The sequence below is a fragment of the Comamonas sp. MYb69 genome (genome assembly GCF_037479315.1).
Classification (GTDB): Bacteria; Pseudomonadota; Gammaproteobacteria; order Burkholderiales; family Burkholderiaceae_C; genus Comamonas.
In genome coordinates, this window is sequence record NZ_JBBGZG010000002.1 from 112,312 (window position 1) to 169,526 (window position 57,215).

At 65.9% G+C, this 57,215-nt stretch carries 47 protein-coding genes and 1 pseudogene (2 of these 48 only partly in view); 24 read left to right on the plus strand and 24 right to left on the minus strand.

Annotated features, from left to right (window positions below; genetic code table 11):
* From WH303_RS02695 to WH303_RS02720, 6 genes are all read right to left on the minus strand, one after another.
* Positions 1–1,257, minus strand: partial view of a mechanosensitive ion channel domain-containing protein gene (locus tag WH303_RS02695; protein WP_339516803.1) — the 5' portion only. It extends 2,127 nt beyond the left edge of the window; only the first 1,257 of its 3,384 coding nucleotides appear in the window; the start codon lies at positions 1,255–1,257; its stop codon lies beyond the left edge, outside the window.
* 117 nt (positions 1,258–1,374) lie between these two features.
* Complete coding sequence (locus WH303_RS02700) at positions 1,375–6,876, minus strand: DNA repair ATPase (protein WP_339516805.1); 5,502 nt, start codon at positions 6,874–6,876, stop codon at positions 1,375–1,377.
* 129 nt (positions 6,877–7,005) lie between these two features.
* Complete coding sequence (locus WH303_RS02705) at positions 7,006–9,096, minus strand: flotillin family protein (RefSeq protein ID WP_339516807.1); 2,091 nt, start codon at positions 9,094–9,096, stop codon at positions 7,006–7,008.
* Between the two features lie 78 nt (positions 9,097–9,174).
* The gene (locus WH303_RS02710; RefSeq protein ID WP_339516809.1) at positions 9,175–9,858 is read right to left on the minus strand and encodes a ubiquinone biosynthesis protein UbiH; all 684 of its coding nucleotides are present in this window, start codon (positions 9,856–9,858) and stop codon (positions 9,175–9,177) included.
* A gap of 93 nt (positions 9,859–9,951) precedes the next feature.
* Entirely contained in the window at positions 9,952–10,656 is a 705-nt protein-coding gene (locus WH303_RS02715; protein ID WP_312988081.1) for a PspA/IM30 family protein, read from the minus strand.
* Positions 10,657–10,696: 40 nt separating this feature from the next.
* Positions 10,697–11,149, minus strand: a complete 453-nt coding sequence (locus WH303_RS02720; RefSeq protein ID WP_239644952.1) for a YjfI family protein — start codon at positions 11,147–11,149, stop codon at positions 10,697–10,699.
* Between the two features lie 349 nt (positions 11,150–11,498).
* On the opposite strand from WH303_RS02720, the gene WH303_RS02725 reads away from it, so the two are divergent.
* From WH303_RS02725 to catC, 9 genes and pseudogenes are all read left to right on the plus strand, one after another.
* Positions 11,499–12,293, plus strand: coding sequence for an enoyl-CoA hydratase (locus tag WH303_RS02725; RefSeq protein ID WP_339516814.1), 795 nt, complete (start codon positions 11,499–11,501; stop codon positions 12,291–12,293).
* A 495-nt stretch (positions 12,294–12,788) separates the two neighbouring features.
* Complete coding sequence (locus tag WH303_RS02730; protein ID WP_339516816.1) at positions 12,789–14,243, plus strand: glycosyltransferase family 2 protein; 1,455 nt, start codon at positions 12,789–12,791, stop codon at positions 14,241–14,243.
* On the plus strand, positions 14,240–15,154 hold the full coding sequence (locus WH303_RS02735) for a polymer-forming cytoskeletal protein (protein ID WP_339516818.1): 915 nt from the start codon (positions 14,240–14,242) through the stop codon (positions 15,152–15,154). Before WH303_RS02730 ends, WH303_RS02735 begins: the two co-directional genes overlap by 4 nt.
* Positions 15,151–16,152 carry a hypothetical protein gene (locus tag WH303_RS02740; RefSeq protein ID WP_339516820.1) on the plus strand — a complete coding sequence of 334 codons (1,002 nt, stop codon included), beginning with the start codon at positions 15,151–15,153 and terminating at the stop codon, positions 16,150–16,152. The genes WH303_RS02735 and WH303_RS02740 overlap by 4 nt, the downstream gene beginning before the upstream one ends.
* Positions 16,153–16,162: 10 nt before the next feature.
* Complete coding sequence (locus WH303_RS02745; RefSeq protein WP_339516822.1) at positions 16,163–18,052, plus strand: hypothetical protein; 1,890 nt, start codon at positions 16,163–16,165, stop codon at positions 18,050–18,052.
* A gap of 68 nt (positions 18,053–18,120) precedes the next feature.
* Positions 18,121–19,233: pseudogene (gene wecB / locus WH303_RS02750) on the plus strand (non-hydrolyzing UDP-N-acetylglucosamine 2-epimerase).
* 19 nt (positions 19,234–19,252) lie between these two features.
* Positions 19,253–20,125 (plus strand): YaiO family outer membrane beta-barrel protein, encoded by an 873-nt coding sequence (locus WH303_RS02755; RefSeq protein WP_339516824.1) that lies wholly within the window; start codon positions 19,253–19,255, stop codon positions 20,123–20,125.
* 9 nt (positions 20,126–20,134) lie between these two features.
* A complete protein-coding gene (locus tag WH303_RS02760) occupies positions 20,135–20,899 on the plus strand; it encodes a hypothetical protein (protein ID WP_339516826.1) in 765 nt (254 codons plus the stop codon).
* 235 nt (positions 20,900–21,134) lie between these two features.
* Positions 21,135–21,419 (plus strand): muconolactone Delta-isomerase, encoded by a 285-nt coding sequence (gene catC / locus WH303_RS02765; protein ID WP_021026843.1) that lies wholly within the window; start codon positions 21,135–21,137, stop codon positions 21,417–21,419.
* 97 nt (positions 21,420–21,516) lie between these two features.
* Here the strand turns inward: catC and WH303_RS02770 are convergent, their stop codons facing one another.
* The gene (locus WH303_RS02770; RefSeq protein WP_339516830.1) at positions 21,517–22,299 is read right to left on the minus strand and encodes a fumarylacetoacetate hydrolase family protein; all 783 of its coding nucleotides are present in this window, start codon (positions 22,297–22,299) and stop codon (positions 21,517–21,519) included.
* 208 nt (positions 22,300–22,507) lie between these two features.
* On the opposite strand from WH303_RS02770, the gene WH303_RS02775 reads away from it, so the two are divergent.
* The 4 genes from WH303_RS02775 to WH303_RS02790 all read left to right on the plus strand — a co-directional run bounded on the left by WH303_RS02775 (position 22,508) and on the right by WH303_RS02790 (position 27,615).
* Positions 22,508–23,815: a Glu/Leu/Phe/Val family dehydrogenase gene (locus WH303_RS02775; RefSeq protein ID WP_021024710.1), complete on the plus strand. Its 1,308-nt coding sequence runs from the start codon at positions 22,508–22,510 to the stop codon at positions 23,813–23,815.
* Positions 23,816–24,003: 188 nt separating this feature from the next.
* Complete coding sequence (locus WH303_RS02780; protein ID WP_339516833.1) at positions 24,004–24,957, plus strand: Bug family tripartite tricarboxylate transporter substrate binding protein; 954 nt, start codon at positions 24,004–24,006, stop codon at positions 24,955–24,957.
* 22 nt (positions 24,958–24,979) lie between these two features.
* On the plus strand, positions 24,980–26,566 hold the full coding sequence (locus tag WH303_RS02785; RefSeq protein WP_339516835.1) for a class I adenylate-forming enzyme family protein: 1,587 nt from the start codon (positions 24,980–24,982) through the stop codon (positions 26,564–26,566).
* Between the two features lie 44 nt (positions 26,567–26,610).
* The gene (locus tag WH303_RS02790; RefSeq protein ID WP_339516837.1) at positions 26,611–27,615 is read left to right on the plus strand and encodes a tripartite tricarboxylate transporter substrate binding protein; all 1,005 of its coding nucleotides are present in this window, start codon (positions 26,611–26,613) and stop codon (positions 27,613–27,615) included.
* A 67-nt stretch (positions 27,616–27,682) separates the two neighbouring features.
* On the opposite strand, the gene WH303_RS02795 is transcribed toward WH303_RS02790, so the two are convergent.
* The 7 genes from WH303_RS02795 to WH303_RS02825 form a co-directional block, all read right to left on the minus strand.
* Positions 27,683–28,552 carry a hypothetical protein gene (locus WH303_RS02795; RefSeq protein ID WP_021024706.1) on the minus strand — a complete coding sequence of 290 codons (870 nt, stop codon included), beginning with the start codon at positions 28,550–28,552 and terminating at the stop codon, positions 27,683–27,685.
* Positions 28,553–28,683: 131 nt separating this feature from the next.
* The gene (locus tag WH303_RS02800) at positions 28,684–29,565 is read right to left on the minus strand and encodes an HpcH/HpaI aldolase/citrate lyase family protein (protein ID WP_339516839.1); all 882 of its coding nucleotides are present in this window, start codon (positions 29,563–29,565) and stop codon (positions 28,684–28,686) included.
* Between the two features lie 69 nt (positions 29,566–29,634).
* Positions 29,635–30,588, minus strand: coding sequence for a tripartite tricarboxylate transporter substrate-binding protein (locus tag WH303_RS02805; RefSeq protein WP_052329736.1), 954 nt, complete (start codon positions 30,586–30,588; stop codon positions 29,635–29,637).
* A gap of 149 nt (positions 30,589–30,737) precedes the next feature.
* Positions 30,738–32,117, minus strand: coding sequence for an MmgE/PrpD family protein (locus WH303_RS02810; RefSeq protein ID WP_339516841.1), 1,380 nt, complete (start codon positions 32,115–32,117; stop codon positions 30,738–30,740).
* Between the two features lie 25 nt (positions 32,118–32,142).
* On the minus strand, positions 32,143–33,324 hold the full coding sequence (locus WH303_RS02815; protein ID WP_339516843.1) for a CaiB/BaiF CoA transferase family protein: 1,182 nt from the start codon (positions 33,322–33,324) through the stop codon (positions 32,143–32,145).
* A gap of 40 nt (positions 33,325–33,364) precedes the next feature.
* On the minus strand, positions 33,365–34,531 hold the full coding sequence (locus WH303_RS02820; RefSeq protein ID WP_339516845.1) for an acyl-CoA dehydrogenase family protein: 1,167 nt from the start codon (positions 34,529–34,531) through the stop codon (positions 33,365–33,367).
* Between the two features lie 87 nt (positions 34,532–34,618).
* Positions 34,619–35,515: an FAS1-like dehydratase domain-containing protein gene (locus tag WH303_RS02825; protein ID WP_339516847.1), complete on the minus strand. Its 897-nt coding sequence runs from the start codon at positions 35,513–35,515 to the stop codon at positions 34,619–34,621.
* Between the two features lie 223 nt (positions 35,516–35,738).
* On the opposite strand from WH303_RS02825, the gene WH303_RS02830 reads away from it, so the two are divergent.
* The 6 genes from WH303_RS02830 to WH303_RS02855 all read left to right on the plus strand — a co-directional run bounded on the left by WH303_RS02830 (position 35,739) and on the right by WH303_RS02855 (position 42,947).
* A complete protein-coding gene (locus tag WH303_RS02830) occupies positions 35,739–36,644 on the plus strand; it encodes an SDR family NAD(P)-dependent oxidoreductase (RefSeq protein ID WP_027010539.1) in 906 nt (301 codons plus the stop codon).
* 336 nt (positions 36,645–36,980) lie between these two features.
* Complete coding sequence (locus WH303_RS02835) at positions 36,981–37,874, plus strand: MaoC/PaaZ C-terminal domain-containing protein (RefSeq protein WP_339516849.1); 894 nt, start codon at positions 36,981–36,983, stop codon at positions 37,872–37,874.
* Positions 37,871–39,139 carry an acetyl-CoA hydrolase/transferase family protein gene (locus WH303_RS02840; protein ID WP_445228249.1) on the plus strand — a complete coding sequence of 423 codons (1,269 nt, stop codon included), beginning with the start codon at positions 37,871–37,873 and terminating at the stop codon, positions 39,137–39,139. Before WH303_RS02835 ends, WH303_RS02840 begins: the two co-directional genes overlap by 4 nt.
* Before the next feature lie 24 nt (positions 39,140–39,163).
* The gene (locus tag WH303_RS02845; protein WP_339516851.1) at positions 39,164–40,360 is read left to right on the plus strand and encodes an acetyl-CoA C-acetyltransferase; all 1,197 of its coding nucleotides are present in this window, start codon (positions 39,164–39,166) and stop codon (positions 40,358–40,360) included.
* A gap of 44 nt (positions 40,361–40,404) precedes the next feature.
* Complete coding sequence (locus WH303_RS02850) at positions 40,405–41,394, plus strand: Bug family tripartite tricarboxylate transporter substrate binding protein (protein WP_339516853.1); 990 nt, start codon at positions 40,405–40,407, stop codon at positions 41,392–41,394.
* An 11-nt stretch (positions 41,395–41,405) separates the two neighbouring features.
* On the plus strand, positions 41,406–42,947 hold the full coding sequence (locus WH303_RS02855; RefSeq protein ID WP_339516855.1) for a class I adenylate-forming enzyme family protein: 1,542 nt from the start codon (positions 41,406–41,408) through the stop codon (positions 42,945–42,947).
* Here the strand turns inward: WH303_RS02855 and WH303_RS02860 are convergent.
* From WH303_RS02860 to WH303_RS02870, 3 genes are all read right to left on the minus strand, one after another.
* Positions 42,934–43,755, minus strand: a complete 822-nt coding sequence (locus WH303_RS02860) for a TlpA disulfide reductase family protein (RefSeq protein WP_339516857.1) — start codon at positions 43,753–43,755, stop codon at positions 42,934–42,936. The two genes, WH303_RS02855 and WH303_RS02860, sit on opposite strands and share 14 nt — an antisense overlap.
* A 134-nt stretch (positions 43,756–43,889) precedes the next feature.
* Positions 43,890–45,329: an NAD-dependent succinate-semialdehyde dehydrogenase gene (locus WH303_RS02865; protein ID WP_021027466.1), complete on the minus strand. Its 1,440-nt coding sequence runs from the start codon at positions 45,327–45,329 to the stop codon at positions 43,890–43,892.
* An 83-nt stretch (positions 45,330–45,412) separates the two neighbouring features.
* Positions 45,413–46,621: an ABC transporter substrate-binding protein gene (locus WH303_RS02870; RefSeq protein ID WP_339516860.1), complete on the minus strand. Its 1,209-nt coding sequence runs from the start codon at positions 46,619–46,621 to the stop codon at positions 45,413–45,415.
* A gap of 255 nt (positions 46,622–46,876) precedes the next feature.
* On the opposite strand from WH303_RS02870, the gene WH303_RS02875 reads away from it, so the two are divergent.
* Genes WH303_RS02875 through WH303_RS02890 form a run of 4 tightly spaced genes read left to right on the plus strand, consistent with a single transcriptional unit; the run spans position 46,877 to position 50,089 of the window.
* The gene (locus tag WH303_RS02875) at positions 46,877–47,242 is read left to right on the plus strand and encodes a Zn-ribbon domain-containing OB-fold protein (protein WP_312988047.1); all 366 of its coding nucleotides are present in this window, start codon (positions 46,877–46,879) and stop codon (positions 47,240–47,242) included.
* Positions 47,243–47,256: 14 nt separating this feature from the next.
* Positions 47,257–48,450 carry a thiolase gene (locus tag WH303_RS02880; protein ID WP_021027469.1) on the plus strand — a complete coding sequence of 398 codons (1,194 nt, stop codon included), beginning with the start codon at positions 47,257–47,259 and terminating at the stop codon, positions 48,448–48,450.
* Positions 48,451–48,473: 23 nt separating this feature from the next.
* Positions 48,474–49,634 carry an acyl-CoA dehydrogenase family protein gene (locus WH303_RS02885; protein ID WP_021027470.1) on the plus strand — a complete coding sequence of 387 codons (1,161 nt, stop codon included), beginning with the start codon at positions 48,474–48,476 and terminating at the stop codon, positions 49,632–49,634.
* Positions 49,631–50,089, plus strand: coding sequence for a PaaI family thioesterase (locus WH303_RS02890; protein WP_021027471.1), 459 nt, complete (start codon positions 49,631–49,633; stop codon positions 50,087–50,089). The genes WH303_RS02885 and WH303_RS02890 overlap by 4 nt, the downstream gene beginning before the upstream one ends.
* A 238-nt stretch (positions 50,090–50,327) precedes the next feature.
* Here the strand turns inward: WH303_RS02890 and WH303_RS02895 are convergent, their stop codons facing one another.
* From WH303_RS02895 to WH303_RS02925, 7 genes are all read right to left on the minus strand, one after another.
* A complete protein-coding gene (locus tag WH303_RS02895; protein ID WP_339516864.1) occupies positions 50,328–50,687 on the minus strand; it encodes a hypothetical protein in 360 nt (119 codons plus the stop codon).
* A 182-nt stretch (positions 50,688–50,869) separates the two neighbouring features.
* Positions 50,870–51,130, minus strand: coding sequence for a cell division topological specificity factor MinE (gene minE / locus WH303_RS02900; protein WP_339516866.1), 261 nt, complete (start codon positions 51,128–51,130; stop codon positions 50,870–50,872).
* A gap of 5 nt (positions 51,131–51,135) precedes the next feature.
* The gene (gene minD, locus WH303_RS02905; RefSeq protein WP_021027473.1) at positions 51,136–51,948 is read right to left on the minus strand and encodes a septum site-determining protein MinD; all 813 of its coding nucleotides are present in this window, start codon (positions 51,946–51,948) and stop codon (positions 51,136–51,138) included.
* Positions 51,949–52,015: 67 nt separating this feature from the next.
* Positions 52,016–52,747: a septum site-determining protein MinC gene (minC, locus tag WH303_RS02910; RefSeq protein ID WP_021027474.1), complete on the minus strand. Its 732-nt coding sequence runs from the start codon at positions 52,745–52,747 to the stop codon at positions 52,016–52,018.
* 190 nt (positions 52,748–52,937) lie between these two features.
* Positions 52,938–54,452: a hypothetical protein gene (locus tag WH303_RS02915; RefSeq protein WP_339516868.1), complete on the minus strand. Its 1,515-nt coding sequence runs from the start codon at positions 54,450–54,452 to the stop codon at positions 52,938–52,940.
* A gap of 92 nt (positions 54,453–54,544) precedes the next feature.
* Positions 54,545–55,195: a hypothetical protein gene (locus tag WH303_RS02920; RefSeq protein WP_027010579.1), complete on the minus strand. Its 651-nt coding sequence runs from the start codon at positions 55,193–55,195 to the stop codon at positions 54,545–54,547.
* Positions 55,196–55,206: 11 nt separating this feature from the next.
* Positions 55,207–56,145 (minus strand): double zinc ribbon domain-containing protein, encoded by a 939-nt coding sequence (locus tag WH303_RS02925; protein WP_339516872.1) that lies wholly within the window; start codon positions 56,143–56,145, stop codon positions 55,207–55,209.
* 287 nt (positions 56,146–56,432) lie between these two features.
* Here WH303_RS02925 and WH303_RS02930 point away from each other — a divergent pair, with 287 nt between their 5' ends.
* On the plus strand, positions 56,433–57,215 hold the 5' portion of the coding sequence (locus WH303_RS02930; RefSeq protein ID WP_312988040.1) for a solute carrier family 23 protein. The gene runs 510 nt beyond the window's last position; the window shows 783 of its 1,293 coding nt (coding positions 1–783); the start codon lies at positions 56,433–56,435; its stop codon lies off the right edge, out of view.

The following is a 57,215-nucleotide window of genomic DNA, read 5'->3' on the forward strand; positions in this document are numbered from 1 at the left end:
CAAGGGCTGGAGCTGGTCAATCAGCGCGGCCTGCTTGGTCCACAAGGCCGTGCTTTGGCTGCTGCCGCGCGTGGTCATGCCCGAGTTGCCGCCACCCGTGGCCGTGCCGTTGAGGCTGAAGCGCCGCTCGCTGGCATTGAACAGCGCCAGCCGCAGCTCGGCCAGCTGCCGCAAGGTCGCCTTGCGGCGCGACTGGATGGTGTTGACGGTGGGCAGCGCCACGCGCTGCTTCCACAGCCACTGGCCCACCGATGCGCTGCCGCCCAGGCGCAGGCGCGCCTGCGTGTCGCGCAAGGCCGAGGCCAGCTGGCTTTGGCGGTATTCGTCGCTCGCCAGGTCCTGGCGCTCTTTGACCAGGCGGTCGTTGTGCGCCAGGATCTGGGCAGCCAGCGCGCTATTTTGCTGCGCCAGCTCGCGCACGGCAGCTGAGGCCTCGGCCGTGTCGTTCTCGGCGGCCTGCGTTTGCTGCACCTGTTGCTCGAGTTGCTGGCGGGCGCGGTCGGCAATGCGCTGGTTCAGCCAGGCCACGCGCGGCGTGCGCTCGAGCAGCTCGCGGCGCTGGGTCTGCAGCTGCACATCGAGCAGGCGCTGGCGGGTCTCGATGGTCGACTGCTCTTCCTGGCGCAGCGCCAGCTCCTGCGTGGCGCGGCGGTGTTCGGCGCTGCGGCGCTGCTGGCGCGCCTGGGTCAGCGCCTTCGATTCTCCCGGCTCGGCCGTCACCGGCGTCGCTGTCTCCTGCACGCGCTGCTGCAGGCTGGCCAGGTCGCTGCGGCCATTGCCGGGCTGGGCCACCAGGTTGGCCTGTTCGGCCGCCGATTTCTCGATGCCGGCCTTGAGCGCGGCAATCGCTTCGCGCTCGTCGGTGAGCAGCTTTTCCAGCACTTCCTGGCTGGCATTGGCGGGCACGCGTTCTTCCCAGCGCGCCTGTATCTGCCCCAGCTCCTGGTCACTCAGTGGTGCGGGGGGCGCACCAGCGGGTGTCTGCACGCGGCTGCGCAGGCGCTCGAGCGACTGGGTCAGCGCATCGGCCTCCTGCTCGGCCGTGGCCGTGGCCGTGGCTTCGCGCTGCGCCTGGATGGCGCGCTCTTCATCGCTGCTGCTGCTCGATGAACTGCCGCCCAGGCCCGCCAGCGAGGTCAGCGACTGTGCCGTCGCTGCCGATGGCAGCAAGCAGGCGCACAGCAGCAGCCACAGGGCCGGCAGCCACCAGCGTGGCAGGCCCTGGCGGGCAGAGGAAAAGTGAGGGGAGGCGCGCATCGGCACAGTGTATCGGCAGGTGAGAGAGCCCGAACCTAGGACAAGGGCGCTGCTTGCACCTGATAACAATGCTTTCAACGTCCCTGGCAGCTGCAACTGCCAGGGACGCCGGGATGCTCAGCGCGGTGGCCGGCGGTCCTGCATGCGGTCAAAGGCCTTGTCGATATCGTCGGCCTGCAAGGTGGGCTGCAGCGGCTGGCGGCCGGCGCGCTGCTGGTCGATCTGCTCTTGCATGCGGGTGGCGACCTGCATCAGCACGCGGTGCAGCCCCAGCTGCTGGCGCCGGCTCTGATCCAGGTGCTCGACCACCGGCTGCAGCGACTGCAGCACCAGCTGGCCCAGCTGCTGCACGGCCAGGTCCAGCGGCGGCGCGTCGGCCTGGCGCGCGGGCTGGGGCGCCGGCGCGCTGTCCAGCACCGCCTGGCGGATGCCGTCGAGCGACTGGCCCACGGCCGTTTGCGCCTGGCCCCATTGGGCCAGCATGCGCTGCAGGCCCTCTTGCGCGGCGCTGTCGCCCTGGTGGCGGGCCTGCTGGGCCTGGGCCATGGCACGGGTGGCGGCGACCAGGTCGACCAGCTGGGTGGTCACGCGGGTGGCGGCATCGGCATTGGCGCCGCCAGCGGCCTGCTGGCGCTGGAACTGGGCCTTGATCTCGGCCCAGCGCGCCTGGCCCTGCGCATCGGCGCTACCGCGCAGCTCGGCGAGCTTGAGCAGGTTCTCCTCGGCGCCACCGGTCAGCATCTGCGCCTCGCCCTGGTAATGGTCGCTCAGCATCTGCGCCATCTCGGCGTCGTTCATCACCGGGGTGATCTTCTCGGCGAGCTTGTTCATGTTGCGGTAGCTGCCCTGCAGCTTGAACGGCGGCTCGGTGCGGTAGCTGTCGTCCTGCGCGGCGCTGTGGATGTACTGCTGGTTCACCTTGAACACCAGCTCGCGCACCTGCAGCATGCGCTGGAGCACCGCCTCCATCTCGCGCAGCTCGGCGGCCGCATAGTCGTGCGACAGCGCATTGGCCGACACCTCCTTGCCCTGCACCCGGTCGAGCAGCAGGTACAGGTCCTGCAGGCTGCGCGTGGCCATCGGCGCGAGCACCGCGTTCGAGGTCATGCTGTTCTCGATATAGCTGAGCTTGAAGACCTCGTCCATGCCGCCCAGCACATCGCCCAGGTTGTAGATATCGGCGCGGTTGGCCAGCATGTCGGGGATCTTGAACACCTCGCCCGATTCGGTATAGGGGTTGCCCGACATGACCACGCAAAAGCGCTTGCCGCGCATGTCATGGGTCTTGGTCTGGCCCCTCCACACGCCTTCGATGCGGCGCGTGCCATCGGACAGCGAGATGAACTTCTGCAGAAACTCGGGATGCGTGTGCTGGATATCGTCGATGTACAGCATCACGTTGTTGGCCATCTCCAGCGCCAGGTTGAGCTTTTCGAGCTCCTTGGCCGCCGTCGCATCGGGCGCCTGCGCCGGGTCGAGCGAGCGCACCGAATGGCCCAGCGCCGGGCCGTTGATCTTCATGAAGATGAGGCCCAGCCGGTTGGCCACGTACTCCATCAACGTGGTCTTGCCGTAGCCAGGCGGCGAGATCATCATCAGCAGGCCCATCTGGTCCGTGCGCTTGTTCTCGCCCACGACGCCGATCTGCTTGGCCAGGTTGTCGCCAATCACCGGCAGGTAGATCTCGTTGATCAAGCGGTTGCGCACAAAGGACGACAGCGGCCGGGCCTTGAACTCCTCGAGCCGGAAGCGCGCGCGGTACTCGCCCAGCAGCTGCTGGCGCAGCGCCTGGTAGCGCTCCCACTGCGGCAGGTAGCGGCGGTAGTGGCGCGCCGCACGCGTGGTCAGCTCGTCGAGCTGAATCTGCATGCGGCCCGCATCCACCCGGCCATGCTGGCCCAGCAGGCCCAGCACCTCGCAGCGCAGATCCACATTGCTGACCTGGTGCGGTAGCTCGCTCTGGCAGACCAGCCAGGCGGCCGCTTCGCTGCAGTAAGGCAGCCAGGCGGCACGCTCGGCCTCGGGGGCGGCCTGGGCCACCGTCTGCAGCCAGTGCAGCGCGCTGCGCCAGCGCTGGGCCAGCGGCGCGGCGCCGCGCTCGCGGCTGGCCTGGCCGGCCTCGCCGCCCGCCCAGTAGCGCTGCAGATCGGCCCAGTGCAGGCCTTCCTTGGGGCCGGCCTTGAGCGCCTGCTGCAGCGCGGCCACCACCGCCTGGCTGGCGCCCGAGAAATGCAAGCGCAGCGCCTTGTGCGCCAGCTCGGCCTGCAGGTAATCGGCAGCGGCGCGCAGCAGGTTGTCGGCCTCGCTGTCCCACTCTCCCGCATCGATTGCGGCCGCTGCCAGCAAGGGGCTGGCCGGGTCGGCGCGCAGCAGTGCATCGAGCAGGCCCTGGTCCTGCGCAAAGGCGCGCAGCTGGGCCATGATGTCGGTCTGCAGCGCCAGGCGCTCGGTCTCGCTGCCCAGCAGCTGCTGCATGGCCTGGGCCTGCTGCGCGCGCTCGGGCCAGCGCGCAATGCTGCTGGCCAGCTGGGGCTGCTGGATATGGGCCTGCTGGCTCCAGAACAAGAGCGCCAGGCTGCGTGCCTGCGGCGCATGGCGCAGCACACCGGCGCCATCGGCCAGCGGCACCAGCGCCTGCAAGATGACGGCCGCATCATGGTCGTGGATGCCGCGCTCATAGCCGTCGCGGTAGCGCGGCGCAGAAAATTCGCGAATCGCCTGGGTCAGCGCCTCCGCATCGGGCAGCAGCTGGCGCAGGCGGTCCTGGCTCCAGCCTTCGCGCCCGGCGCGCACGGCCTGCACCACCTCCAGCGCCAGGTACTCGCCCCGGTACATCTCGGCCGATTCGGCCGGCGACGAGGCATCCCAGTAGGCCTGCAGGCCGGCCAGCTCGGCGTTGTCCACCAGCTCGAAGTACTCGGTGCCCACCAGGTGCAGGTAGAGCTGGCCGTCGCGCGGCAGCAAGGTCAGGTCCAGGTCCTGGTTGCCCACCGAGAAGCGGTGGCGGCCCAGGCGGATCAGCTTGCCATCGCCCTCGTACAAATCATTGCGGTCCTGCAGCGCGCGGAAGGCCTGGTCGCGCAGCGTCTTGATGCGGCCGTCGATGTCATCGGCCTTGACGGGGTCCTGCAGCTCGCCGCGCAGGCGCCCGGCCAGTTCCTTGAGCTTGGCAATCAGCGGATCGCCGGCAAAAAAGGCATGCAGCGCCTCAGGGCTGGCGATCTTTTCGGTGCGCTTGGGCAGGCCTTGCACAATGCGCAGCGCGGCATCGAGCACGCCCTGAGCGCGGCGCTGGCGCTCGTCCTGCAAGGACTGCTTGCGCGCCTCGAAGGTCTCCAGCACCTCTTCGCGCTTGGCGATGATGTCCGAGAGAAACTGCGCATGCTCGCCAAACTGGCTCTCGATGTCTTCGAGCTGTACCAAGAGGCGCGCCAGTTGCTCATCGCATTTCTCGGGCGTCTGGGCCAGGTTCAGGCCGCTGACGATGCTCTGCGAGAACAACGCCAGCTGCGCGGCAAACTGGGCCAGGTTCTCGGCGCTGCCCAGGCCGGATTTGCGCTGCTCGGCGCGTGCGCGCACCTGGTTCAAGCGCGCATAGATGGACGAGATGCGGTCCACCACCGCCGTGCGCTGGGTGGCGTCGTCGATCTTGAGGCTGCCCATCAGCTCGGACAGCAGATCGAGCGCGGCCGACATCTGGGCCATCTGCGCCAGCGGCTCGGCCAGCTGCACCACCGTGGTCGCTGCCTGGGCCTGCTGGTCCAGCGCCTGCAGCTGCTCCACATAGGGCTGCATGGCGGCGTCGGTGGCAATAAAGCCGGCCGTGCGCTGCGAGACTTCGGCCTGGGCCTCGTCGGCCGTCTGCACCATCGCCTCGATCGCTGCGGCATCGACATAGCGCAGCTCGCGCGTGGCCAGCAGCTGGCCGCGCAGGGCCGCCAGGTCGGTCAGCGCCCCCACATAGGCATCGATGCTGTCGCCGTCGGACAGGCGAATCTGCTTGAGCAGCTGCGCATGGCGGCTGCTGACCTCGCCCATGGCCTTGGCCGAGGCCTGGCGGATGCTCTCGACCTTTTCGTACTCGTCGAGCACCGCGTCGCCGGTGGCGACGATGCCCAAAAGGTTCTCGTGCAGCGCCTGCATGCCCGCGCTGCTGAGCCAGTGGTAGCGCTCAAAGAGGCGCCGCGCCGTGTCGATCAGCCGCTCATAGCGCGGCAGCGAGACCTCGGTGGCGGCGATCTCCTTGCGCACGCTGTACAGGTCGGAAATGCCGCTGACCAGCTCGGCATTGCCGATGCGGCCCAGCACGCTTTCCTTTTGCGGCTGTCGCGCGGCATAGTCGTCCGACGCAAAGGGCGTGCGCCACAGCTGCATCGGGTGCACGCGCGAGGCCTCGTTGCTCTCGGCAGCAAAGATGACGATGCGGCCATCGTCCATGCGCGCATAGCCGTGGCCGATGAGGGGCGGCTGCAGCGCCCGCTCGATCAGGTTGTACTTGAACAGCGCCATGCGCCCGCTCTCGGGCTCGTAGAACACATAGAGCACATCCTCGCCATTGGGCGAGCGGATGCTGCGGCGGTAGCGCATGCCCTGCATGTTCTGCTCGAAGGCGCGGTGTTCGCCGTTTTGCAGGTAGTAGCCGCCGGGGAAGATGATGCCGTGGTCCTGCGGCAGCTGGATGCAGGCCGCGCCAATCGCATCCATGCGCAGCACCTGGCGCGACAAGGTGTTGTAGACCAGGTAGCGCCACTGGTCCTCGCGGTAGGGCAGGATCTTGAGCAGCACCAGGCTGCCGACGGCCGCGTATTCAAACACTGCGTCATCGAGCGACTGGTTCTTCTCCTGCACCGGCTCGCGGTAGATGCCCAGGCCGTCATTGGTGTTGTTCTCGACCTTGATCGTCAGGTCACCATCGAGCGTCTCGACAAACACCTTGTCCAAGATATTGATGTGCGGATGGCGGCCCTGCACCAGGTGCTCGCGGCCGGCGCGCTGCCATTCAAAATCATGCGGGGCGGGCAGCTCGATATCGCGCTCGCCCCGGTTGTCGATGTAGCGGATCTGCTGGCCATCGGGCGAGACCGACCAGCGGAACACCCGCACATCGCCCAGGCGCTCGCCGATCTGAAAACTGGCCAGCAGCTTGCCATCGCGCACCGCCAGCTGCATCAGCTTGGTGTGCTTGTAGTAGGCGTAGAGCTCCTGGAAATCCTGCACAAAGCTCTGGATGCCCAGGAAGCTGTCCTTGAGCTCGACCGGCGTGACTTCGTAGCCCTGCTCGCCCTCGTGCAGGCGGTAGAGCGCAAACACATCCTCGATGCGCGTCTCCTGCTTGAGGCCCATGAACACGTTGTAGCCAAACAGCAAAAAGCCGCCGACCTGGGCGATATCGCGGCCCAGGCAGTTGTTTTCGGTGCGCACCCGCATGCGGGCGATGACCTCCATCTGGCTGCGGCCAAACTCTTCCAGCCGGGCTTCATTGAGTTCGCGCGCCAGCGTCTCCAGCGCCTGGCCCTGGGCATCGAGCCGCTTGGCCAGCACTTCATAGGAGCCGCCGCTGGCGACGGCGTCGTCAACGGCAGAACGGTCCGGTGGGTCGTTGGTGGGGATAGTGGACATGGCTAGAGCGGCAGAGAATGCGGTGGGGCAGGGCCGGCCAGCACGGGGGCTGGGGCCTGCGATGGGAGTGGCCCGCCCAGCGGCGCGCAGGGCGCCGCCGGGCCAGGCGGGCTAGGCCAAGGCCTGGACTCAGGACTCGGACGCCGATGGCGGCAGGCTCTTCTTGTCCTGGCCGCCGCCCAGCAGGTTGCTCAGCGCATCCGTGGGCAGGCCCTTGCCGCCGATGAACTTTTGCAGCAGCTCCTGCACGATGGGGCTCTTGGCCGAGACACCTTCGACCGCCTTGCCCACCGACAGCGCCTTGGCAAAGTTGTTGAAGAAGTCGCCACCGCCGCCGACGATGTCGATATTGGCCTTGGACAGCGCAGCCGACAGCACCTCGGCCTGCTCCTGCGCCACGGTCTTGTTCGCCTCGATCGCAGCCAGCGCCTGCTCGAAGTTCTTCTCCAGCTGCATGCGGAACTCTTCGTGCGAGCGGGCCTGGTCGGACAGCGACGCGAGCGCCGTGAACTTCTCGGTCAGACCCTTGGCCTCGGCAAACAGCTTGTCGCGCAGCACATCGGCTTCGGACTGGCCCACATCGCGGGTCACCACCGCCTTGGTGTTGCCCACCTGGGCTTCACCACGGGCCTGCGCCATCAGGCGCTCTTCCAGCACCTTGGCATCGGCCAGGCCGAGCTTTTCGTTGGCATCGGCCTGCGCCTCGATCACGCGCACTTCGGCCAGGCCCTTTTCCTCTTCGCCGCGCGCCTGGGCGATCAGCTTTTCGGCAATGATCTTGGCCTGCACCAGGCCTTCGCGCTCGATGGCCGCTGCCGTCACTTCGCGCACCTTGGCGTCGGCCAGGCCCGGCGCTGCGCGCTCGACCTCGATGGCCTCGGCCATCTTCTTCTTGGCTTCAGCGGTCTTGCCCGCCGCTTCCAGCTCGGCCTGGGCCAAGGTGGTCACCTCAACAGCCTTGTGGCGCGATGCCGACTCGTCGGCCTCGGCCTTCTTGACCTGGCGCACCATGTCTTCTTCGGCCTGGGCCTGGGCGGTCAGCACGGTGACCTGCTTCATGCGCTCGGCCTCGGACACCACACGCACTTCCTTGATGCGCTCCTCTTCCTGGGCCACGCCCTTTTCGACCACCACGCGCTCGCGGATGACATTGGCGATATTGGCCTTCTCGACCTCGATGGCCTTTTCCTTCTCGATGCGCTGCAGCTCCACTTCGCGCTGGCGCGAGACCACTTCCAGGTCCTTGGCGCGGGTGACCTTTTCAATCTCGATCACCACCGCGCGCTCGCGGTTCTGCTGGGCCACTGCGACTTCGCGCTGGCGGTTTTCTTCGCGGATGTCGAGCTGCTCCTGCGTCTGGATGCGGGCCTGCTCGGCTTTCAAGCGCTCTTCTTCCTGCACCTTCTGGGTCTCGGCCTGCTCGCGCGCCTGGATGGTGGCGATCTCGCGCTTCTGGCGCGCCTCGGCATCGGCCTGCTGGCGCTCGAGCGCCAGCATCGCTTCCTTGGTCTCGACGTTCTTCTTGGTCACGGCCAGCTCGGCATTGCGCTCGAGCTCGTTGGTGACGATGTTCTGGTTGGCCGTCAGCTCGGTGATCTTGCGAATCCCTTCGGCGTCCAGGATGTTGTTCGGGTCCAGCGAGGCCTTGGAGGTCTGCTCCAGGTAGTCGATGGCCACGTCTTCGAGCACATAGCCGTTGAGGTCATTGCCGATCACATGGATGATCTGGTCGCGGAAATCCTGGCGGTTCTCGAACAGTTTGACAAAGTCGATCTGCTTGCCCACGGTCTTCAAGGCCTCAGAGAACTTGGCATTGAACAGCTCATTGACGGCGCCCTTCTCCGATGCACGCTCCACACCGATGGCCTTGGCCACCTTGAGCACGTCGGCAGCGGTCTCGTTGACGCGCAGGTAGAAGGCCACGGTGATATCGGCCCGCATGTTGTCGCGGCAGATCAGGCCCTCCTTGCCACGGCGGTCAATCTCCAAGGTGATCAGCGAGATGCGCATGAACTCCTTCTTGTGGATCACCGGCAGCACCATGCCGCCAGTGAACTTCACCTTGGGCTGCGAGGTCGTGTCATTGATGATCAAGGCCGTACCCTGGGGCACCTTGATGTAGAAGGCCTTGACCAGCGCAAACAGGCCCAGGATGACGATGAAGACCGTGCCGATCACCACCCCCGCGACGATGTACCACTCCAGATTTCCCCAATTCATGCGTAGCTCCCTATCAGTATCAATTTCTAAAAAAATGCGATGCGGGCCCGCCGCACTGGCGCGGGCGGCCCGCCCCTATCAAACAGGTGGGTGCAAACCCGGTATCTCGCTGCCGTCGAACTCGGCCTTGCTGACCACACGCCAGGCGTTGTGCGCCGGCAGGTGCTCGATCAGCACGATCTCGGTGCCGCGCGGCAGATCGCGCTCGGGTGAGCGCATCTGCACATTGAGCCCGCCGCCGCCGTCATCGACGCTGCCGTAACCCTGTGTGCCGTTGACGACGCCGCTGCGCACCAGGCCTGTGCGGCCCAGCAGCACCTGCGGGGTCTCCGGCGGCGCAATGCGCGCCACCAGGCCGCGCAGCGGCCGCAGCACCACGACGGTGGCGGCAAAGCCCAGCACCAGGGCGGCCAGCGCCAGCGCGCTGCCAGTGATCAAGTTGACCAGGGTCCAGCCCTCGGGCATCGGCACCAGGTGGCACAGCACATAGGAGGCCAGCCAGGACAGCAGCAGCAACACCGTCAGGATGACAGTGGCCGGAATACCGCCCAGCCCGACCTTGAGCAGCAGACCGGCGAGCGCGCTGACCGAATGCTCCACGCCATGGGCATGGTCGCTGCCATCGAACAGCAGCCATTGGTCCAGCGAATCGGTCTCCACCAGGCCGACCAGGGCGATCAGCCAGTACAGCAGCATGCACAGCAGCAATGCGCCGAAGATGAAGGTCGGAAAGCCCAGCGCATAGTGCAGAAAGGTCGACATGGCAGTCCCTCTTCTCGGTGTGCGGTAGCGGGCGTGGCGCCGGCTCCTCACTTGTTGTGTGTCTGGTCGGGCCAGCCAGGGCCCCGGGCGCGATCAGCCCTCTTTGGAGCCGGCGCGCTGCGCCTTGAGGCGCTCGAGCACCGACTGCGCATTGCCGGCAGCGGCGGTGATGCCGGCGGCACGCAGCTTGGCGTCGAGCGCGTCTTCGCTGCTGCTGTGCGCCAGCTCGGCCGCGCTCTCCATGCGGGCGCCGCGCTCGGCCTGCTTTTGCTTGATGCGTTCGAGCGAATCGAGCGCCGTCTGCACGCGCGACTGCGAGCCGGTGTAGCGGCCCGCCACCGTGGCCTGGGCGCGCTGCACGCTCTCGGTGGCCTTGACGGTGTCGGCCTGCTGCTTGAGCCGCTTGATATTGGACTGCGCGGTCTGGATTGCGCCGCGCAGCTGCTCCACGCTCTGGGTGAAGGCGCCCAGCTGGGCTTCTTCTTCGTCACGCTGGGTTTCGAGCAGGGCGACCTTGCCGGCGACTTCCAGTGCCAGCGCCTCGTCCTGGGTTTCCAGCGCCTTCATCGCATAGCCTTCGTACTCGGCAATCTTGGCTTGCGTGGTCTGCAGCTTGCCGGCGGACAGCTTTTGCTTGGCCATGATCTCGGCCAGCGCTTCCTTGGAGCTGTTCAGGTCATTGTCGGCATCGCGGATTTCCTGGTCCAGGATGCGCAGCGCCTGGCTGTCGGTGACGGCTTCACCCGCCTCGTGCGCGGCGCCGCGCAGCGCAGTCACCAGCTTGTTCCATACGGTCATGATGCTCTCCTTGTACTGTGGGGTCGGGGACGGGCTGCGCTCAGACCTGCGCCAGGGTCAGATAGGGGGCCAGCGCCTCGGTGGCCTGGATCACGCTGTCGGCCAGGATCAGGATCTCGGCCAGGATGTCGTCCGTGCTGCTGTTGGCGCGCATGGCGGCAAACATCACATAGCCCTCACCGCCCCGGGTCAGCGGCTCCAGCGCCATCGTCGTGAACGGGAACAGCTTTTGCAGGCGCAGGATCTGTGCATTGAGGCCGGCGCCATCGCGCACCTGGTTGGCGGGCCACAAAAAGGCCTCGACCACCAATTGCTCACCCGACAGGGCCACATGCACGGGCAGATCGCCAAAATCGGACAGGGTGACCAGCACACTGGTCTCGGCCCCCTCCAGTAGCTCTATCTGCAACTTGCCCTCGCGGGCCAGCGCCGATGCGCCCAGCTCGTCGGCCAGCGCCTGAATGCTGCGGTAATGGTGCTTGCTGCTTTCCATGCTCCCCTCCTGTCGGTAGATGGTCAATGAACCCGGTTGTGCCTGCGGCTGGCGCATCTGCTTTTCCAGCAGGTGCAGGGCCGCGCTGTACTCTGGAAGTACCCAGACCTCTTTTTTCACCAAACCCTGCTCCCGCAGCCGTTGGCGGTGCAGTCGCTGGTAGTGGGCAGATGTTTTTGGGTCCATGGGATGACAATAACAGCCATTACATGTGATGTGTACATGTAATAGTTTCAACATGTAAATTCTCCTTTGAAATCATAGCACTGTAGGGCTATTTCTCGGGCTGTCACCGTGTTTTGTCTCTGTGGGGACCGGCCCCACCCTGTGGCATCTTCACAATGGCCAGATGCTTTTGATCGACCTGCACCATGCCCACGCTGCCTTGCAAGACAACGGCGTCGCCACCTTGACGATTCGCCATGCCGGCAGCCTCAATATCCTGTCGTCACCGGTGCTCGAAGCGCTGGCCCAGGCATTCGATACGCTGGCGCAGGACAGCCGCATCCGCGTGCTGGTGCTGCGCGGCACCGGCGACAAGGCCTTTGTCGCGGGCGCTGATATCAAGGAAATGCGCGCGCTTACGCCCGACAATGCCGCTGCCTTCATCACCCGGCTGCGCCGCGTCTGCGAAGCCGCGCGCCAGTTCCCCACGCCGGTGATTGCCCGCCTGCCGGGCTGGACGCTGGGCGGCGGGCTGGAGCTGGCCTGCGCCTGCGATATCCGCATTGCCAGCAACCGCGTGCAGTGCGGCATGCCCGAGGTCCAGGTCGGCATCCCCTCGGTGATCCATGCCGCGATGCTGCCCCGGCTGATTGGCGCGGCGCGCACGCAGTGGCTGCTGCTGACCGGCGACAACATTGATGCCGCGCAGGCGCTGCAGTGGGGCCTGCTCGACCAGGTGGTGCCGCCCCAGCGACTCGACGGCGAGGTGGAGCACATGGCCAACCAACTGGCTGGCTACGGCCCGCAGGCGCTGCGCCAGCAAAAACGCATGCTGCGCGCCTGGGAAAAGCAATCGCTCGACCAGGCCATCGAAGACAGCGTGCAGGAATTTGCCAACGCCTTCAAGACCGGCGAGCCCCAGGCCTATATGGCCCGGTTTGGCGAGCACGGAAGCACCCGGCAGGCCCCCACCCCCTGATTGCACTTTGCTAGCAGCCGGCATCGCCAGCTGAGCCGGGGCTCCCCCAGCGGAGCCCCTTCGCCGTTTTCTCTCCTCCCCTCCTCCATCGCCCAAACCGCCTGCGTCTGGGCGCTGCCCCATCGCGCCCGGATGGTCTGCGCCACGCTGCCAGCGCTGATGCAGGGCGCAGCGTTGTCGCCAAGCCCCAAGCATGCCTTGTCATTTTTCTATGGGGTAGGCATCAGACCCCTCAAGAAAAGCATCATCCAGACACATAAAATTTTGATGCGCCGCAGCATTTTTTACATTTGATCGTTAAAAAAGGCTTCCAAATCAAGCATCAATTTGTAACCTGCTCAGTGCCCTCTTTTGGCAAATCTTTGATAGTTATTCCCTTTATCGTTAATAAATACTTACTTTTTACTCGGATACTTGTTGAAACACTATTCATGCGTTTGTGGTGATTGATATAATCGAATCACAAGTCGTGAGAATTTTTTTCTATCAATCATCATGCCCAAGCGCTCCGCCCCCTCCTTTCAGGCCCCTGCCCTCTGCGCAGCGTTCCTGGGCCTTTTGCCTGTGCTGGCCCATGCCCAGCCACTGCGGCCTTACCAGGCCAGCTGGGCCACCTGGGGGTTGGGCCTGTGCCTGGCCGCTCTGCTGGTGGTGGTGCTGCTGGAGGCGCTCTACACCTTCCGCCACTACGCGTTCACGCTCAACCGCCTGTTCGCACGCCAGCGCCCGCTGTATGCCGGCATCGAGCAGGCGCACTGGCCGCACATCACCGTCTTTATTGCAGCGCACAACGAAGAGGCCGTGATCTCGGGCTGCATCGAGGCGCTCCTGGATGTGGACTACCCGCGCGATCGCCTGACGATCATGCCGGTCAATGACCGCTCGACCGATGGCACGCGCCAGATCATCGACAGCTATGCCGACCGCCACCCTGGCCGCCTGCAGCTGTTCCACCGCCAGGAAGGCCCTCCAGGCAAGGCCGCGGCGCTGGCCGATGCCACCGCCATCGTCCAGGCCCGGGGCGAGTCCGAGCTGATCGTGGTGTTCGATGCCGACTACCTGCCGGGCAAGAAAATCATCAAGCAGCTGGTCGCCCCCTTCCTCGACCCCGAGGTGGGCGCCGTCATGGGCCGCGTCGTGCCGCAGAACGCCGGCGTGAACCTGCTCACCCGTCTGCTGGATCTGGAGCGCTCCGGCGGCTACCAGGTCGACCAGCAAGCCCGCTTCAACATGGGTGCGGTGGCGCAGTACGGCGGCACCGTGGGCGGCATTCGCCTGAGCGCGCTGCAGGATGTGGGCGGCTGGACCCCCGAGGTGCTGGCCGAGGACACCGACCTGACCTACCGCCTGCTGCTCAAGGGCTGGCAAACCGCCTACCTGGGCTACGCCGAATGCTATGAGGAAGTGCCTGAGAGCTGGGCCGTGCGTTTTCGCCAGATCAGCCGCTGGGCCAAGGGCCACAACCAGGTGATGACCAAGCTGGGCACCGAGATGCTGACCCGCAAGGGCCTGCGCTGGATGGAGCGTGTCGACGGCGTGGCGCTCCTGGGCGTGTTCCTGATGTCGCCCATCTTGCTGGTGGGCTGGCTGCTGGCCCTGGTGCTGACGGTGACCGGATACGGCATCGGCGCCAATGTGAACATTGCCTTGCTGATGCTGCTGATCGCCACCGGTTTTGCCTGCGTGGGCAACTTCGCCGCCTTCTTTGAAGTGGCCGCTGCCGTGCACCTCGATGGCCACCAGCGCCGCCTGCGCCTCTTGCCGCTGCTGCTGACGGGCTTTGTCGTCAGCATGGTGGCGGTTTCCAAGGCCACGATCGACGGGCTGCTGCTCGACAAGCTGTTCAAACGCCAGTTCAAATGGGACAAGACCGTGCGCTACCGCCAGGCGCCCGCTACTGCCCCCGCCGCCGCCGTCTCCCCCTCCGCCCTGCCTGAAGCACGTGTATGACCGCCCCCGTCCACCCCCTGCTGTTTGGCAGTATGTGGCTGACCGTGACCGCCCTGGTCTTCCTGTTGCCGCTGCTGCCGGCGCTGCGCGAGCTGTATTCGCGCAGCGATGCCGATGCGCTGGCCATCGATCCGCTGGACAACGGCCGCACGGACTACACCGCCCAGCGCATGGCCCAATGGCAGCACGATGACCAGGGGCGCCTGATGGTGCCCCGTGGCCAATCGCGCCTGATGGCCCGGACCGAGGTACCGGTCGTGATCGGCTTCAGATCGCAGCTGCGCAGCCTTGTCTCCAGCGACGTCGTCGAGCTGCAGGCCAACAGCGTGGTGCAGCGCGTGCTGCATGCCAAGAGCATCCACTGCCTGGGCCCGGCCCAGCTGGCCCGCCTGACCAGCGCCGAGCGCCATATCGTGCTGTCGCCCGGTGCGCGCTTTTTGCGCCTCTCGGCCGCCTGCATCTTTACCTGGCCCCTCAAGCGCTCGCTGCAGTTCCCGCTGCCCGAGCTGGGCACCGGCATGCCGCTGACGACGCTGCAGCGGCGCCATGAAGGCGACCTGCGCATTCCCGCCGGCACCATTGTGCGCGGCGGCCTGGTGGTCACCGGCAACCTGCTGATGGAAGAGATGTCCGTGGTCGTGGGCCATATCAAGGTGCATGGCAATGCCGTGCTGGCCCAGAGCGCCTGTGTGCAGGGCGCGGTGTTCGTGCAGGGCGACCTGCAGACCAAGGGCAACAACTATGTCGAAGGGCCCTTGTGCGCCGGCAAGCGCCTGCAGCTGGGCCCCGACAGCCAGGTGGGCGACAAGGACTGCCCCAGCAGTGTCTCGGCCTGGACCATTGCCTTGCACGCCAGTGTGCGGGTCTATGGCAGTATGGCTGCCGTACGTTCCGGACAGGTGGTGCTATGAAAACACGCAATCTCTGGATCGCCTCGGCGGCCATGGCCTGGCAGCTGGCGGGCGCAGCGCAGCCAGCCGAGCCCCCGGCGCTGGCCGCCTTTGCGACGGGCGATGGCGCCTACTACACCACCTTGGGCGGCCAGGTCGTGGATCCTTACTTCATCAACAAGGGCTTCACCATCGCGCTGCAGGCGGATGTGCCACTGCAGGCTGAGCTGCAGCAGTGGCTGGCCTGGCTGCTGCCGCGCCAGCGCCAGGATGGCGGCTTTGACCGCTTTTGCCCCACGGCCGACAAGGCCTGGCGCAGCTGCATGGGTGCCGATGCCGACGACTCCATGGCCGCCACCACGATCGAGATGCTGCACCAGGCGCAGCACAAGAAATGGCTGGAGCCGGGCCAGCAGGCCGCCGCCCAGCAAGCCGTTGCACGCAGCCAACAGCTGCTCGCGCGCCTGCGCAACCCCAAGAACCAGCTCTACAAAGCCTTGCTGGACACCGAGCTGTACTACCTGATGGACAACATCGAGGTCTACGAGGCGCTGCGCGTGGCCGAAGGGGCGCAGGCCGGCCCCGCCTCCAGGCAGCTGGCAGCGGCCATCAACCGGCGTTTTCGCAGCGGCAGCGACTGGAAACCGGCCTTGCCCGAATACGACCAGCCACGCTTTTATCCCCACACCCTGGCCAGCGCCTACCTGTGGCAGACCGGCGTTATTTCGCGCGCCGAATCGGACCGCGCCACCGCCCAGTGGCTGGCCCAGCATGGCAGCGCCTGGCTCTCGCGCAGCGAAGACCACTATGCATGGGGCCTGGTTGCATGGAAAATGCGCCAAACCGCACCGATCCAGGCCGCCTGCTGGCGTGCATCGCTGCGGCCCTTCCAGCCCACGGTGGGCTGGACGGTGCTCGATGCGATGATTGACCACGCATTGGCGCACACGGGCATCAGCACCCAGTGCCCTTTTGCAATGGCCACGATGCCCGCGCCTGCCCCGGCTGCCAACCCTTGAGGCTGACACCATGAACAAGCTCTTGCGCTGGAAGAAATGGCTGGCCGCCACCGCCGTGGTGCTGTGCCTGCTCGCCGTCATCGGCTGGCACCAGTCGCGCAGCCTGCAGGCCAGCCAGCACTACGCCACCATCAGCTTGCTGGTTCCCGATGGCCTGCCCACCAATGCGCCCCAGGTCCAGATCTGGAGCGAGGCGGCGCGCGAGCGCGGCGTGCTGCTCAAGCCGCTGGCGATCAGCGAATGGATGCGCGGCATCCACTATGGCGCCCCCGCTGCGCAGCAGGCGGTGATCCTGCCCGACACCTTCCACCGCAATATCTCGGATGCGGCAGTGCAGACCTTGATCGACGTGGTACAGGCTGGCGGCAAGGCCATGGTGGTGCAGGACGGCGGCATGCTGGACGAGCGCGGCTACTACAGCAAAGGCACATCGCGCCTGTCGCAGATGCTGGGCGTGCGCTATGGCGACTACGACACCTACAAGGACCAGCTGTCCGACTATGAAGAGATCCGGGGCGCGCCCGCCACGATGGAGCTGCTGGGCATACCGCCAGGGCGCTACCTCGATGCCAAGGCCGCTGCCAAGCTCACCGCGATCGACCCCGAGGAGCTGGCGGTCGATGAACCGGGCTTTCCCAGCTTCATCGCCGGCTACACCAAGGATTCGCAGCGCTTTACCGTGCTCAAGACCGACCGCCCCCAGGGCGCACGCATCCTGCTGCAATCGAGCAATGGCGATGTGGTGGCCAGCGTCAACCGCTGGGGCAAGGGCCAGGCCATGTTCATCAACCTGCCGCTGACCTATTTGCTGCAGCGCACCGACGGTATTTTTCTGCACGGCTTTCTGGGCTACTTTGCCCAGCAGCTGGTGCAGCAGCCGCAACTGCTGGCCTCACCCGATGGCATGGGCGCGCTGGTGCTGAACTGGCACAACGACGACGGCCGGGCCATCGGCTTTTTGCACGAGTTGCAGGACGCCGGTGTTTTTGACCACGGCCACCAGTCCCTGCACTTCACCGCCGGCCCCGATGTGAACAAGCCGGGCGACGGCCTGGGCATGGACCTGGACTACAACGAAGACGCCCAGCAGATGATCCAGAAGCTGCTCAGCCAGGGCCACACCATCGGCAACCATGGCGGCTGGATCCACAACTATTTCGGCAACAACGCCTCAGACGACAACGCCGACGATTTCATGCCATTTCTCGATCTGAACAATGCCTCGGTCACCAAGGCCAACCAGGGCCTGCAGCCCAAGGAATACTCGGCCCCCAATGGCAACACCCCGCTGTGGACCTATGACTGGATGGCCGAGCATGGCGTGCAGGCCTACTACACGGTGGCCAACGTCGGTATGCCGCCCACGCGGCTGTGGCTGGGCTCGCGCCAGGTCGACCAGTCCTGGGCCTTCCCGGTGCTGACCTATGGCCAGGTCGCGTCGGCCGAAGAGGCCTCGTTCCAGAAGATACCGGTTGCCGAGTTTGGCCAGTGGCTGCAGCAGGTCGCGGGCTTTATCGAGCACACCCGCAGCATCCGCCTGAGCTATTTCCACCCCATTGGCGCGGTGGACTACCTGCCCGCCGTGAAGGCCTACATCGACAGCGTGCAGGCCTGTGCGGACCGCCATCAATGCCAGTTCATCTCGATGGGCGAGGCGGCCGACTTCCTCAGCCGGCGCAACCAGGTGCAGTGGTCCATCACGGCCGAGGGCGACAACGACCTGCTCAGCGCCAGCCACGCCCAGTCCCTGGCCACGATGACCTGGACCGTGCCCAAGAAAAAATACGATGCCGTGCGCGTGCGCGCCGGGCAGGCCCAGGTGCAAGCCACCGACGACGCCTGGCTGGTCCGCGTGCAGGACGGCAAAGACCTCAGCCTTGAACTGCATCGCCAACCATGAGCTCCTCCAATCCCTCCTCCCCCTTCTGCGTGGCCGCCATCATGGGCACCCGGCCCGAGATCATCAAGATGGCCCCGGTGGTGCTGGCACTGCGCCAGCGCGGCATCACCACCCATGTGCTGCACACCGGCCAGCACGAGGAGATGGCCTGGCCGCTGTATGAATTCTTCGGCATCGCCCCCCAGGAGGTGATCCGCCTCAAGCGCGAGGTCGCCACCCTGCCGGCGCTGTCGAGCGAGCTGATGTCGGCCATCGGCAGCACCCTGGCCAGCCTCCAACCCGCCGTGGCACTGGTGCATGGCGACACCAGCAGCGCCGCCATGGGCGCGCTCGCGGCCGCCTAACTGCAGATCCCCGTCGGCCATGTCGAGGCCGGCCTGCGCTCGGGCCGCATCTCCGAGCCCTTCCCCGAAGAGATCAACCGCAGCCTGATCGGCCGCGTGAGCCAATGGCACTTTGCCCCCACCGGCCAGGCCCGCGAGAACCTGGAGAAGGAAAACGTGCCCGGTGAGATCGCGGTGGTCGGCAACACCGTCGTCGATGCCGTGCTGCTGGCCGCGCGCCATGTGCGCCAGCAGCGCGCTGCCGGCCAGCCGGTGGCCAACCCGGACTACCAGTGGTTTGTCGACAGCGGCCTGCGCCAGCTGGTGCTGGTGACCGCGCACCGGCGCGAGAACTGGGGCGAGCCCATGGTGGAGATCGCCCGTTCGGTGGCCCGCCTGCTCGAGCAACACCCCGATGCCGCCGTGATCTGGCCGGTGCACCTGAACCCGCTGGTGCAGGACGTGGTGCGCAGCGTGCATGCCGCCAGTGCTGCCGAGGTGCAGAGCCGCTGGCGCCTGACGGCCCCGCTGGACTATGCGCCCATGGTCGAGATCATGGACGCGGCCCAGCTGCTGCTGACCGATTCGGGCGGCATCCAGGAAGAAGGCCTGTCGCTGCACAAGCCACTGCTGGTGATGCGCGATGTGACCGAGCGCCCGGAAGTCATCACCTGCGGCGCCGGCCTGCTGGTGGGCACCGAGGCTGCACGCATCCTCTCGGCCGCCAGCCATGTGCTGGCCACGGGCCAGTTGCCCGGCCAGCCACCGGTCACCGTAGACAACCCCTTTGGCGATGGCAGCAGCGGCGTGCAGATTGCCGCCGCGATTGCCCGCCACCTGCAGCCAACCTCCCTCTAAAAACCAACACAAGAACACCATGAACACCTTCTTCCTGCGCAGCTCCCTGGCCCTGAGCGCCGCCGCCTTGCTGGCCCCCGCGATGGCCCAGACCACGGCCGCCAGCGCCGCAGCTCCCATCACCGAGCCCGCCGCCGCGCCGGCAGCACCGGCCGCAGACTTCGAGCCCGGCCAGCGCGGCCGCGTTGATATCGGCGCGGGCTTTTCCAGCCTGACCGGCGGCAACAGCAACTGGAACGACGAGTACGTGCGCGGCTATGTCGGCCTCAAGCCCGGCACCGTGCTGAACTGGGACCTGGCCAGCCAGCGCCACTTTGACCAGCGCGGTACCGTGGGCGCGCTGTCGCTGACGCAGACCTTGTCGCCCTGGTGGTACATGTCGGTGGGCGCCAGCTCCGGCTCGGCCGATTTCCAGAACAAGTACCGCGGCGACATCGCCATCTACCGCAAGTGGACCGAGAGCCAGCAGTGGGTGACCGGCCTGGCGCTGATGAAGTCGGCCAGCCGCGACGGCATCCACCGCGACACTGGCATCACCGCGTCGGTGGCCTACTACTCGGCCAATGACTGGGTCGGCGAAGGCGGCGTGGTCTACAACAAGTCCAACCCCGGCTCGGTCGAAGGCTACCGCGGCTTTGCCGCGCTGACCATGGGCCGCGAAAAGCAGCACTACTTCACCGCCCGCATCGACCATGGCAAGGAAGGCTACCTGCCCACCGGCGCCATGGCCAACGGTGCCGGTGACCAGGTCGGCTTCCAGTCGACCGAGCTGAGCCTGCAATGGCGCCAGTGGCTGGGCAAGGACTGGGGCTACCTGGTCGGCGGCCAGTTCTACCGCAACCCCTACTACAACCGCAAGGGCCTGAGCGCTGCGGTGTTCTTCGACTTCTAAGGCCAGGCCATGTCGTTGCGCATGACCCGCCAGCACCGGGGCCTCAGAAGCTACATCTGGACCTGGCAGCACAGCGCCCAGTTGCTGGTGCTGCTGCTGGCCTTCTGGCTGGTGCTGTGGTGGGCTGCGCCGCTGTTGATGCACCGCTGGGCCGATGTGCTGGGCTGGGCCTGGCCGCATCTGGGCCTGGGCAGCAGCGAGGGCGTGGAGGTGCAGACCACATCGCTGCTGGGCGTGCCCATCGAGGTGGTGCGCACGCATTTCTACGTGCCGCCACCCAACCTCTGGCAGTGGTGGGGCGGCGCGCTGCTGTCGCTGGGGCTGATGGCGCTGTCCTTTGTGCTCTCGCGCGAGCGCCTGCCGCTGATCTACGGCCTGCGCATCGTCGCGCTGCTGGGCATCGTGGGGCTGCTGTCCTACGAGTTCCTGCCCACGCTGGCCGTCAGCGACGTCAACCGCCTGCTGGCCGACAACATCCTGGACATGGGCCTGGCCATGCTCTGGCTGCTGCCGGCTGTGCATGCGCTGGTGCTCTACATCTTCCCGATCCCGGTGCTGCACAAGGTCGCCGCCACGATGACCGGCATGCTGATGCTGGTTGTCAGCATCCCGCTGCAGGCCGCCTCGCTCGCCTGGCTGGCCCAGCAGTTCAGCCTGCTCGTGACCTTGCCCTTGTACATGCTGTTCAGCTTTTTGCCCCAGATTGCGGCGCAGCTGGGCATCTACGGCCTGTTCATGAGCTTTGCGCCAGCGCCTGAGCGAGGAGGCGCCTAACCGGGGGCGCCCAGTCGGCCGTGCCCAGCCGAGGACACCTTGCCGGCCACACCTCACCGGCCGCACCTAGCCGGCCACCCCTCATCCAGGATCCAAAAAGTTTCCCAAGCAACGATTAGCCGACGAGACTCTGTTGGCTTGCCTCTGGGCGGACAATGCGCCGTGGCCCTGTCCGCAGGGCCCAGACCAACCGATCGACCCATGGCGCCCGGTGGGGCGCCGCCAAGGAGAAAACATGCTGTACCTGGTTCGCATGGATGTGAACATTCCCCATGACCTGCCCCAAGAGCAGGCCCAAGAGATCAAGGCCCGCGAGAAGGCCTATTCGCAAGATCTGCAGCGCGATGGCCGCTGGAAGCACATCTGGCGCGTGGCGGGCGAGTATGCGAACTACAGCGTGTTCGATGTGGAATCGAACGACGAGCTCCACGGCCTGCTGCAGGCGCTGCCGCTGTTCCCCTACATGAAGATCTCGGTCACGCCGCTGGCCCAGCACCCCTCGGCCATCGCCCAGAACTGATAGCCTGCGCCGGCAGGGGCCGGCCACCCGCTGTGCGACGCACACCCTCGCCCATGGCGAACGGTGTGCGTTGTGCTTTCTGGCGTGGATGCGCGCACTACAGCTGCACGCGCAGCTCGCCAATGCCGTCAAACTGTACCCGCACTGCATCGCCAGCTGCGGCCTGCAGCAAGCCGCACCAGCTGCCGGTGGTCACCACGGTGCCGGCGCGCAGGCGGCCAAAGTGGGCCGTTGCATGGCGCAGCCACTGCGGCAGCAGCCAGGCCGGGTCCTGCAGGCCGTAGCTGTTCTCAAACGCCTGGGCGGGCTGCGCACCGATCTGTACCGTGCAGCGCTGCGTGCTGCCATCCACCGGGCGGTACGGCTGCCAGGCACCCAGCACCAGCGCGCCATGGCAGAGCAGGTCCGCCGCCTTCAAGGCCGCAGGCGCCTGCAGCTGCTGCTGCCAGCGCGAATCAACCATCTCGATGCTTACCGCCATCGCATCCATCAGCTCGGCCGCGCTGGCCTCATCGAGCGCAGCGGCCTGGTCCGCATCGACCGCGCGGCCCAGGCGCAGCGCAATCTCCGCCTCGACGCCACGCAGAAAAAACGGGGTGGCACGCAGATCGGCGCCGCCACCGTGCACCCCTTGGGGTGGCAGAGGCGCATGGCCCAGCGGCTGGCTGCGGCTGGGGCCACCCGATTTCCAGTACTGGGGCGCTTGGGCGGCGTCACCCCAGCGCTGGGCCCGCTCGCGGTGCACGGCGATGATGTCGGCAGGCGCCAGGCTGGCAGGCCAGGCGCCTGCATCGATGGCGGCGCCGGCCGAGGTGGCGGTCTGCAGCGCCTGGGCCAGTGCAGCGGGTTGGAAGGTCAAAGCGGTGTTGGCAGAGGGCATGGCGATGGGTCCGAAAGTGTAAAAAGTCCAATCGGCATAGCGTAACGGACAGCGCTGCCTGCCCCTGTCACCGCAGCAAAAGCGCGACATGTAAGCAGCACCCGTGCCAGGTTATGCAAAAAAAGCATTCCATCCCAATCATCCGGCCTTGGACAAAGGGTATAGAGCGGATTTAAGCTGTACAGACCTTTTCAACCGCATGGATCGTATGCCGTCCAACAGCACTCCCGCCGCAGCGCCACAACACGCACTGCCTTCCTACCTCGACCACAAGCACCTGGGCCCCTGGGGCAACTACCTACAGCAGGTCGACCGCGTCACGCCTTACCTGGGCTCGCTGGCCCGCTGGGTCGAGACGCTCAAGCGCCCCAAGCGCGCGCTGATTGTGGATGTGCCCATCGAGATGGACAACGGCACGATCGCCCACTTTGAAGGCTACCGCGTGCAGCACAACCTGAGCCGTGGCCCAGGCAAGGGCGGTGTGCGCTTCCACCAGGATGTGACCCTGTCCGAAGTGATGGCCCTGTCGGCCTGGATGTCGATCAAGAATGCCGCCGTGAACGTGCCCTACGGTGGCGCCAAGGGCGGTATCCGTGTCGATCCCAAGACCCTGTCCAAGGGTGAGCTCGAACGCCTGACCCGCCGCTACACCAGCGAAATCGGCCTGTTCATCGGCCCGTCCAAGGACATCCCGGCGCCCGACGTGAACACCAACGGCCAGATCATGGCCTGGATGATGGACACCTACTCGATGAACACCGGCGCCACCGCTACCGGCGTGGTCACCGGCAAGCCTATCGATCTGGGCGGCTCGCTCGGCCGTGTCGAGGCCACCGGCCGCGGCGTGTTCACCGTGGGCGTCGAGGCTGCCAAGCTGTCGGGCCTGGCCCTGCAAGGCGCCAAGGTGGCGGTGCAAGGTTTTGGTAATGTGGGTGGCACGGCCGGCAAGCTGTTTGCCGAAGCGGGCGCCATCGTCGTGGCCGTGCAGGACCACACCGGCACCATCTTCAACGCCAAGGGCCTGGATGTGCCCGCCGTGCTCGAGCACGTGGCCAACACCGGTGGCGTGGGCGGCTTCAAGGGCGCCGACAAGATGGCCAACGACGACTTCTGGTCCGTCGACTGCGACATCCTGATCCCTGCTGCGCTGGAAGGCCAGATCAACGGCAAGAATGCCGGCAAGATCAAGGCCAAGATGGTGATCGAGGGCGCCAACGGCCCCACCACCACCGAAGCCGATGACATCCTGCATGACAAGGGTGTGCTGGTGCTGCCCGATGTGATCGCCAACGCCGGCGGCGTGACGGTGAGCTACTTCGAATGGGTGCAGGATTTCTCCAGCTTCTTCTGGAGCGAGGACGAGATCAACGCCCGTCTGGTGCGCATCATGCAAGAAGCCTTTGCCGCCGTGTGGCAAGTGGCGCAAGAGAACAAGGTCTCCCTGCGTACCGCCACCTTCATCATCGCCTGCCGCCGCATTCTGCACGCACGCGAAGCACGCGGTCTGTACCCATAAAGTCAGCGCTATTCCACGCTTCATCAGCGGCCTTCGGGCCGCTTTTTTTTGGCCCTGCTTCCGCGCACGCAAAGCATGGCTTTCGCAAGTGCGAAGGCCCAATGCGCGCTGGTGCAGGCAAACCCCATCACGCCGCTGGGTGGAACTCCCTATCGTGAACCCTTAACGATAAATACGGAGACAACGCCATGCGCTTTGCGCGCCGCCGCGCCCTCGCGGCCCTGCTGCTTTCACCCCTGCTGGCCTTCGCGGCCGACTGGCCGTCCCGCCCCATCACCATCGTCGTGCCAGCGGCCGCCGGCGGCACCACCGATATCGCAGCGCGCCTGCTGGCCCAGAAGATGGGCTCCTCGCTCAAGACCAGCGTCATCGTCGAAAACAAGGCCGGCGGCGGCGGCAGCATCGGCACCGTCTATGTGGCGCGCGCCAAGCCCGATGGCTATACCTTGCTGATGGGCAACATCGGCCCGGTGGCCATCAATTTCAGCCTCTACAAAAAGCTGGCCTACGGCCCCAATGACCTGCGCGGCATCACCAATGTGATCTCGGTGCCCAACATCCTGGTGGTGCATGCCAACTCCCCCATCCAGAACGTGCAGCAGCTCGTCGCACTGGGCAAGCAAAAGCCGCTGACGGCCGCGACCTCGGGCGTGGGCCAGTCGCCGCACATGTCCACCGAGCTGTTCCGCCAGCAAAGCGGGCTCGATGTGACCCTGGTGCCCCACAGCGGCGCAGCGCCCGCCGTCACCGCCCTGCTGGGCCAGCAGGTCGATTTCATGATCGACAACCTGCCCAGCTCGATGCCGCACATCCAGTCGGGCAAGTTCCGGGCACTGGCCATCACCAGCCGCGAGCGCTCGGCCCAGCTGCCCGATGTGCCGACGATGCGCGAGGCCGGCGTGCCGATGGATGTGACCGCCTGGTTTGACCTGCTCGCCCCGGCGGGCACGCCGGACGCCATCGTCAACCGCCTGCAGCAGGCAGCGCATGAGGCACTGCAAAGCGCCGACATCCGCCGCACCTTTGCCGAGCTGGGTGGTGTGCCCGGCGGCGAGACGGCGGCCGAGCACGACGCCTTCATCGCGCAGGAGCGCAAGCGCTGGGCCGAGATCGTGCGCGCCGCCAACCTGTCCCTGGACTGATTTTTTCGTTTGCATGTTTGCTATGTCTGACACTTCCTCCTTCCAACTCGCCCAGCCCTTTGGCTCCATCCCCGCCCTGGTGCTGGCCCAGGCCCAGGAGCGCCCCGAGCACACCGCGCTGGTGCTGGGCGCCACGCGCCTGAACTACGCCCAGCTGGCCCAGGGCATGCGCCAGGTGGCCTGCGCGCTGCAGCAGCAAGGCCTGCAAGCCGGTGATGTGGTGGCCATCTGCGCCAGCACCTCGGTGCCCTATGTGCTGGCCTACCTGGGCGCGCTGCAGGCCGGTGTCGTCGTGGCGCCGCGGGCGCCATCGGCCACGGCCGAGCACCTGAGCGCGATGCTGGACAACGCCGAGGCCAAGCTGCTGCTGCGCGATGCCGAGGTCGCCGCCCAGTGGCCGCTGGCCTGCACCGCAGAGCGCCGCTGCATCGCGCTGGACGATGCCCCGCAGGCAGGCACACCGTGGAGCACTTGGCTGGCCCAGGTGCCTGCCGGCCAGGCGCCCCAGCCGGTGCAGCCCACGCCGCAGTGGCCCTTCAACCTGATCTACTCCTCGGGCACCACCGGCGTGCCCAAGGGCATTGTGCAAAGCTGGGGCATGCGCTGGTCGCATGTCAAGCGCGCAGTCACCAACGGCTACGGGCCCGATGCGGTATCGCTGTGCGCAACGCCGCTGTACTCCAACACCAGCTTGGTGGCGGTCCTGCCCACCTTGGCCCTGGGCGGCACCTTGGTGATGATGCGCAAGTTCGATGCGGCCCAGTACCTGCAGCTGGCCCAAGAGGAGCGCGCCACCCACACCATGCTGGTGCCCGTGCAGTACCAGCGCCTGCTCGACTGCCCGGCGTTTGACCAGACCGATCTGCACTTGCTGCAGCACAAGTTCTGCACCAGCGCGCCGTTCAAGACCGCGCTCAAGGCCGAGGTGCTGCGCCGCTGGCCCGGGCGCCTCATCGAGTACTACGGCATGACCGAAGGGGGCGTGCGCTGCGAGCTGCACTGCCACCAGTTCCCCGACAAGCTGCACACCGTCGGCCGCGCCGGGCCGGATGCCGATCTGCGCTTTATCGACGAGGACGGCCAGGAGCTGCCCCCAGGCGCGCAGGGCGAGATCGTCGGCCGCTCGGCCGGCATGATGACCGGCTACCACCGCCAGCCCGACAAGACCCGCGAGGCCGAGTGGATCAGCCCCAGCGGCGAGCGCTTTATCCGCAGCGGCGATGTGGGCCAGATGGACGCCGATGGCTTCATCGTGCTGGGCGACCGCAAGAAGGACATGATCATCACCGGCGGCTTCAACGTCTACCCCAGCGACATCGAGGCCGTCATGCTGCAGCACCCCGAGGTGCGCGAATGCGCGGTGATCGGCGTGCCCTCAGATGCCTGGGGCGAGAGCCCCGTCGCCTATGTGGTGCCCCAGCCCGGCAGCAGCCCCCTGGCGGCCGAGCTGCAGCAGTGGCTCAACAGCCGCGTGGGCAAGACCCAGCGCGTGGCCGACCTGGTCATCCAAGCGCAGCTGCCGCGCAGCGAGATCGGCAAGGTGCTCAAGCGCGAGCTGCGCACGCTCTACGCCAGCCAAACCAGCCAGACCAGCGCCTCAGCGGCCTGAACGCCCGCCGGCGTCCATCCCAAAACAAGACCAGGAGACATGACATGACCCATCGCCACCCCACCACCCACCGGCGCAGGCAGCTGGCCGGCCTGCTCGCGGGCCTGGCTGTTGCCGGCAGCAGCCTGCTGACCGGCATGGCCCATGCAGCGCCCTGGCCCAGCAAGCCGATCCAGCTGGTCATCCCCTACCCACCCGGGGGCAGTGCCGATCTGCTGGGCCGGCCACTGGCCTTGCAGCTGCAGCAGCAGCTGGGCCAGCCGGTGGTGCTGGAGTACAAGCCCGGCGCCGGTGGCACCTTGGCCTCGCAGTATGTGGCGCGCGCCAAGCCCGATGGCTACACCGTGCTGATGGTGCTGGCCGCGCACGCGATCAATGACAGCCTCTACCCCAAGCTGCCCTATGACACCCGCAAGGACTTTGCACCGGTCTCGCTGGTGGCCAACCTGCCGATGATCGTCGTGGGCAGCAGCAAGCTGCAGGCCAAGAACATTGGCGAGCTGGTCAAGGCCGCGCAGGCCGCCCCGGAAAAGCTCACCTATGGCTCGGCCGGCAATGGCAACACCGGCCACCTGGCCGGCGCTCTGTTTGCCAGCACCGCCGGCGTCAAGATGACCCATGTGCCCTACAAGGGCAGTGCCGGCGTCGTCAATGCGATGCTGGCCAGCGATATCGACCTGACCTTTGACAGCATCTCCACCTCGATCCCGCATGTGCGCAGCGGCAAGCTCCATGCGCTGGCCGTCACCAGCGCCAAGCGCTCCGCCCTGGCCCCCGAGATCCCCACCGTGCAGGAGCAGGGCTTTCCCGGCTTTGACATCAATGGCTGGTATGCGGTGATCGCCCCGGCAGGCACGCCGGCCGACATCACCGGCAAGCTCAGCCGCGAGATTGCGACCGCGCTGCAAAACCCCGCGCTGCAGTCGCAGCTGGCCGCCAGCGGCTATGAGCCCGTCGGCTCCACGCCCGAAGCGCTGGGCACCCATATCGACCGCGAGATGGAACGCTGGGCTGCTGTCGTCAAAGCCACTGGCGCCCGCATCGAATAAAAGGCTCAGGCCCCAACAACAATGCCCTGGCAAGCCAGGGCATTTTTCATGGGGCAGTCAACGCAGATCAGCGGCTTTGGCGCGCGCTGGCCTGGGCTTCCAGTGCGGCGCGCAGCGCATCGTCGTTGCTGCCCTGCTCGCTGCCGGCATCCGGCGTCACCTTGCGCAGCAGGCCGGTGATGCGGCCCGAGTTCTGCATCAGGCGGTTGGCGTACAGCGCGCCCTCGCCCGAGCCACGGGTATTGTTCCAGTTGCCCTCCGCCTGGTTGACGCTGAAGTTAAACCAGAAGCTCCGTACCGTTTCGCTCGAGGTGCCGCTGCGCATCTTCACGCACTGGGTCTTGCCGGTATCGACACCCCGGATGATCTGCTCGCAGGCAAACAGGCCGTCGTAAGAGACGGTCATGCCACTGCTGAAGGAAGAGCCGCCGGTGATGCGGGTCAGCTGCATGGTCTCGGTTTCGATATTGCCATTGCTGTCGCCATAGACCAGGCTCCACAGGCCCAGCAAGGAGGCGGGCGAGTTGTCATAGCCAAACTGGTAGCGCTTGATTTCCTTCTCGCCTTCGCCCGGCAGGGTGATGTAGCCCAAGGTGCCGCTGACGAAACGGATGCGCACATTGCCGGGGCTGCCGCGCTCGACGCCGCTGCGGTCGCCGCTGCCCAGGAAACGGCCGCCTTCGTAGCGGCCCAGGGTGGTCGTCAGCTCGCTGTTCTCGTTCAGGCGGCCGGTGGCCATGTAGAAGGTGGGTTGGCCGCTGCTTTCATAGGCATAGACCTGCATCACCAGCACGTCGTTTTGCACATCGACGGCAAAACCACGGCCGGGCCGGCCGTTGACTTCGTCGGAGATGATCCAGGTGCCGCCCTGGGGCACGTAGGCATGGGCCATCCCGGTAAGGGCCACGGCGGCCCAGGCAATCGCGTGTTTGAACATGTCGCTCTCCTATATCGGTGCGCCAATGTAGCGGCGCGGTAGTGGAGCGAGTATATCGACGAGATTGCGGAGGTCTGTGTCAGAAAGTGTCCTGCCCTGCACCCCGTGCAGGCCGCTTTTTGAGAACTTGTTCAGGACGCGCTTTGCAGGCGCCGCTGGGCCTGCTGGTGGCGTTGCAAGGTCTTGTGGGCGAGTGCAATCACGGGGGCATCGACCATGCGGCCATCGACCACGCAGACCCCGCCTTGCGCCGCCTCGGCGGCCGCCAGCACCTGCTGGGCGCGCTGCAGCTGCGCCTCCGTCGGCGCAAAGGCCGCATTGATGGGCGCAACCTGCATCGGGTGGATACTGAGCTTGCCACCAAAACCGCCGCGCAGCGCACGCGCCGCATCGGCCTGCACCACGGCAGCCTCCTGGGTGTTGACGGTCACGCCATCGATGGGCGCGGGCAGCTGGGCGCGGCGCGCAGCCAGCACCACCGCCAGGCGCACCGGCAGCAGCTCGCTCTCGTCCTCGGCGCAGGCCATGCCGGCATCGACCTGAAAATCCAGATGGCCAAAGGCCAGGCGCAGCACGCGCGGCGCGCGCGCAATCGCATCGATGGCATGCAGGCCCGCCACCGATTCGATGATGGGCACCAGCAGCCCTTGCGTGCCCAACGCCGGCAGCAGCAGCGCCATTGCCTCGGCCGTCTCGGCCTTGGGCAGCACCACGCCAGCAGCGCCCTGCGCCACCAGCTGCGCCAGCGCCTGCAGGTCGCCATCAAACCAGGGCGTGCCATGGGCATTGATGCGCACCAGCACGCGGGCGCGCTCTGCTGCCTGCAGCTGGCCAAAGGCGCCCAGCAAGGCGGCGCGGGCGCCTTCCTTGTCCTGCGGCGCCACCGCATCTTCCAGGTCCACGATCACCGCATCGGCCCCACTGGCCAGGGCCTTGGCAATGCGCTCGGGGCGGCTGGCCGGTACAAATAGCCAGGAGGTGGCGGTGGCGAGCGGATGCGTGTTGAGAGTCATGTCCATCAGTCTTCCGTTTATCAAAAAAGGGGCCCATGGCCCCTGCTCCTGCGCGGGTGAACGCCAGGCTTATTCGGCGGTCACGCCGGCGGCCTTGATCACCGTATTCCAACGCTTCACTTCCGATTCCAGCAAGGTCTTCAGGCTCTGCGGCGTGGCGCGGTCCGGGGTGACCAGCTCGCTGCTCAGGTCGGCAATGCGCTGCACCACGACGGGGTCCTTCAAGGCCACATTCAAGGCGGTGTTGATCTTGGTGATCACCTCGGCCGGCGTACCCTTGGGGGCGTACATGCCGTGCCAGACCTTGACATCAAAGCCCTTCAAGCCCTGCTCATCGAGCGTGGGGATCTGCGGCATGGCAGTCAGGCGCTGGGGCGTGGTCACGCCAAACACCTTGACGCGGTTGCCGTCCTTGATGACCGGCGCGGTCTGCGTGGTCTGGTCGCAGAGCAGATCGACCTGGCCGCCCATCAGGTCATTCATTGCCGGGCCCGCACCCTTGTAGGGCACGGTGGTGAGCTTGACGCCGGCCTGGTACGCGAACAGCATGCCGCACAGCTGCGAGACGGCGCCAATGCCGGCATTGGCCAGCGACACCTTCTCCTGGTTGGCCTTCACATAGGCCATCAGCTCCTGGAAGTTGTTGGCCGGAAAGTCCTTGCGCGACAGCAGCGTCATCGGCACATCGAGCACCTGGCCGATGTACTCGAAATCCTTCAGCGGGTCATAGGGCAGCTTCTTGTACAGCGATGGTGCCGTGGCCATGCCCATGTGGTGGATCAGGATGGTGTAGCCATCGTTCTTGGCGCGGGCCACGCGCGCCGGCGCAATCGTGCCGCCTGCGCCCACGGTGTTTTCCACCACCACGGTCTGGCCCAGCGATTTGCCCATCGGAATGGCCAGCATGCGCGCCACCACATCGGTAGGGCCACCGGCCGAGTAGGGCACCACCAGCACCACCGGTTTGGTCGGCCAGTCCTCCGCCTGGGCGTTGAGGTGCAGGCCCAGGCCGGTACAGGCCATCACGGCGGCAGCGGCTGCCGGTGTCAACAAGCGAAAGCGCATTTTTGTCTCCTGGTCTTGGGAAGGGTACATCGCCCATCCCGGTATGGGGTGGGGGCCCGGTCGGGCCCCCGCGTCGCAGCCACCCAGCTTCGGCGCTGCTGCTTTCTTTATACGGCCAGCAACAGCTTTTCGACCCTGGTCCAATCCCGTACTTGCCACAGTTTCTGCACCGATTGCTGCATCTGCGCGGCGGGCACGGCGCGGCTGAATTCGCCCAGGCGCAGCGCCTTGTCGGTCAGCTCCTCGCGGCTCAATGTGTTGCCCGGGTCGCCCTTGGGCTCGTCCACCCGGCCTTCCAGCACGCGGCCATCGGTGGTGGTCACGGTCACCTTGCCAATCCAGCGCTGGGGGTAGGCGCCGTCCACCTCGGGGTCGAGCACCATGCGCACCTTGTCGCGCAGCGCCATCGTGTCTTCGGCCCGGAATTCGTTGTCGAACTCGTTGAGGCCGGCAAAGCCAAAGCGCGCGGCCAGTGCCAGCACCGTTCCCATCGAGAACTTGCTCTGGTGCACCGTGCTCGGGTCCACCACGGGGCCCAGCACATCGATCGCGGCCTGGTGCACATGGGTCACCACCTCGGCAATGTCCGAGACCTTGAGCTGGTGCGCGCGTACCACCTGCAGCAGCGCATCGGCGGCCGGGTGGGTGTGGCGGCAGGAGGCATGCCATTTGAACGAGGTCTCGGGCGTCGCCCAGCGCGTGCCCAGGCCGTCGATGAGGCGGGCCGGGTCGCTGTCGCTGGACATGCCAGCGGCCATGCCCTGCGCGCCGCAGAAGATATCGGCCGCACCGGTAAAGCCATCCTTGGCCAGGTAGGCGGCCATCAGGCCGGCGCCAGCGGCATGCGCGGTGTGCAGCTGCTTGCTGTCGGCCGCGGTGCGCAAAAACTCCCACAGGCCTGCAGACTGCGTGCCGGCCGAGCCAAAGGCATGCAGCATTTGCTGCGCATTGAGGCCCAGCAGATGGCCCACTGCCGCCGCCGCCGCCAAGGTGCCGGCCGTGCCGGTGGTGTGGAAGATCTTGTAGTGCGAGCGGCCCAGAAACTCGCCCACGCGGATGCCGACTTCATAGCCGGCGATGCAGGCGGTCAGCAGCTCCTTGCCGGACTTGCCCAGCGCCTGCGCCACGGCCACGGCCGGGGGGAAGACGACCGCCGCCGGGTGGAACACCGAGCCGTTGTGCACATCGTCCTGCTCGGCCACATGCGAGGCGGCGGCATTGGCCATGGCCGCCAGATAAGGGCTGCTGCTGCGGCCCTCGGGGCCGATCACTTCGGCCGGGCCTTGCGCCGGGCCCTGGCCCAGTGCAAAGCGGGTGATGCTGGCCACGGGGCGGGCATTGTGGCCGGCGACCACCGAGCCAAACCAGTCGACCCAGAGGTCTTCGGTTTTCTGCAGCACGGATTCGGGAATGTCGCTGTATTGCAGCTCGGCCGCAAAGCGGGCCAGTTGGGCGGCGGGCGTGGGTTGTGAGGTTGCTGTGGTCATGTTCTTGTCTCTCCAACAGATAGCATCAAAGGCCGGAGGCCTTACGCACTGCGGCCAGCGCATCGGCCGGCAGCTGCAGCGCATCGAGTATGGCGGCCGTGTGCTCGCCCACCGCAGGCACCGCATCCATGCGGTAGTCGTACTGGTTGTTGCGCCCGGGCGGCAGCAGCGCCGGCACCGCGCCCACGGGCGTGTCCACCTGCGCAAAGCGCTGGCGGGCCAGCAGCTGCGGGTGCGCCCACAGGCCCGCCATGTCGTTGACATGGGCGTTGGCAATACCAGCTTCGTCCAGGCGCTGCACCACATCGCTGGCATGGAGCGCGCCAAAGATGCGCACAATCTCGGCCTGCAGCTCGGCGCGGTTGGCATTGCGCTTGGCGTTGCTGTCAAAGCGCGCATCGGTCGCCAGCGCCGGTGCCAGCAGCACCTGGTCGCAGAAGATCTTCCACTCGCGCTCGTTTTGCAGGCCCAGCATCACCGTGCCGCCATCGCCGGCCACAAAGGGGCCATAGGGGTAGATGCTGGCATGCGATGCGCCGGTGCGCGGTGGGGGCGCTGCGCCTTCAAACGCGTAGTACATCGGGTAGCCCATCCACTCGCCCAGCGCTTCGAGCATGGACACATCGATATGGCTGCCCTCGCCCGTCTTGCCGCGCAGCAGCAGGGCCGAGAGGATATTCGTGTAGGCATACATGCCCGCCGCAATATCGGCCACCGAGATGCCCGATTTGCTCGGCGTCTCGGGCGTGCCGGTCACCGACAGAAAGCCCGCCTCGCTCTGGATCAGCAGGTCATAGGCCTTCTTGTCGCGGTAGGGGCCGTTGTCGCCATAGCCGCTGATGTCGCAGACGATGAGGCGCGGAAAGGCGGCGTGCAAGGCCTCGTAGGACAGGCCCATGCGCGCCGCAGCGCCCGGTGCCAGGTTCTGCAGCAGTACATCGGCCGAGCCCAGCAGCTGCTTGAGCGCCTCCAAGGATGCCGCATCCTTGAGGTCCAGCGCCAGGCTTTCCTTGTTGCGGTTGAGCCAGGTGAAATGCGAGGACTGGCCGCGCACCCGGCTGTCATAGCCGCGCGCAAAATCGCCGCTGCCCGGCCGCTCCACCTTGATGACGCGCGCGCCCAGATCGGCCAGCTGGCGCGCGCAAAAAGGCGCAGCGACTGCGTGCTCCAGCGATACGACGGTGATCCCGTCCAATGGTCTGGTCATGAAGACTCCGGTTGTCTGTTTTTCTCGCAGCGCAGCGCCATCAGAACGAGCGCGGCAGGCCCAGGATGTGCTCGGCCACGTAGGAATAGATCAGGTTGGTCGAGATCGGTGCCACCTGGTACAGGCGCGTTTCGCGGAACTTGCGCTCGACGTCGTATTCGCAGGCAAAGCCAAAGCCGCCGTGGAACTGCAGGCAGGCATTGGCCGCCTCCCAGCTTGCCTTGGCCGCCAGGTACTTGGCCATATTCGCCTGGGCGCCCATGGGCTCGTGCTTGTCAAACAGCTCGCAGGCCTTCCAGCGCATCAGGTTGGCCGCTTCCACCTCGATGAAGGCATCGGCAATCGGGAACTGCACGCCCTGGTTCTGGCCAATCGGGCGGCCAAACACTTCGCGGTCGCGCACATAGTTGGTCACACGGTCAAGGAACCAGTAGCCGTCGCCAATGCACTCGGCAGCGATCAAGGTGCGCTCGGCGTTGAGGCCGTCCAGGATGTACTTGAAGCCCTTGCCCTCTTCGCCGATCAGGTTCTCCTCGGGGATCTCCAGGTTCTCGAAGAACAGCTCATTGGTCTCGTGGTTGACCATGTTCAGGATGGGGCGCACGGCCATGCCCTTTTTCTCGGCCTCGCGCAGATCGACCATGAAGATCGACATGCCTTCGCTCTTTTTCTTGACCTCGGCCAGCGGCGTGGTGCGCGCCAGCAGGATCATGAAATCGCTGTGCTGGATGCGGCTGATCCAGACCTTCTGGCCGTTGATGACGTACTTGTCGCCTTTCTTCACGGCCGTGGTCTTGATCTTGGTGGTGTCGGTGCCGGTGGTGGGCTCGGTCACGCCCATCGATTGCAGGCGCCACTCGCCGCTGGCGATCTTGGGCAGGTACTTTTCCTTCTGCGCGGTCGAGCCATGGCGCAGCAAGGTGCCCATGTTGTACATCTGGCCGTGGCAGGCGCCGGAGTTGCCGCCGCAGCGGTTGATCTCTTCCATGATGACCGAGGCTTCCGTCAGGCCCAGGCCGGAGCCGCCGTATTCCTGCGGAATCAGCGCGGCCAGCCAGCCGGCCTTGGTCAGCGCCTCGACAAAGGTTTCGGGGTAGGCACGGGCCTCATCGACCTTGCGGAAATACTCATCGGGGAACTCGGCGCAGAGCGCGCGGATGGCATCGCGGATTTCGGGGAAGTTGTTGGAGCCGGTATGTTCGATCATGGTTCTGGGTCGGGCGTTGGGGGTGGCGGCGCTTTCAGCGTCTGCGCCACCCGCCGGTGTTGGGAAAAGCGTTGTTGGTGGCGGCGCTCAGCGGATCTTGGCGGTGGCCTGCATCGTGAGCCAGCCCTCGTGGTCATGCGCCCAGAGCTTGATGGTCTTGCCATCGTCCTGGGGCTCGCCCAGCACGGTAAAAGGGTGCAGATCAAAGGTGGGGCGGATGGCCTTGAACGAGAAGTCGGTCAGCACGGCATCCGGCGCATTGCGGCGCAGCAGATCGACCAACAAGGTTGCGATCAGCGGGCCATGCACGATGAGGCCCGGGTAGCCCTCCTCCTGCGTGACATAGCTGCGGTCGTAGTGGATGCGGTGGCCGTTGAAGGTGAGCGCCGAGTAGCGGAACAGCATCACCGGGTCGGCGGTGATCTCGCGCTTCCAGGCGGCCTGCGTCTGCGCAGCCGTGGGCTGGGGCACCGGGTCGCTGGGCTGGGCGGCGGCGCGGTAGACGATGTCATGCTCCTCGGTCAGCGCCAGGCCCCGGGCATTGCGGTAGCTGTGCTGCACCAGCACAAACAGCAGCTCGCCCGAGCGGCCCACCTTGTGGTCCACCGAGGCGATGCGCGAGACGCGCTCGACACTCTCGCCAATGCGCAGCGGGTTGTCTGCCTGCCACTGCAGGCGGCCACCGGCCCACATGCGCCGGGGCAGCGGCACGGGCGGCAGAAAGCCGCCACGCGCCGGGTGGCCATCGGGCCCCAGCAGGCTTTGCCGCGCCATCGGCAAAAAGTTCATCCAGTGCCACAGCGGCGGCAGGCTGTCGCCATCCTGGGCCGGGAGGTCATCGCGGTCCAGGGTGGCCGACAGGCCCGCCGCGGCCGTACGGGCCACCAGGTCCTGCATGGTCTCGGTCTTGTTGATCCAGCTTTGCAAATGGGCGACCTGCTCGGCAGTGAGCGAGGCGGCAGAAGGTTCAGGGGTTTGCGACATGGTGGCACTGTCGCAGGCTGCGCCCGCCAGCGCAATCGCAGAGATTGGAACCTCTCCTTTTACAGCGGTGAAGACAGCGGGTTAACGCGCATTTGTGAGCCAGCCGTTTCAGTTTGCCAAAGCCCTGCCTACGCATTTGCGAATTGGCAATGCGCTTAATGGACGGCATGCTGATGGCATTCATCGACACACACAGATCCAAGGAAAAGCAGACATGTCCACCATGCTCGAAGGCAAAGTCGTTATCGTCACCGGTTCTGGCGGCGGCATCGGCCGTGATATGGCCCTGGCCATGGCCCAGCAAGGCGCCAAGGTTGTCGTCAACGACATCGGCACCTCCACCACCGGCGAAGGCCATGACGACGGCCCCGCGCAACAGGTCGTCAACGAGATCAAGGCCGCCGGCGGCGAGGCTGTCGCCAATACCGACAGCGTCTCGGACGCCAATGCCGCGGCCAAGATCGTGCAATGCGCGCTCGACAGCTTTGGCAAGCTCGACGGCATCGTCAACAACGCCGGCATCCTGCGGGACCGCTTCTTTCACAAGATGAGCGTCGACGAGTGGGATGCCGTCATCAAGGTCCACCTCTACGGCAGCTACTATGTGGCGCGCGCTGCGGCCAACCACTTCAAGGAGCAGGAAAGCGGCGCGATGGTGCACATGACCAGCACCTCCGGCCTGATCGGCAACTTTGGCCAGGCCAACTACTCGGCCGCCAAGCTGGGCATCGTCGCGCTGTCCAAGAGCATTGCGCTGGACATGGCCAAGTTCCATGTGCGCAGCAACTGCATCTCGCCCTTTGCCTGGAGCCGCATGATCGGCTCCATCCCCACCGACACGCCCGAGCAGCAGGCCCGTGTGGACAAGCTCAAGCAGATGACCCCCAACAAGATCGCGCCGCTGGCCGTCTACCTGCTGAGCGACCAGGCCAAGGATGTGAACGCCCAGGTGTTTGCCGTGCGCAATAACGAGATCTTCCTGATGAGCCAACCGCGCCCCCTGCGCTCGGTGCACCAGGGCGAAGGCTGGACGCCCGAGGACATCGCCTCGCATGCGATGCCGGCGCTCAAATCCTCATTTGTACCGATGGAGCGGTCGGGCGAAGTATTCAGCTGGGATCCGGTTTGACTTGGACTTCCCCCTGAGCCGCTTTGCGGCTTCCCCCTTCTCTCACGCTGCGCGTGGGAAGGGGGACGGCACCCTCCGGGCGGGGCGGCGCGGCCGGCTAGGCCCTTCGTCGGTGCCTGTTAGATCGGCTCTGACAGTTTTTGGCGTGGCGCTCAGTAGGGACGACTGAGTTGTTCACACAGGCTCCATAGGTGTGCTCTGCCAGTTTCAAGCAGGTCCCATGGAGACCTCGCACAACAACCTTCTCACTCGGCGCAGGTTGTATCCGCCTAAAGCTGTCAAAACCTTCCAGCTATTTCGACGCGAAACGCCACAACAACCCCAGAGACAACGACCATGACCATCAATTACCAGCAACTCAAGGACCGGCCGTTTGCGCCGGTGCACCAGGATTACTCGCAGCGCGACACGATGCTGTATGCGCTGAGTCTGGGGGTGGGCAATGATCCGCTCGATGCCCGCAATCTGCCGCTGGTCTACGAGGGCATGGCGCAGCCGCTGCAGGCGCTGCCGACGATGAGCTCGGTGCTGGGCTATCCGGGCTTTTGGGCCAAGGAGGCGGATACGGGGATTGACTGGGTCAAGCTGGTGCATGGCGAGCAGCGCACCACCATCCACCAGCCGCTGCCGGTGGGGGCCAAGGTGGTGGGCAAGACGCGGGTGACGCGGGTGATCGACAAGGGCGCCGGCAAGGGCGCGATTGTGGTGAGCGAACGCAGCCTGGAAGGCGAAGACGGCACGCGCTATGCCACCTTGGAGCAGGTCACGTTCTGCCGGGGCGATGGCGGCTACAGCGAAGCGCTGGGCGGCCAGCCCAGCGACCCCTCGCTGCCGGCACTGGCGCCCACGCCCGACACGGCACCGCGCTGGACCTATACCCACACCATCCGCCCCGAGGCCGCCCTGCTCTACCGCCTGATGGGCGATTACAACCCCCTGCATGCCGACCCCCAGGTGGCGCAGGCCGCTGGCTTTGACAAGCCCATCCTGCACGGCCTGGCCACCTACGGCATGGTCTGCCATGCGCTGGTGATGACAGCCTGCAATGGCGATGCCAGCCTGCTGCGCAGCATGCATGCGCGCTTTTCGTCGCCGGTGTTTCCGGGCGAGACCTTGCGCACCGAGGTCTGGCAGGAAGGCGATGCGCTGCAGTTCCGCGCGCTGGTGGTCGAGCGCGGCATTGTCGTGCTCAGCCATGGCAATGCCAGCCTGGCCGCTGCACAGCCATGAGCATGGGCCAAGGCCGGCAGATGGCGCTGGCAGACCTGGACCTGGCGCAGTTCATCCGCGCTGGCGACAGCGTCGTCTGGGGCCAGTCGGCCGCCGAGCCGCTGTCGCTGATCCAGGCCTATGTGGCCCAGCGCCAGCGCTTTGCCCGCACCAGCGTTTTCCTGGGCATTGGCGGCGCCAACAGCTTGCAGCCTGACCATGCCGATGCCATCGACATGCGCGGCTATGCCGCCGGTGGTTCGCACCGCGCGCTCGGCATGGCCGGTGTGCTCGATCCGACTCCCTGCCACTATTCACAGATTCCGCAGCTGATCGCCAGCCGCCGCATCCCCATTGATGTGGTGTTCGTTCAGGTATCACCGCCCAATGCCGACGGCGACTGCAGCCTGGGCCTGGCCCATGACTACCTGGTCACTGCCATGCGCCATGCGCGCTGCGTGATCGCCGAGGTCAACGCCGATGTGCCCTGGGTGGCAGGCGCCAGCCTGCGCCTGGCCGATGTGGATGCCTGGGTGCAGAGCGACCAGGCCGTGGTCGACGTGCCTGCCGGCAAGATTGGCCCCGCTGAAGAGGCGATTGCGCAGCTGATCGCCAGCCGCGTGGAAGACGGCGCCACCTTGCAGCTGGGCATTGGCAACCTGCCCGATGCGGTGCTGCAGGCGCTGCAAGGCCACCGCGATCTGGGGGTGCACAGCGGCACCATCGGCGACCGCGTCGCCGACCTGGTCGAGGCCGGCGTCATCACCAATGCGCGCAAGGGCATCGATGTGGGCCTGAGCGTGACCGGCCTGCTGATGGGCAGTGCCCGCACCCGGCGCTGGGCGCATAACAACCGCACGCTGCGCATCGCCGGCACCGACTACACCCACAACGCCCGGGTGCTGGGCCAGACCCAGAAGCTCACCGCCATCAACTCGGCGATCGAGGTCGACCTAACGGGCCAGATCAATGCCGAAGTCGTGGCGGGCCAGTACCTGGGCGCGGTCGGCGGTGCTATGGACTTTCTGCGCGCCGCTGCCGCCTGCGATGGCGGCCTGCCGATTGTGGCGCTGCCCTCCACCGCGCGCGGCCAGTCGCGCATCGTCGCGCAGCTGTCCGGGCCGGTTTCCACACCGCGTGCCGATGCCGGCCTGATCGTCACCGAACACGGCATTGCCGACCTGCGCGGCCTGAGCCTGGGCCAACGCCTGCGCGCCATGCTGGCGATTGCCGCACCTGAACACCGAGACCTGCTGGCGGCCCAAGCGCGCCAGCAGCTGAATTGACTGAATTTTTCTGGAGAGATTGAAATGCGTAAAGCCGCCATCGTCACCCCCTTGCGAACCCCGGTAGGCACCTACGGGGGCAGCCTGCGCCCCGTCTCGGTCGAAGACCTGGCAGCGACCACGGTGCGTGCCGTGGTCGAGCGCAGTGGCATCGACCCCAGCCGCATCGACGATGTGGTGTTTGCCCAGTCCTACGCCAGCAGCGAAACGCCTTGCGTAGGCCGCTGGGCCGCGCTGCAGGCCGGCCTGCCGGTGGAAGTGCCCGGCATGCAGCTGGACCGCCGCTGCGGCGGCGGCCTGCAAGCGGTGGTCACCGCCTGCATGATGGTGCAAAGCGGCGCCGCCGATGTGGTGATCGCCGGTGGTGTCGAGAGCATGAGCAATATCGAGTACTACACCACCGATATGCGCTGGGGCAAGCGCGCCGGCAGCGTCACCATGTATGACCGCCTGGACCGGGGCCGCGAGCGCTCGCAACCGGTGGAGCGTTTTGGCGTCATCTCCGGCATGATCGAGACCGCAGAGAACCTGGCGCGCGACTATGGCATCAGCCGCGAAGAGGCCGACGCCTTTGCGCTGCGCAGTCACCAGCGCGCTGCCGCCGCCTGGCAGGCCGGCCGCTTTGATGCCGAGGTGGTGCCCGTCAGCGTGCCGCAGAAAAAGGGCGAGGCTACCCTGTTCAGCCGCGATGAAGGCTTTCGCGCCGATGCCACGATGGACTCGCTGGGCAAGCTGCGCGCCTTGATGAAGGGCGGCACCGTCAGCGCCGGCAATGCCAGCCAGCAAAACGATGCCTCGGCCGCCTGCCTCATCGTCGCCGAAGACAAGCTGCAGGAACTGGGCCTGACGCCGATGGCCAGCCTGGTGGGCTGGGCCGCCGCTGGCTGCGAGCCCTCGCGCATGGGCATTGGCCCGGTGCCTGCCGTCAAGAAGCTGCTGGGCAAGCTGGGCCTCTCGATGAACGACATGGACCTGGTCGAGATCAACGAGGCCTTTGCCTGCCAGGTGCTGGCCGTGCTGCAGGGCCTGGAATGGAATGACGCCGAGCGCCTGAATGTGAACGGCTCGGGCATCTCGCTGGGCCACCCGATTGGCGCGACCGGTGTGCGCATTCTGGCCACCTTGCTGCATGAGCTGGAACGCCGCAAGGGGCGCTACGGCCTGGAGACCATGTGCATCGGCGGCGGCCAGGGCATTGCCGCCGTGTTCGAGCGCTACTGAGCGCCCGCCACCCCCACCGCTTACAAAAAACCAGGAGACAAGACATGACCCTCATCCACCGCCGCGGCCTGCTGGCCGCCACGGCCGCAGCCGCCCTCAGCCTCTGCGCCTCTGTCCATGCCCAGGGGGGCCTGGGATCGGGCGCGCCGGTGCGCCTCATCGTCGGCTACTCGGCCGGCGGCCCCGTGGACCAGGGCGCACGCCTGCTGTCCATCGCGCTGTCCAAGGAGCTGGGCAGCACCGTCGTGGTCGACAACAAGACGGGCGCCAACGCCACCCTGGCGGGCAACGAAACCTCGCGCGCCAACCCCGATGGCCTGACCCTGTGGTTTGCCGCCAGCCCCACGATCACCATCAGCCCCAATGTGATGCGCAAGATGCAGTTCGACCCGGTCAAGGACCTGACCCCGATCGCACCGGTGCTGAGCTACTACAACGTGCTGGTGGCCAACAACAACGAGCCCTTCAAGACCACGCAGGCGCTGGTCGACTATGCCAAGGCCAACCCCGGCAAGCTCAGCTATGCCTCGGCCGGCGTCGGTGGCTCCAACCACCTGGGCACCTTGCTGTTTGCCAAGCGCAGCGGCATCGAGCTGAACCATGTGCCCTACCGGGGCAACGCACCAGCGATGACCGATGTGATGGGCGGCCAGATCAACATGATGATGGACATCATCAGCACCGCTGGCACCTATATCCACGGCAAGAAGGTGACGCCCATTGCCGTGACCTCGCCCCAGCGCAACCCGGCGCTGCCCGATGTGCCGACCTTTGCCGAAAGCGGCATCGAAGGCCTCAAGGGCTTTGATGTGGGCGGCTGGTACGCCGTCTACGGCCCCAAGGGCATGTCGCCCGAGCTGCAGACGCGCCTGAACAAGGCGATCAACGCGGCACTGGCCCAGCCTGAGCTGAAGGCCAAGTACAAGGAGCTGGGCTACGACGAATGGACGGGCAGCCCCCAGACCCTGGTGGAGCGCGCCGCCAAGGAACGCCAGATGTGGTCCACCGTGACCCAGGGCATTGTGGTGGATTGATAGGACCCAAGATGGAATTTCGCATTCACCAGTTTCTGGACCGCTGGCTGCAGGAGGCCCCGGACCGGCCCTTCATCTACCTGCCGGACCGCACGCTGAGCTATGCCGACCTGGGCCGCCTGGTCGATGCGCTGGAAGCGGAGCTGCGCGCGCTGCAGGTGCGCAGCGGCGACCGCGTGCTGGTGGTCGCCGAGAACTGCCCCGAGCATGCCGCGCTGCTGCTGGCCTGCAGCCGCGTGGGCGCCTGGGCCTGCGGCGTCAATGCCCGCATGGCACCGGGCGAGGTGCGCGGCTTTGCCGACAAGGCCGACGCGCGGGTGGTCTACTTCACCGACCGCGTCTCCAAGGCCGCAGCCGCCCACGCCGAGCGCTATGGCGTGAGCCCCTCCTGCGTGCCGGGCCTGGCCCACACGGCAGTGCGTGCCGATGCGCGCGCCGAGCCCGAGCCGGATGGCAATCCGGTGGCCGCCATCATCTTTACCTCCGGCACCACCGGCACCCCCAAGGGCGTGCTGATGAGCCAGCGCGGCGTGGCGCATTTTGCCCGCGTCTCGGCCCAGTCGCGCAGGCTCGGGCCCGATGACAAGGTCTACGCCTTTGTGCCGATGACCCATATCTTCGGCCTGGGCACGGTGCTGCTGGCCTCGCTGTCGGCCGGTGCCGCGCTGGAGATGCGCAGCCAGTTCGAGCCCGCGGACCTGCTCGACGCGCTGGCCCACCATGGCATCACCCAGCTGCAAGGCCCGCCCACCTTGTTTGCGCGCCTCTTGCAGTACTGCGAGCAGCATGGCATCAGCAAGCCATCTGCACCGCATCTGCGCTACCTCTACACCGGCGCCGGCCCGCTCGATCTGGCGCTGAAAACCAAGGTCGAGGCGCTGTTTGGCCAGACCCTGCACCATGGCTATGCGATGAGCGAATACGCTGGCTCGCTGCACCTGACGCGCATCGACGAGGCGCGCAGCGACACCAGCGCGGGCTACTGCATCGATGGCGCGGAGCTGCAGATCGTCGATCCGCACAGCGGCCGGCCGCTGCCGACCGGCGAGCGGGGTGAGATCTGGGTGCGTGGCACGGGTTTAATGCCCGGCTACTTCCGTGACCCCGAGGCCACGGCCGCCGCCTTGCGCGACGGCGGCTGGTATGCCACCGGCGACCTGGGCGAGCTGCATGCCGATGGCGCGCTGTTCGTCGTGGGCCGCCTCAAGGAGATGATCATCCGCTCGGGCTTCAACGTCTACCCCAGCGAGGTCGAGCATGCGCTGGGCAGCTTTCCCGGCATCCAGCGCGCCGCCGTCGTGGGCCAGAAAGAGGCCGATGGCAACGAGGCCATCATCGCCTTTGTGGTGCAGGATGCCCGCCATCCACCCGACCTGGATGCCTTGCAAGCGCATTTGCGCGAGCACCTGGCGCCCTACAAGCGGCCGGCACGCATCATCGCCATCGATGAGCTGCCGGTGAATGCCAATGGCAAGGTGATGAAGCGCGAGCTGCAGGCCCGGCTGGAGGCCGAGCAGGCCGCTGCCGCGCCCGCAAGCGCTACGGCGTCGTAGCCGGCACGATCTGCTGCATGAAATCGTTCAGGCTGGCGGCAGACAACTCGCCCACGCGCTGGCCCTGCAGCTGGCCGCTGGCGTCATAGAACAAGGTGGTGGGCAGCGCGCGGCTGCCGGCCACCTCGCCCATGCTGTTGCGCGGATCGAGCAGCACCTGGCCATCGGGCAGGCCAAAGCCGCGTGCGGCCTTCAGCACCACCTCAGGCGCCTCTTGCTGGTTCACCCAGAGAAACTGCGCCTGCGGGTAGCGCTTTTGCGCCTCCAGCAGCGCAGGCATCTCGCGCACGCAAGGGGTACACCAGCTGGCCCAGAGGTTGATCACCACAGGCTTGCCCTTGAACTGGTCGAGCGCATGGGTTTGGGCATCGAGCGCCACCAGCGACAGCGGCGGCAAGGCCTTGGCGCTGGAGGAGAAGTTGTAGACCAGCGCATTGCCGCCCAGCCACAGCGCCGCAAACAGCGCCGCCGCACCCACCAGCGGCTGCAACACCGCCTTTTTACGCAGCCACAGCCACCACATATAGACAAGCGCCACCGCCAGCGCCGCCCAGGGCTCCCAGCCCCCATCGCGCACATTGAGCATCGACAGCGGCTGCGCCAGGTACTCATCGGCATAGCGGGCGACAAAGCCCAGGCGCGCCGCCACGAGCGCCAATAGCGGCAGCAGCCAGGCATGCGGCGTCGTGGACAGGCCGCGCTTGCGCGCCCAGCGCGCCAGCAGCACATCGGCCGCAAGCCATGCCAGCATCAAAATGACCAAACCCCAGGGCAGTGAGAACGGCCCGATCTGTAAACTTGCGCTCATCGTTGTATTTTTTAAAAACAGAAGGCGCTGGCGTGCGGGCACACCAGCGGCGAATCTGCTGTCTGAATACCTGGCGCGGTGTTTGGTTCCATCGCGGAGCCCCACAGCAGGGGCCGGCGATGCAGCAGCAGCGGTTACTGGTCTTCGCTCACCAGCTTGATATTGCAGTAAGCCTGCAGCCCTTCAATGCCGCATTCCGAGCCCCAGCCGCTTTCCTTGACACCGCCAAAGGGCGCCTCGGCCATGGAGATGTTCAAGGTGTTGATGCCCAGCATGCCGGTCTGCACGCCGTTGGAGAGTTGCTGGCGCACGGCGCTGTCCTGCGTGAAGGCATAGGCGGCCAGGCCGTACTGCAGGCGGTTGGCGCGCTGCAGCGCTTCGTCCATGTCGGCGATGGGATTGATCAGTGCGACCGGGCCAAAGGGCTCCTCGTTCATCAGGCCGGCGTCTTCGGGCAGGTTGCTGATGACGGTGGGCTCCCAGAAGAAGCCCTTGCCGGGCATGCGCTTGCCGCCGGTGTGCAAGGTGGCGCCCTTCTCCTGCGCATCGGCGATCAGGCGGGTGAGGGCCTCGATGCGGCGCGGGTTGGCCAGCGGGCCCATCTGGCTTGACTCGTCCAGGCCATTGCCGACCTTGAGCTTTTTGGTGCGCTCGACAAAGGCGGTCACAAAGCTGTCGAACACATCGCGGTGCACATAAAAGCGCGTGGGCGAGATGCAGACCTGGCCGGCGTTGCGGAACTTGCCGGCGACCAGCGCGTCAGCGGCCTTGTTGATATCGGCATCCTTCCAGACGATGACCGGCGCATGGCCGCCCAGCTCCAAGGTCGCGCGCTTCATGCTCTTGGCCGCATGCGAGGCCAGCATCTTGCCCACGGCGGTGGAGCCGGTGAACGAGAACTTGGCCACCTCGGGCTGGTCGAGCAGGTAGCCCGAGACCTCGGCCGGCACACCAAACACCATGTTCAGCACGCCAGCGGGCAGGCCGGCGTCGTGCAGCACCCTCACCAGCTCCTGGGCGGTGGCGGGGGTTTCCTCGGCGGGCTTGAGCACCAGGGTGCAACCAGCGGCCAAGGCGCCGGCAATCTTGCGCGCGGGGGTGATGGCCGGGAAGTTCCAGGGCGCAAAGGCGGCGCAGACGCCGACGGGCTCATGGTGCACGGCGATGCGCTGGGTCGGGGTCTTGCCCGGCACCAGGCGGCCATAGTTGCGGCGGCCTTCTTCGGCATACCAGTCATAGGTGTCGGCGGCGGCCAGCACTTCGAGCTTGGCTTCGCGCACGGGCTTGCCCTGCTCCAGGGTCATGCAGCGGGCGATATGGTCGGCACGCTCACGGATCAGGCTGGCGGCCTTGCGCAAGATGTCCGAGCGGGCCAGTGGTGAGGTGCGCTTCCAGCCTTCAAACGCTGCGTTGGCGGCCTGCAGGGCGGCCTGCAGATCGGCGGCGCTGGCATGGGGCAGCTGGCCCAGCGTGGATTCATCAAGCGGGTTGATGACGGGCTCACTCTTGCGGCCGTCGGCGGACAGCCATTGGCCGTTGATAAACAGTTGCAACTGTGGATAAGCTTGGGACATGGTTGGCTCCTGCAAGGGGGTTTGGAATGCATAACGCGGTCTTTCAGCGCTGAAGACCGCGTTGCCTGTGGATAAGTCTGTGGTTACTTCTTCACGAAACCACACTTGCCATCGGCCATGGGCCGGAAGGCCTGGTCACCCGGAATGGTGGCCAGCACCTTGTAGTAATCCCAAGGGCCTTTGGATTCCTCGGGCGACTTGACCTGCACCAGGTAGAGGTCGTGCACCATGCGGCCGTCCTCGCGCACATGGCCGTTCTGGCTGAAGAAATCCTCGATCTTGTTGGACTTGAGGTACTTGGTCACCGCGGGGCCGTCGTCGGTCTTGGTCGCGGCCACGGCCTTCAGGTACTGGGTCACGGCCGAGTAGGTACCGGCATGCACCATCGAGGGCATGGTCTTCTTGCCCATGCGCTCAAAAAAGCGCTGCGAGAAGGCGCGCGTCTCGGGGGTGCGGTCCCAGTAGAAGGCAGTGGCAAAGGTCAGGCCCTGCGCGGTCTTGAGGCCCAGCGAATGCACGTCCTGGATGAACATGAACTGCGGCGCCACGGTCTGCTTTTGCATCAGGCCAAACTGCTTGGCCGACTTGATCGCATTGATGGTGTCATTGCCGGCGCTCACCAGGGTGACCACCGAGGCCTTGGACTCCTGCGCCTGCAGCACAAAGGACGAGAAATCGCTGGCATTGAGCGGGAAGTTGGTGCGGCCCACGATCTTGCCGCCGCCTTTGGTGACGATATTGGTCACCGTCTCGGCGCCGGCCTTGCCGAAGGCATAGTCCACCGCCATGATGTACCAGTCCTTCTTGCCTTTTTCCAGCATCGCGTGGGCCACGCCGCTGGCCATCGCATAGGTGTCATAGGTGTAGTGGATGCCGGTGGGGATGCAGGCTTCGCTGGTCAGCGCGTCCGATGCGCCGCCCGAGGTCAGCACCAGCTTGTTGCGCTCCTTGGCCAGGTTGTAGACGGCCATCGCGACCGCCGAGTTATTCAGGTCCACCACCACATCCACGCCATCGGTATCGAACCAGGTGCGTGCGCGGCTGGCGCCGACATCGGCCTTGCCCTGGTGGTCGGCAAACACCACCTCGATCTTCTTGCCCCCGACCGTGCCGCCAAAGTCCTCGACCGCCATGCGCGCGGCTTCGAGCGAGCCCCGCCCTGCGGTATCGGCATAGGGGCCAGACATATCGCTGAGCACGGCAATCTTGACGACATCGTCAGAGATGCCCTGCGCTTGTGCGCCCGTCGTGCAGCATGCGGCCATGGCCAAAGCCAGCGCGGTCATTTTCATGGTCTTGTCTCCGGTTTTATAGAAAGCGTTTGACAGACGATGCTAGAGATTTCTGGCCCCCTGGTTTCTGCATTTGCCAAGCGCCGCCTTAGCCTGCGCCAAAGCCTAGAAAACCCTGATACCCACAGAAGCGAAAGCAGTGTCACCCAGGTTCGTCAAGCGCGGCCAAACCCCCTCTTCGGCAACCAATAATTGCGTGCAGCAGGCAATGGGGCCATGCTTCACCATCCGCTATCTCCTCAGAAAGATTCCGCAATGACACCCTCGATGTCAAGCCAGTACCAGGCTGCATTGGATACGGGCAGCTTCCAGATTCAGCGCTGCAAGGCCTGCGCCCAGGCCATCTTCTACCCCCGTGAGCTGTGCCCGCATTGCGGCAGCGATGCGCTGGCCTGGGAGCAACCCAGCGGCCAGGGCACGGTCTACTCGACCACGGTGATCCGCCGCAAGGCCGAGGCCGGTGGCGACTACAACGTCGCGCTGGTGGACCTGGCAGAAGGCCCGCGCATGATGAGCCGCGTCGAAGGCATGGCACCGGCCGATGTGAAGATCGGCATGGCGGTGAAAGCCGAAGTCATCGCGCACAACGGCAAGGGCCTGGTGGTGTTCAAAGCCGCATAACGAGGGATAAAAACATGGCACAAGTACATACCAGCAGCGGCCTGCGCGCGCTGCGCGGCAAGGCCGCCATCAGCGGCGTGGCCACCTATGGCTGCGGCGAAGCCCCGGGCTCGGACGACATGCTGCTGCTCGCCCGCGCTGCCCATGCGGCCGTGGCCGATGCGGGCTTGACGATGCAGGACATCGACGGCCTGGCCACCTGCAGCGTCAACGCGACGATGTGGCCTATGCCGGTGATCGAGCACCTGGGCATCAACCCGAACTACATCAACGGCACCATGGTGGGCGGCTCCAGCTTTATCGCCCACCTGCTGCCCTCGATCATGGCCTTGGAGGCCGGCCAGTGCAAGCATGTGCTGGTCTGCTACGGCAGCGCCCAGCGCTCGGCCGCCTTTGGCCGCAAAGAATCGACCGCTGCGCGCAAGTTCATGGACCCGCAGCCTTTTGAGCACCCGTTTGAGCCCACGATGCCGGTCGCGGCCTATGCGATGGCTGCGGCGCGCCATATGCACCAGTACGGCACCACGCGCGAGCAGCTTGCGGCCGTCGCCGTCTCGGCGCGCCAGTGGGCGCAGAAGAACCCCGAAGCCTTCATGCGCGATCCGCTCTCCATCGAGCAGGTGCTGGGCGCGCGCATGGTGGCCGATCCCTTCACCGTGCGCGACTGCTGCCTGGTGACCGATGGCGGCGGCGCCTTTGTGCTCAGCCGCGCCGAAGATGCCCAGCGCGGCCCGAACGCGCCCATCTATGTGCTGGGCAATGCGACCGCTTGCTGGAACCGCCAGATCTCGTCGATGCCCGACCTCACCGTCACCGCCGCAAGCCAGTCGGGCGCGCAGGCCTTTGCGATGGCGGGCCTGACGGCGCAGGACATGGATGTGGTCGAGCTCTACGACGCCTTCACCATCAACACCCTGCTCTTCCTGGAGGACCTGGGCTTTGTCAAAAAGGGTGAGGCCGGTGCCTTTGTTGCCAGCGGCGCGATTGCACCGGGCGGCAGCCTGCCGGTCAACACCAATGGCGGCGGCCTGTCCTGCGTGCACCCGGGCATGTACGGCATCTTTGCGCTGATCGAGGCAGTGCGCCAGTTGCGCGGCAACTGCGGCGAGCGCCAGGTGGCGGGCGCCCAGCTCGCACTGGCCCACGGCAATGGCGGCACCCTGTCCAGCCAGGCCACGGCGATTTTGGGCACGGCGGCAACGCTCTAAAGCCCTGCAACAGAGAACCATCCATGATCCGAGACCAAGAAACCCTGGACGCGCTGCTCGACAGCGTGCGCCGCTTTGTACGCGAACGCCTGGTGCCCGCCGAGAACGAAGTTGCCGAGACCGACGAGATCCCCGAAGCCATCGTGCAGGAGATGCGCGATCTGGGCCTGTTCGGCCTGACCATTCCTGAAGCGTTCGGCGGCCTGGAGCTGACGATGGAAGAGGAAGTGCATGTGCTGCTGGAGCTGTGCCAGACCTCGCCCGCCTTCCGCTCGGTGATCGGCACCACGGTGGGCATCGGCTCGCAAGGCATCCTGATGGATGGCACCGATGCCCAGAAGGCCGAATGGCTGCCGCGCCTGGCCACCGGCGAGGTGATCGCCTCGTTCGCGCTGACCGAGCCCGAAGCCGGCTCGGACGCCGCCTCCTTGCGCACCACCGCCGTCAAGCAGGGCGACCACTACCTCGTCAACGGCACCAAGCGCTTCATCACCAATGCGCCCCATGCCGGCATGTTCACCCTGATGGCGCGCACCAACCCGGCCGACAAGGGCGCCGGGGGCGTGTCCTCCTTCATCGTCGATGCCAAGAGCCCGGGCATCAGCTTTGGCAAGTACGACAAGAAGATGGGCCAGCGCGGCGCCCACACCTGCGATGTGATCTTTGACAACGTCAAGGTGCCCGCAGCCAACCTGATTGGCCTGCAAGAGGGCCGGGGCTTCAAGACCGCGATGAAGGTGCTGGAAAAGGGCCGTATCCACATCGCCGCCGTAGCGGTGGGCTGCGCCAAGCGCATCCTGCGCGATGCGCTGCAGTACTCGCTCGAGCGCAAGCAGTTTGGCCAGGCGATCTGCGACTTCCAGCTGGTGCAGGCCATGCTGGCTGACAGCCAGGCCGAGCTCTATGCCGCCGAGTGCATGACCATCGACGCCGCGCGCCGCCGCGATGCGGGCCAGAACGTCTCGACCGAGGCATCGAGCGCCAAGATGTTTGCCACCGAGATGTGCGGCCGCGTGGCCGACCGCGCGGTGCAGATCCTGGGCGGCTCGGGCTATATGGCCGAGTACGGCATCGAGCGCTTCTACCGCGATGTGCGCCTGTTCCGCCTCTACGAAGGCACCACCCAGATCCAGCAGATCATCATTGCGCGCAACATGGTGCGCGACGCCAAGGCCGCCGCATGAGCACCACCCCACCCCGCCAGCAGCTGAGCATCGAGGACCTCAACACCCGCGTGCCCTTTTTGCGCCTCATCGGCGCGCGCCAGGACCCGAACTTTGAAGACGGCATCGTGCGCGTGCACCTGCCCGACCTGCGCGAGGAACTGTGCAACCAGCTGCCCGCCGCGCATGGCGGCATTCTGATGACCCTGCTCGACGTGGCCATGTCGCGCGCTGCCGTGCTCGCGCCCGGCGCGCCGTCGAGCACCGCCGTCACCGTCGAGATGTCCTCGCGCTTCATCTACCCGGGCCGTGGCCCGCTGGTCGCCGAAGGCTGGGTCATCAACCAGGGCCGCTCGCTGTGCACCTGCCAGGCCAACATCTACGACGCCAACCGCCGCATCCTGGCCACCGCCCAGGGCACCTTCAAGTACTGGAAAGCCCACGCCTACGACAACACGGCCGAGCCCAGTGCATAACTGAGGGGAAAAGCACGGGCATGTGCATAGTTTTGTGGATAAGCCGCTGACTTATCCACGACCCACCAGAAATCCACCGACTTACCCCCAACAAAAACGCGACCCGAAGGTCGCGTTTGTTTTTGGAGGAAAGGGGAGCGCTGCAAGGCAGCAAAAAACCAGGAGCTGATCCCGGTATTCAACAACGAAGCCCAGCAGCATACAGAGCACTATCTCGGCACATAGCCAGGGAACAGGCCTAGCGCGATAGCTCTCTCCACACCAACGCGGCCACCAACAGCACCAGCACGCCGATTGCTCCGATCAGCACCTGGGTGAGAGAGCGGTTCGCACTCTCAAGACTGCTGGAGCTGGCCAGATAAGCGTGATAAGCCGCAACGTCAACGGGATGGGCAACTATATGCGAAGGATTGCGCATTAGCTGGACGGCATCCTCGAGCTGCTCCTCGAGTGCGCAAAAGACCAAATACTCGAAACCAGCTTTTCTATTGAGATGCGTTTTCGAGTGCACAACGAGTGCTGCAATACCTGCATCTTCGAGGCATCTACTCAAACTGTATGCCGCATCGCTCGTATGAAACCCGCCCAATAACTTCATGGCTTGCAGAGGTCAAATCAACATGACACGCTAGCACATGATCGCGCCAAAATAGTGCGCACAATAAGTTACCAACACATATCTCGTCGGTCAGCTAGTTAGCAAAGCAAACGGAGGCATCAAGCCTCCGTTTATTTTGCGCCCATTGGTCGAGCGCTTATCCCGGTCGTGCCAGGCACAGATTACTTGGGCTCTGGCAGCTCGATTTTCACTTCGAGAACTTCAAGATTGTCTTGTCGTTCCAGGTTCACACGGACGTCGTCGGGATTGATGGAAACATACTTGGCAATGACGGCCATCAGCTCCTTCTGCAGCGCAGGCAGATAGTCTGGCTGGCTGTTGCTACGCCCAGTGCGCTCACGCGCCAAAATAATCTGCAGCCGCTCCTTGGCGACCGACGCGGTCTTTTTCTTTTCACCCAAGAACAGGGACAGCAAGGACATTGAACTTACCTCCCAAAAATGCGTTTGAAGAAACCAGGCTTCTGCGCATCGGTAAAGCGCATCGGCTTGTCTTCACCCAAAAAGCGTGCCACCACATCCTTGTAGGCTTCGGACACATCGGTCTGGTTCAGGTTGATCGCAGGCGTGCCCTGGTTGGACGCCTGCAGCACCGATTCCGACTCGGGAATCACACCGATCAGCGGAATGCGCAGAATGTCCTGGATATCTTCCAGCGACAGCATCTGGCCATCCTGCACCCGGTTGGGGTTGTAGCGCGTGATCAGCAAGTGCTCCTTGATCGGATCGCCGCCATCGACGGCGCGCTTGGTCTTGGAACTGAGCATGCCCAGAATGCGGTCCGAGTCACGCACGGACGACACCTCAGGGTTGGTGACCACCAGCGCCTCGTCAGCAAAGTGCATCGCCATCAGCGCGCCGCTCTCGATACCGGCGGGCGAGTCGCAGACGATGAAGTCAAAGTCCATCGCCGCCAGGTCCTTGAGGATCTTCTCGACCCCGTCCTGCGTCAGCGCATCCTTGTCGCGCGTTTGCGAGGCGGCCAGGATGTAGAGGTTCTCCAGCTGCTTGTCCTTGATCAGCGCCTGGTTGAGGTTGGCCTCGCCCTGGATCACATTGATCAGGTCATAGACCACACGGCGCTCGCAGCCCATGATCAGGTCCAGATTGCGCAGGCCGACATCGAAGTCGATCACCGCAGTCTTGTGGCCGCTCAGTGCCAGTCCGGCCGCAAAGCTTGCACTGGTGGTAGTTTTTCCAACTCCGCCCTTGCCGGAAGTTACAACGACGATTTTTGCCATCTTTCGATCCGATCCCTTTACGTCCTCAAATGTCCAAAGCCCGGTGCGGGCCGTCCCCGTGCGCCTGTCACAGCGGCTCGATCAACAGTTTCTCACCTTCAAGCCGCACCACGGCTGCCTTGCCCGACAGCTCGGCGGGCCAATCCGACTCGACCGTGCGGTAGATGCCCGCGATGGACACCAGCTGCGGCTCAAAACAGGTGCAATAAATACGTGCACTCTTGTCCCCCCGGGCGCCGGCCACGGCCCGGCCCCGCAAGGGCCCGTAGACATGGACGTTGCCATCGGCAATCACCTCGGCGCCGTAGCTGACGATGGCGTTGACGATCACATCGCTGCCCGCCGCATAGACCTGCTGGCCCGAGCGCATCGGTTTGTCGACCCGCATGGTCGCCTTGGCCGGCAGCTGCACTTCCTTGATGACCTCGACTTCGACCTCGCGCACTTCGGGCTCGGCCGCCTTGCGCGCCGGTGGCGCCTCGGGCGCGGCAATCAGGCCGGCCGCATAGGCACTGGCCATCTGCGCCTCGCTGCCGCCGCGCACCGCCACCGGTGTGGTGCGGTACTGGCGCAGCAAGGCCACCAGGGCGGCAAAGTCGATGTCCTCATCGGCCTCGCGCAGCTGCGCCAGATCGACCAGCACCGGGTCATGGTCGAAAAAGGCGGAATCGCTGCCAAAACGCTCGGCAAACTCCTGCGCCAACTGCTCCAGGTCGGCCGAACGCAGAGCGAACGCAACCACCGGCAACTGGGCGCTTTTCATATCGAAACCGCTGCGCTGGGTCGTTTCACCTGACATGGTTATAAGCCGATCTAGTTACTGGACATGAATCGGCAAAGTGTAACCTGCCTGACGTGAATCGCCGCGGCCGGTCTGCCGTTTTGCCCGGATTGACAACACTCTTTTACCAATGAAGCCGCGCTTACGGGCGGATACAGAGTGCCATAAAAAAGGGCGCTTGCGCGCCCTCAAAGAATGCCACAACCCGTCAAGGCTTGAGCTGGAAACCGCAGTGGCCGCAGAACACATCGTCGGCCGCCACCACTTCAAAGCAGCTGCGGCAGCGCAGCAACGGCTCGGAGGCCGCCGGTGCCGCTGGCGCTGCTGTGGGCGGCAAGGCCGATGCGGCTGCCGCACCACCTGCTACTGCTGCAGTACCCAGGCCGGCTGCTGGCGCTGGCGCCACCGGGGCTTGCACCGGGGCAGGAGCCACCACGGGTGCCGAGGCTACAGGAGTCGTGGCTACAGGAGTCGTGGCTACAGGAGTCGTGGCTACAGGAGCCGGAGCGACAGGGGCTGGTGGCTGCACAGGCGCAGGCGCCGGTACCGGCGCGGCCACCGGTGCAGGGACTGGCGCCACGGGCGCAGCAGGTGCGACCGGCGCAGGTGCCGGGGCAAAGATATCGTGGTGCGGTGCCACCGGTGCGGCTGGCGTCACTGGCGCCACAGGCGCTGCCGGGCCACGTGCCGCAGCACCCTGGTGGCCATGGCCATCCATATGCGCGGCGTGGCGCACCTTGTCGGCCGCTTCACGGGCCATGCCCTGGGCCTGGCGGGCCTTTTCGCGCGCCAGGTCAATGCCGGCCTGCAGGCTCTCTTCGGTGCCCTGCTCATCAAGACCGTCGGTGACCATCAGGTAGATGATGTTCACGCCCATGATCATCACCTGCATGGTCAGCGCCATGAGCACCGCAAACAGGATCACGGTCGACAGGGTGCCGGCCAGCATATGGCCGCTGCTGGCCATCGCGCCAAAGGCGGCGGAGTTGCCCATGCCGCCCATCGAGGCCATCATGCTCGGGCCAATCACGCCGCTTGCAATGGCCGTCATGTAGGCAAAGCCGGGGATGAAGCCGGTGAACACCACCAGGGTGATCACGGTGATGACGATGTAGAGCGCCAGCAGCATCAGCACCAGTGGCACCAGGCGGGTGCGCACGACGGCCACCACCAGCGATACTGCGCGGCGCAGCGAGCGGCCATCCCAGATCGCGGGCGCGAGCAGGGGCGCCGCCACCCAGTACAGCGCGATGAAGAACACCGAGGCGGCGATCACCATCACCGGGTGGGCAAAGAACAGCAGGATCGGTCCGATGAACGGGATCTTGCAGACGAAATACACAATGGCCGCCACCAGGCACAGGCCCAGCACCACAGCCAGCACCAGCAGACCAAACAGGATAAAGCGCGGCACACACAGCAGGCCCGCCCGGATCGCGGCGGCGACGCTGCGCTGCTCCACATCCTTGGCCTTGTCCTGCAGCAGGATGCCGACGGCCGACATGCCGGCCGAGAACACCACCGAGGCGATGACCAGGAACAGCAGTGCCAGCAGCATGCTGCCCGCACGGGTTGCCAGCATCTGGCCGCCCACCATCACCAGCCCTCCGGCCAGCCAGGTCAGGAACGACAAGCCGAGCACGCGCCACTGGGTCAGCCCCTCGGCCGCTCGCATCAGTTGGCCAAAGTCAATGGACTTCAACATCGATTGGGGAGAAGACATCTGCGATTCCTTCGTCGTTTTTACCGTATAGCTGCTCCGCCATGGCCCGCGCAGGCGCGTTCATGGCGGAGATGGAGGGATGGGCCGCCTGCTCAGTCGATGCGGCTGGGCCAGGGCTTGGCCTGGATCACGAAGTGCTCGACACCGGCGGGCACATTCTTGTCGGCCGATTTCTTGACCTCGACCGGGTTGCCGGCCTCGGTGGGCGCGGTGCCGGAATTGGTGTTGACCTTCTTGGCGCGCAGATCGCGCGGCGAGACGGTCACATAGATCGTCGCGCCGCCGCGGTTGTCGGCCATCATCGTGGCAATGTCCTTGATGGCGACCATCGCATCCTTGTGCTCCTGGCGCGACTTGGCGGCCCAGGGCAGATCGAGCGAGACCGAATCGAGCACCGGCATGGCGCGCGTGGCGGGCGCCTGGCTGGTGCTGAAGACCTGCTCAGTGGTCATGGTCTTGCTGCCTTCCTTGATGCGCTGCTTGGCAGGCAGGGCCGACATGGCCTCGACGGCACGCAGGCGCAGGGCCTCGGCTTCATCGATCTCGCCCTTCATCTTCTGCTCCCAGGTCAGCAGTGCAGGTGGCACGGCAGGCTCACGGCAGCCGGGGGGCGACGCGACGCCGCATTCGACCTGCACCGGCACGGCCGGCGCCGGAGCAGGCGCGGGTTCTGGCGGAGGGGCTGCACAACCGGCCAGCGCGAGCACCGACACCAGGGCGGACATTTTCATCAACAGCTTCACAAGGCTCTCCTTCAATTCAGCAAATCATCCAAGGTCTGTTTGCGCGCCGGCTTGCGCACCGCCGGGCGGGCCGGTGCAGGTGCCGGGGCGGGCGCTTCTTCCACCGCCACGGCAGCGGCTGCCGCGTCCTCGGCGGGCGCTGGCGTCAGCAGCGTTTCATTGGGGGCGAGTGCGGCATCGGTCGCGACCATCGCAGGCGCTGCGGACTCTACCGGCACGGCCGCATCGGCGGCCACAGGCTGGGCGGGCGCTGCAGGGGCGGAGACGCTGGGCGCTGCCACCGCGCCACCGGCCGGGCGCCCTTGCTGGCTCTTCCACCACCAGGCGCCGCCACCGGCCAGGACAGCGACGCCCAGCAGCGCCAGCACGATGCGCAGCCCCTGGCCACTGGGGGGCTGCGGGGCTTCAGGCATGGGGTTGCGCAGCTGCGCGCTGGCACGTGGCCGCACATGGGTATCGGGGGCAACGGGAGGGGCACGCCTGGCAGCGGCATCGGTCTCCCACAAGGGCACCTCGGGCTCGCGCAGTGCGGGCGCAGGCACGGCCGCTGCCGGGCTTGCCGCCGCTCCGCCAATCACCATCGCGGCGCTGGTCTGGATGCGCTCGCCCGGCGGCAGGCTCGAGGGCGGCAGGGAGCTGTCCTGCACATTGCCAAAGACCAGGATGGCCTTTTCTTCGGCCACGCTCAGCGGGGCATCCCAGTCGGGGGCCGTGTCCTGAAATCCAGGGGTTTCTTCAAAACGGCATCCACACTGCTTGCAAAACAGCGCCTGGCCCTTGCACAGTGCGCCGCAATCGGGGCAGGTGGCGTAGGCGGCCACCGGCGCAGCCGGCATATTGCGCGGGCTGGCTGCGGTCTCGGGCGCCACGGCGGTCTGCACCTTGCAGCCGCATTTTCGACAAAATTTGGCGCCGGCGGCCAATGCCTCGCCACATTGCACACAGTTCATGGAAACCCTCTCTCCCTAAACAAACAGGTTGCTGCTAGCAACCTACCGTATTTGTTATCAATGTCATTGTGATTATCTATCGCATTGGCCAAACAAGCCAGTGTCAGCACACCACAGACTTGCACGGTCATTGCCGCTGGGGCCCCTGCAGTCCCCGCCCCGGCCCTGGTTAGAGAGTTTCCCTCTCTCTACAAGGCTTGGCAAATTCACTATGATGCAGCACCTTTTCTCTCGCTCGCCTGCAACTGCCCCTCCCGGAGCAGCCCTGCCTGCGGCCTGCCAAAACCATGTCTGATTCCTTCCTTCCCCGCTGGCGTGAAGTGCGCCCCGGCGCTGACGATGTCGTCGCACCCGACGAGCGCCTGCCCTGGCCACAAACCTCGATCATGGGGGTGCAGCATGTCATCGCCATGTTTGGCTCGACCATTCTGGCGCCCATTTTGATGGGTTTTGACCCCAATGTCGCCATTTTGATGAGTGGCGTCGGCACTTTGATCTTCTTTTTGATCACCGGCGGGCGCGTGCCCAGCTACCTGGGATCGAGCTTTGCGTTCATCGGCGTGGTGATTGCCGCCACCGGCTATGCCGGCTCCGGGCCCAATGCCAACATCGGCATGGCGCTGGGCGGCATCATCGCCTGCGGCCTGCTCTACACCTTGATCGGCTTTATCGTGCAGGCGGTGGGCACCGGCTGGATCGAGCGCTTCATGCCGCCGGTGGTGACGGGCGCGATCGTGGCCGTGATCGGCCTGAACCTGGCCACGGTTCCCGTCAAGAACATGGCCAGCAACAACTTCGAGAGCTGGATGCAGGCGATGACCTTTGTCTGCGTCGGCATGGTGGCCGTGCTCACCCGGGGCATGGTGCAGCGCCTGCTGATCCTGGTGGGCCTGATTGCCGCAGCCATCCTCTACGCCATCCTGACCAATGGCATGGGCCTGGGCAAGCCGGTGGATCTGTCGGGCCTGGCCACGGCCGCCTGGATCGGCATGCCCAATTTCTCGGCCCCCCAGTTCAGTCCGCAGGCGATGGTGCTGATCGCCCCGATCGTGATCATCCTCGTGGCCGAG

Excerpts from the sequence above, each read along its gene's own strand:
- WH303_RS02740 (WP_339516820.1), top strand. The coding sequence starts at position 15,151 with ATGAAAACACGCAATCTCTGGATCGCCTCGGCGGCCATGGCCTGGCAG.
- minD (WP_021027473.1), bottom strand. The coding sequence starts at position 51,948 with ATGGCAAAAATCGTCGTTGTAACTTCCGGCAAGGGCGGAGTTGGAAAA.
- WH303_RS02885 (WP_021027470.1), top strand. The coding sequence starts at position 48,474 with ATGATCCGAGACCAAGAAACCCTGGACGCGCTGCTCGACAGCGTGCGC.
- WH303_RS02855 (WP_339516855.1), top strand. The coding sequence starts at position 41,406 with ATGGAATTTCGCATTCACCAGTTTCTGGACCGCTGGCTGCAGGAGGCC.
- minE (WP_339516866.1), bottom strand. The coding sequence starts at position 51,130 with ATGTCCTTGCTGTCCCTGTTCTTGGGTGAAAAGAAAAAGACCGCGTCG.
- WH303_RS02775 (WP_021024710.1), top strand. The coding sequence starts at position 22,508 with ATGCCGTCCAACAGCACTCCCGCCGCAGCGCCACAACACGCACTGCCT.
- WH303_RS02805 (WP_052329736.1), bottom strand. The coding sequence starts at position 30,588 with ATGGCCTGTACCGGCCTGGGCCTGCACCTCAACGCCCAGGCGGAGGAC.
- WH303_RS02890 (WP_021027471.1), top strand. The coding sequence starts at position 49,631 with ATGAGCACCACCCCACCCCGCCAGCAGCTGAGCATCGAGGACCTCAAC.
- WH303_RS02710 (WP_339516809.1), bottom strand. The coding sequence starts at position 9,858 with ATGTCGACCTTTCTGCACTATGCGCTGGGCTTTCCGACCTTCATCTTC.
- WH303_RS02880 (WP_021027469.1), top strand. The coding sequence starts at position 47,257 with ATGGCACAAGTACATACCAGCAGCGGCCTGCGCGCGCTGCGCGGCAAG.
- WH303_RS02850 (WP_339516853.1), top strand. The coding sequence starts at position 40,405 with ATGACCCTCATCCACCGCCGCGGCCTGCTGGCCGCCACGGCCGCAGCC.
- minC (WP_021027474.1), bottom strand. The coding sequence starts at position 52,747 with ATGTCAGGTGAAACGACCCAGCGCAGCGGTTTCGATATGAAAAGCGCC.
- WH303_RS02865 (WP_021027466.1), bottom strand. The coding sequence starts at position 45,329 with ATGTCCCAAGCTTATCCACAGTTGCAACTGTTTATCAACGGCCAATGG.
- WH303_RS02795 (WP_021024706.1), bottom strand. The coding sequence starts at position 28,552 with ATGTTCAAACACGCGATTGCCTGGGCCGCCGTGGCCCTTACCGGGATG.
- WH303_RS02925 (WP_339516872.1), bottom strand. The coding sequence starts at position 56,145 with ATGAACTGTGTGCAATGTGGCGAGGCATTGGCCGCCGGCGCCAAATTT.
- WH303_RS02815 (WP_339516843.1), bottom strand. The coding sequence starts at position 33,324 with ATGACCAGACCATTGGACGGGATCACCGTCGTATCGCTGGAGCACGCA.
- WH303_RS02875 (WP_312988047.1), top strand. The coding sequence starts at position 46,877 with ATGACACCCTCGATGTCAAGCCAGTACCAGGCTGCATTGGATACGGGC.
- WH303_RS02870 (WP_339516860.1), bottom strand. The coding sequence starts at position 46,621 with ATGAAAATGACCGCGCTGGCTTTGGCCATGGCCGCATGCTGCACGACG.
- WH303_RS02760 (WP_339516826.1), top strand. The coding sequence starts at position 20,135 with ATGTCGTTGCGCATGACCCGCCAGCACCGGGGCCTCAGAAGCTACATC.
- WH303_RS02825 (WP_339516847.1), bottom strand. The coding sequence starts at position 35,515 with ATGTCGCAAACCCCTGAACCTTCTGCCGCCTCGCTCACTGCCGAGCAG.
- WH303_RS02860 (WP_339516857.1), bottom strand. The coding sequence starts at position 43,755 with ATGAGCGCAAGTTTACAGATCGGGCCGTTCTCACTGCCCTGGGGTTTG.
- WH303_RS02895 (WP_339516864.1), bottom strand. The coding sequence starts at position 50,687 with ATGAAGTTATTGGGCGGGTTTCATACGAGCGATGCGGCATACAGTTTG.
- WH303_RS02770 (WP_339516830.1), bottom strand. The coding sequence starts at position 22,299 with ATGCCCTCTGCCAACACCGCTTTGACCTTCCAACCCGCTGCACTGGCC.
- WH303_RS02725 (WP_339516814.1), top strand. The coding sequence starts at position 11,499 with ATGCTTTTGATCGACCTGCACCATGCCCACGCTGCCTTGCAAGACAAC.
- WH303_RS02780 (WP_339516833.1), top strand. The coding sequence starts at position 24,004 with ATGCGCTTTGCGCGCCGCCGCGCCCTCGCGGCCCTGCTGCTTTCACCC.
- WH303_RS02720 (WP_239644952.1), bottom strand. The coding sequence starts at position 11,149 with ATGGAAAGCAGCAAGCACCATTACCGCAGCATTCAGGCGCTGGCCGAC.
- WH303_RS02840 (WP_445228249.1), top strand. The coding sequence starts at position 37,871 with ATGAGCATGGGCCAAGGCCGGCAGATGGCGCTGGCAGACCTGGACCTG.
- WH303_RS02800 (WP_339516839.1), bottom strand. The coding sequence starts at position 29,565 with ATGACTCTCAACACGCATCCGCTCGCCACCGCCACCTCCTGGCTATTT.
- WH303_RS02790 (WP_339516837.1), top strand. The coding sequence starts at position 26,611 with ATGACCCATCGCCACCCCACCACCCACCGGCGCAGGCAGCTGGCCGGC.
- WH303_RS02700 (WP_339516805.1), bottom strand. The coding sequence starts at position 6,876 with ATGTCCACTATCCCCACCAACGACCCACCGGACCGTTCTGCCGTTGAC.
- WH303_RS02830 (WP_027010539.1), top strand. The coding sequence starts at position 35,739 with ATGCTCGAAGGCAAAGTCGTTATCGTCACCGGTTCTGGCGGCGGCATC.
- catC (WP_021026843.1), top strand. The coding sequence starts at position 21,135 with ATGCTGTACCTGGTTCGCATGGATGTGAACATTCCCCATGACCTGCCC.
- WH303_RS02810 (WP_339516841.1), bottom strand. The coding sequence starts at position 32,117 with ATGACCACAGCAACCTCACAACCCACGCCCGCCGCCCAACTGGCCCGC.
- WH303_RS02835 (WP_339516849.1), top strand. The coding sequence starts at position 36,981 with ATGACCATCAATTACCAGCAACTCAAGGACCGGCCGTTTGCGCCGGTG.
- WH303_RS02745 (WP_339516822.1), top strand. The coding sequence starts at position 16,163 with ATGAACAAGCTCTTGCGCTGGAAGAAATGGCTGGCCGCCACCGCCGTG.
- WH303_RS02785 (WP_339516835.1), top strand. The coding sequence starts at position 24,980 with ATGTCTGACACTTCCTCCTTCCAACTCGCCCAGCCCTTTGGCTCCATC.
- WH303_RS02735 (WP_339516818.1), top strand. The coding sequence starts at position 14,240 with ATGACCGCCCCCGTCCACCCCCTGCTGTTTGGCAGTATGTGGCTGACC.
- WH303_RS02755 (WP_339516824.1), top strand. The coding sequence starts at position 19,253 with ATGAACACCTTCTTCCTGCGCAGCTCCCTGGCCCTGAGCGCCGCCGCC.
- WH303_RS02820 (WP_339516845.1), bottom strand. The coding sequence starts at position 34,531 with ATGATCGAACATACCGGCTCCAACAACTTCCCCGAAATCCGCGATGCC.
- WH303_RS02915 (WP_339516868.1), bottom strand. The coding sequence starts at position 54,452 with ATGTCTTCTCCCCAATCGATGTTGAAGTCCATTGACTTTGGCCAACTG.
- WH303_RS02715 (WP_312988081.1), bottom strand. The coding sequence starts at position 10,656 with ATGACCGTATGGAACAAGCTGGTGACTGCGCTGCGCGGCGCCGCGCAC.
- WH303_RS02845 (WP_339516851.1), top strand. The coding sequence starts at position 39,164 with ATGCGTAAAGCCGCCATCGTCACCCCCTTGCGAACCCCGGTAGGCACC.
- WH303_RS02730 (WP_339516816.1), top strand. The coding sequence starts at position 12,789 with ATGCCCAAGCGCTCCGCCCCCTCCTTTCAGGCCCCTGCCCTCTGCGCA.
- WH303_RS02705 (WP_339516807.1), bottom strand. The coding sequence starts at position 9,096 with ATGAATTGGGGAAATCTGGAGTGGTACATCGTCGCGGGGGTGGTGATC.